The organism is Pseudomonas sp. PAGU 2196 (genome assembly GCF_022179005.1).
Taxonomy (GTDB): domain Bacteria; phylum Pseudomonadota; class Gammaproteobacteria; order Pseudomonadales; family Pseudomonadaceae; genus Aquipseudomonas; species Aquipseudomonas kermanshahensis.
On sequence record NZ_BNTL01000011.1, the window covers coordinates 467,904 to 524,086 of the forward strand.

Here is a 56,183-nt window from a genome sequence, read left to right on the forward strand (position 1 = left end):
AGCAGTACATCCAGCGCCACCAGGAGGTTCAAATCCAGGTGTTTAAAGCGCATCACGGGCATCTCTTGTTGTATTTATTTTCGCGATACCCTGCATCCCGACTAACGATTAGTCAAATTGTTCCTGCGTTCCTAGCCTGTGCTCCTAAGGGCCTCTCTGTTGTTGTGCTATCCAGCCGCGCTGGCGTGGTCCCGGTCAAAACACTGTTAATGCTCGGGTTGTCACGCTCGCGATCGACCCTGCGCTCCCACAACAAGAACAAGGATTCATCCATGAGCAGCGATATCAGCAAGGTACTCGTAGTCGGCGGCGGGATTGGTGGCCTCTGCGCGGCCATCGCATTGCGCCGCCAGGGCATCGCGGTGGACCTGGTGGAAATCAAGTCCGAGTGGACCGTCTATGGTGTCGGCATCATTCAGCAGAGCAACGTGGTGCGAGAGATGGCCCGCCTCGGCGTGCTCGAAGGCTACCTCGAAGCGGCCTATGCCTTCGAGGATGTTGGCATCTACGATCTGCAGGGCAATGCCCTGGTACGCATCCCAGGCCAGCGCCTGGCCGGCCCGGAGTATCCCGCCAACGTCGGTATCTCGCGCCTGTCTCTGCACCAGGTGCTGAGCACCACTGCGATCGATCTTGGCACCCAGGTACGCCTTGGCTTGTCGGTAGATTCCTTCCAACAAGACGCGGCCGGCGTGGATGTGAGCTTCACCGATGGCAGCGCTGCTCGCTACGACTTGGTTGTGGGGGCAGATGGCGTTTACTCGAAGATTCGCGGCATGCTCTTTGGCGACACCTACAAGCCGCGTTTCACCGGGCAGGCCGTGTGGCGCTACAACTTTCCTCGACATCCTTCCATTGATCATCTGGCGAGCTATGTCGGTGCTGAGGGCAACGCCGGCCTGGTACCGCTGTCCGACGAGCTGATGTACATGTTCTCCACCTCTCACGAGCCGGGTAACCCCCGCTATGAGCCGGCACAGTTGGCCGAACTGATGCGTGACCGCATCAGTAAGATCGCAGGCCTAGTGGGCGAGCTGCGCGAGCAGATTACCGACAGCAGCCAGGTGGTCTACAAACCCATGGAAGTGGTGTTCGTCAACGAACCTTGGTTCAAAGGCCGTGTGCTGCTGATTGGCGACGCGGCTCATGCAACCACGCCGCATCTGGGGCAGGGCGCCGGGATGGCAATCGAGGACGCACTGGTTCTGAGCCTGGAGCTGTGCGGCAGCGGTTCGGTGGAGGAGCGGCTTGAGCGTTTCATGACGCGCCGCTTTGAGCGCTGCAAGTACATCAGCGAGAACTCGATCATGGCCGGGGAGAGGGAAATGGCCCGTGACGCGACGTTCGATCGCATCGGACTGACCAAGGCGATGCTCAAGCTGACCGCCGAACCGATCTGAAACTGCTAGCCGTGGCGGCTATTCCGGTGCTTACGCGTTCACCCCCTGAGTTATCGAGGTCTCTGTGTCCCAGGATTTGACATTGCTCTGCCGCGACGACCAGTTGCAGGAAGGCCTTGCACGTGGGTTCGACCCTTGGGCCCAGGGGCGTGACACTGTGCTTGCGTTGCGCTGGCGTGGCCAGGTGCGTGTCTATCGAAACCTGTGCCCACACCTGGACGTGGCCATGCAGTACCGCAAGGACCGCTTCATGTCTGGCGATGGCCGGCACATCGTCTGCTTTGCGCATGGTGCGCTGTTTCAGCCCGACAACGGCTTCTGCGTGCTCGGCCCCTGTCAGGGCCAGTCGCTGCAAGCACTGATGGTAAAGGTCGACGTTTCGGGAAACGTATGGCTGGAGGAGGGTGGCCCTCGGGCAAACGATGAGGCTATTGCGTGCGCTTCCATGGACTAGACCTGAACCTTCTGGTGGTGCTGGACGCTTTGTTTGTGGAGCAGCACGTCACGCGCGCCGCGGTGCGCCTGCACCTGACCCAGTCAGCGGTCAGCGCGGCCCTGGGTCGCCTGCGGGAGCATTTTAACGATCCGCTGTTTGTCCTCGTGGGCGGCGCCATGCTGCCCACGGCGCTGATGCAATCACTGCACCCACGTATCGACCAGGTACTGGAAAACGCGCGGGGCATTGCCTTCGCCAATGCAAGCTTCGACCCGGGAGCGGCGCGCCGCAAGTTCCGCATCATTGCGTCGGATTATGTGATCGCGGTGCTCATGCCGGCGCTGATGCGACGGTTGGCCAGCCTTGCGCCCCAGGTCGGCTTGCAACTTCTCACGCTGGTGCCGCTGCGCGGTGCCGAGCCGGGCAGCCTGGTGGATGAGGCCCTGGAGCACCGGCACTGCGACCTGGTGATCCTGCCGCTTGCCCATAGCTCGGCGCGTCATCCGCAACAACCGTTGTTCGAAGACAGCTTCAGCGTCATTGCCTGCAGGGATAACTGCGCCCTGATGGACGGCCTCACGCTGGAGCATTACTTGGCAGCGCCACATGTGGTCCGCGAGACCGGCGCAGGCGCCCAGGGCAGCATGGAAGCGGAATTTATCGCAAGCCAAGGGCTGGCGCGGCGGGTGGCTGTGGCGGTGGACCAGTTCGCGTTGATACCGGAATTCATCGTTGGCGGCCCCTGCCTATCGACCCTGCACAGTCGCCTGGCGCACCTCTACGCGCAGCGCTTTCCTCTGCGCCTGCTGCCACCACCACTCGCCATTCCCGCCACTCTGCAGGTGATGCAATGGCACGCCTACCAGGACAGTGACCCGGCGCTGATCTGGCTGCGCCAGTTGTTGGCGGAGGTGGCGGGCTGACCACGCCGGCTATCAATTTCTGTCATGGCCGGCTAGCAGGAAACTTCACTTCCTCAGGCATTGGCTGCCCAATACCGTGTCGGTACGACAACAACAGGACAGACCGCCATGCCCAGACGCCACGTTCACTGCCAAACACTCTTTACTGGCCTTGAGGACCAGGCTCGCCACGACCAGGTGCTGATCATCGAAAAGGGTGTGTTCACCCATGTCGGCCCTCGCCAGACCGCTCCGCAGCCATTGCCTGGCGAACGCGTGATTGACACTGGCGGACACTTCGTCATGCCCGGCCTGGTGGATGTCCACACCCATCTGGTGTTCGGCAACGCCAAGAGCGAGGAAGACATCGACCTGCACGTCTCGCCGGAATTTCGCGCCCTGCGCGGTCTGTTTTTTACCCAGCATGTATTGGCCGCCGGCTACACCTCGGTGGTGGTGCCGGGTGACGCCGGGCATTGCAGCATTGCCGTACGCAACGCTATCAATGCCGGTATGTTCACTGGCCCACGCATTGCCGCCAGCAGCAATGTAATCGCCAACCGGCAGAGCCTGAACGATTGGTTCCCCAGTTGGGTCGGTACGCCTGAGTATTTCTCTGGCCGCCTGTGCGCTACCCGCGACGAGCAGATTGCGGAAATCCGTCGCCAGGCCAAGGACGGCGTCGACCTGATCAAGATCGCTATGGACGGCCCGCACATGCGTCCCAACGGTGAACATATCGCTGCGTTCACTGAGGACGAGACCCGCGCCATGGTCGAGGAGATCCACCGCCTTGGAAAAAAGGTCGCCGTGCATGCCTATGGCCGCGAAGCGGTGCTGTATGCGGCGAAGGCGGGGGTGGACGTAATCTTCCACGGTTTTTTCCTGGACGATGCCTGCATCGAGGCAATACTCGAATCGGGTAGTCACCTCGCTCCGACCTTCACCATGCTCGCCAACAACGTCGAATTTGCCGAGGATTACGAGCCTTCGACCCGCTGTGGTTACGCTGCGATGCAGCGCCGTGTGATCGAGGTGGGTTGTCGCAACTTGCGCCGCGCTCGGGAAGCCGGTGTGCCGTTCATGACCGGCAGTGACAGCGGTTTCGCCATCACTCCCTACGGTGAATGGCACGCCCGTGAAATCGAGATTTTTGTCGACTGGTTGGGTTTCAGCCCTGCCCAGGCATTGCGCGCGGCAACCTCGGTTGCCGCGCGGATGATGCCCGTGTCGCAGCAGGTGGGCGCCATCGAGGTGGGCCGTCGCGCCGACTTCATCTGTGTTGATGGCTCCCCCCTGCAGAACGTCTCGATTCTTCAGGAGCGCGAGCGCATACGTGACGTGTACCTAGGCGGTCATCGCGTGGAGGCCCAGGTACCGGGCTACGATCCCTACAAGGTCAGTGACTTCAACACGGTGAAATGGGCCGAACTTCACACCCGGCAACGGGCCGTGGAAATGGGCAAGCGCAGCGCACCTGAATCTGAGCAAGAGGTAGGCCGGCATGAATAAGCTCACCCTGGAACTGGCGTCGCAGATGGTCGACACTGCGCTGGCAGAGGGCCGGCGGTTAGCCTTGCAGCCACTTTGTGCTGCGGTACTGGATGCCGGCGGTCACCTGCTGGCGCTCAAACGCGACGAGCGCGCCAGCCTGCTGCGACCGCAAATCGCGTCGGGCAAGGCCGCCTCAGTGCTCGGCATGGGCTTTGGCGGCCGCGAACTTGCCCGTCGTGCTGCCGCGCTTCCTGCATTCTTCAATGCATTGAGTGCCCTGGCCGGCGGCAATATGGTTCCGGTGCCCGGCGGAGTGCTGGTGCGTAACGGGGCAGGGGAAGTGATCGGCGCTATCGGTATCAGCGGTGACAGCTCCGACAACGATGAACGCTGTGCGATTGCCGGCGTGCTGGGGGCAAACTTGATGCCCGACAGTGGGGCATGTTGATAGGAAAAAGGCCACTTTTGCCACTGCGGCTTGGGTGGCTTTTCTCGTTTCATGCGCTTATTTGGTGCGCTCAGCCTCGGATATTTGAAAAAGTTTCAGTCTCAAATCTGCCCGCGCCAATCCAAGCCCTAGATGCATGTGTTGTATTGCCGTTGGGAATTCAACGGATGCAGTTGTGGGCGATCCAGTTGATGAACCGGTCGACGTACAAGAGGGAGGAAAGATCGGGAATGGGATGAACGCCCGCGTCACACAGGAAGCCCTAGCGACCAAAGTCAAGATCTCTGATAGCGGGCCGCAAGGTGCGGCTCGTCAGCTCACATTCGGAAAGAACAAAGTCTGTTTTTATGAAGCTGCTCGGCTCTCGCTGAGGATTGACAGGCGGCAGAAAGGTAACCAACCTGCGCGTGCTAATAAGAAGTAAATAATTCTCCGAGCCTCCTGCATAGCTGCCAATTCTCGGGTTGATTAGTTACGCGTCAGGCCGCAGCTTTTACGCACAATCAGCTTCGGTTTGAGTAAGAACTTCATGGCAGGGGCGTCTGGGTTCTTCAGGCGCTTCATGAGCATTTCGCTAGCAACCTCTCCAATACGCTCAGGCTCCAGGGCCACGGTGGTGAGGGGAGGGTTGCAGTATGCGGAGCTCGCGACCCCGTCACTCCCGATCAAAGCAATGTCCTCACCCGCCTTAAGTCCTCGGTTGCCCAGCTCGCTGAGCGCGCCAGTGGCAATCAGGTCGTTGTAGCAAACCACTCCTGTCGGCCGACGATCCATGTCGAGCAGGCGACTCATGCCGTCTTTGCCGCCAGCCAGGCTGATGGCAGTTTCGATCATCCAGTCCGGATTTGGGGTAATCCCGTTTTTCTCCAAGCACTCCATGTAGCTGTGCAAACGCTCCATGCTTACCGAATAGGTGCTGTTGCGCCCGACGAAGGCAATGTCCCGATGGCCGAGGTCAATCAAGTGCTGGGTGGCGAGTTGTATGCCGACGTAGTTGTCTGCCCCGACGAAGTCGGTCTCAGGTTGTCGGTCGCAGCAGCGATGAATACCAGACCGCCTGGGGTAGTGATCGGGCCGCCGTTGCTTGGTACGCCGAAACGAACTGGCAGGCCGGTTGGCAAGCCGAACGGGCCGTTCGCACGAGCAGTACCCAGCGGGTTCTGCCACAGCACTTTACGGGTGTGCATATCGATGGCATTGATCATGCCGAATGGTGGTTCGTTGCGAACCGCCCCTGTTGGCGGTTTTTTCGCCTGGAATTCAAGTAAGTCGCATTCGGATCGAACGGTCTGGCCATGCCAGCCACCTCATCAGGAACGGCAGCTATCGCATTCAATGATTATGGTTGACATCAAAGGTTTGACTTTAATGATGATGATCATAATCATTGGGCTTATGGTTTCTGACTCTAAGGACGCTCGATGCAAAAGCCTGTACCTGGAACTACCGAATGTGTAGGTGCTCTCGATTCGACTGATCTGCCTGCTGATCAGTCATCTGTTGAGGGCGGGGAAAAGGTTGCGCCTAGGGAAGTGGCCGAAGACGCCGCAGATGCGGGCGGCCTGATCTCCATACCAGGGCATCCACCTTTCAAGTGGAAACGACTCATGCTCGAGCAGTGACGCTCATGGGGAATGGATGGGCCTGCCTCAGGGCGTCAATTTGTCCATGATCTGCTCACGGCACACGCTGAGCACTTCATCAGCAAGTGGTGAGTCGTCCGGACAAGCGCGAGACAGAATCAAGGCGCCGAGGGCGTGTGCGAAGGTGTCGATGATTTTCGCACGACTTGCTTTCGGTTCGTCATCCTTGCCCTGTAAAACCTCCAGCAACTTTTCAATCCCAGCCTCGTAAGCTGCTTTGATGTCATTGGACTGTCGAGCGGCGTCTCCGCCCAGTGCCGCTAGGGTGCAACCTTTCCCTTTCTCATCGCGGTGCTTGCGGGACAGGTAGAAATTGACGAAGTCGGCGAGTTCGATGCCCTGCATCTGCTCGACCGTCTTGTTGATTCCGCACGTCGCGGATTCACCTATCAAATCCGCCTTGGATTTGAAGTGTTTGTAAAAACCGCCGTGGGTGAAGCCGGCAGCTCCCATGAGGTCTGCAACACCCACGCCGTCGTAGCCGCGCTCACGGAATAGCGTGGAAGACGTTTCCACGATATGAGCCCGGTTAGCTTGTGCTTGGGCCTTGGTGACCTTCATTTCTCAGCTCTCTTCGCTATCAAGCCAGCCAATATCATACATTGATGACGTTCATAATCAAAGTTGTTGACTGGATTGATGACGATCATCATCATTAGGCTATGTCTTCCACTGAGAGAGCAAAACGTCATGAGCTATACCCATCTCACCGTTCCGACCCGCACAGTAGAAGTAGGCGGCGACACCTTCACCTACCGTCGCTGGGGTAATCCTTCTGGTGTTCCCCTGGTCTTCATTGCCCACTTCCGTGGCGGGCTCGATCACTGGGATCCGATCATCACTGATGGTCTGGCTGCGGATCGTGAAGTGATCCTGCTGAACGGTAGGGGTGTAGCGTCGTCGTCGGGAACACCGGCCACGACCATTGAGCAAATGGCGGATGACATTGCAGCGGCCATCAAGGCACTGGGGCTGACCCAAGTCGACCTGCTTGGCTTCTCCATCGGTGGTCTGCAAGTTCAGGAGGTGGCGCTTCGTCACCCCGAGTTGGTACGCAAGCTTTTGCTGCTCGGCACCGGACTGCGCGGTGGTGATCCAACCATGGCGGAGGGGGTGAGAGAGGCCGCTTCGAACCCCGTTCCGACCATCGAAAACTTCCTGTTCCTCTTCTTCGGTCGTTCGGAAGCAGCCAAGAAAGCGGGCCTGGCGTTCTGGGAGCGCCGCAACCAGCGCGCCGATCAGGACACCCCTAGCTCGATTGATGTCGCAATGGCTCAGGGCGCTGCTTTTGCAGCCTATGTCCAATCCGCACAGGGAGAGAACCGCTTCTCCTACCTTAACGAGCTCAAGCAGCCCACCCTGGTAGTTAATGGCGTAGACGACGTCATGATTCCTTCGATCAATTCGTGGAGCTTGGTGCAGAACATCCCGAATGCCCAGCTGCTGATCTACCCCGACTCCGGTCACGCCGCTCACTTCCAGTACCCCGAGCGCTTCCTGAAACACGCTCTCCAATTCTTGCAAGAGTAAGGCCACTCCCACCTGAGCTGCCGGGGGCGCGTAAGCGTCTTCAACAGCCGAGAGTTTGAAACCTGATTCGTAGTATTGGAATGTTGAGAATGACTGAGAAATCCGTATTTGAGCCCTACACCCTTGGGGCAATCACCCTTTCAAACCGTATCGTGATGGCGCCGCTGACGCGCAACCGAGCGGAGGAGGGCCTGCTGCCGAGCCAGTTCGCCGCTACCTACTATAGCCAGCGCGCTTCTGCAGGGTTGTTGATCACTGAAGCTACCCAGGTTTCAAAGCAAGCTCAGGGCTACCAGAACACGCCTGGTATCTTCACCCAAGAACAGGTGAACGCTTGGCGCGAAGTGACCGAGGCCGTCCATGCTGAGGGAGGTCGTATCTTCCTTCAGATCTGGCACGTTGGCCGGGTATCGCACGTCGTTTACCAAGACGGTCAACCGCCTGTAGCACCTTCTGCAATTCGAGCTGCTACCAAGGTCTCCGTGAATAACGAACTCGTGGATGTCTCCGAGCCTCGTGCGCTTCGTATCGAAGAACTCCCAGGCATTGTCGAAGACTTCCGACAGTCTGCAGCTAACGCCATCAAGGCCGGCTTCGATGGGGTCGAGATCCATGCAGCCAACGGCTACCTGCTAGATCAGTTCCTGAAGGACAGCGCGAACAAACGAACCGACGCTTATGGTGGTTCGGTAGCCAACCGGGCACGGCTCGTTCTGGAAATTGCCCAGGCGGTGGCATCAGAAATTGGCGCCGAACGCACGGGTATCCGCATTTCGCCTGTCTCCCCGTTCAATGATGTTTCCAGCACCAATGCTCAAGAGCAGTACGACTACTTGATCGACAAGCTCAATGAGCTTGGCCTGGTGTACCTCCACGTTATTGAAGGTGTGCCGGGTGGCCCACGCGATATTTCTCCGTTCGATTACGCCAGGCTGCGCAAGCGCTTCGCCAACACCGTGATCGTCAACAACGGCTACGACGTGGAGCTCGCTTCCTCTCAATTGGCGGCAGGTCAAGCGGATCTGTTTGCGATTGGCCGGCCCTTCATCGCAAACCCTGACTTGGTCGAGCGTCTGAACTCCGGTGCTGCGTTGGCCAGCTTCGACCCCACGACCCTCTACGGCGGCGGTGCAGCGGGTTACATCGATTATCCCGCACTGGAAAATGCTTAAGCCCAGCGCGTCCATCTTCAATTAGAGATCATTGATATGACCCAGTACATCGCCGCACCCAACCAGACCCTCGAGATCGATGGTGTTGCCTTCGCTTACCGTGAGCTCGGGCGCCAAGGTAGCGTTCCCCTCATCCTCCTGAATCATTGGGGAGCCGTTCTCGACAACTTCGATCCACGCATCGTCGACGAGCTGGCTAAGCATCACCATGTGATCGCCACGGACTATCGCGGCATTGGTTTGTCTGGTGGTGTCGCGCCGCTTACCGTCGCAGAAATGGCCCGCGATTCCGTGGCGCTGATCAAGGCACTGGGCTTCGACAAGGTCGACCTCTTTGGCTTCTCGTTGGGTGGCTTCGTTGCTCAGGAGATCGCGATCACCCAGCCTGGCCTGGTGCGTAAACTGATCCTGACCGGCACCGGCCCTGCCGGGGGCAAGGACATTGACCAAGTCGCCGTGGTTTCCATGCCGCTGATCCAGAAGGCGATGTCCGAAGGAATTGATCCGAAGACCTATCTCTTCTTCACGTCGAGCGAGGCGAGCCAGCAGGCTGCTAATGCTTTTCTGAATGCCATGCTTGAACGCCAGAGCGACCGCGATCTTCCTGTCACTCAGGAAGTCTTCGGTCGCCAGCTTCAAGCCATTCAGGCCTGGGGGCAGCAAGCTCCACAGGACTTGTCTAGCCTGGATATTCCGGTGCTTATCGCCAACGGTGACCAAGACATCATGGTTCCGTCCGCACTTAGCAGCGATATGGCAGAGCGCATTTCTGGCTCTACGCTGGTTATCTACGAGGATGCTGGTCACGGAGGAATTTTCCAGAACCATGCTGACTTCTCTTCGAAAGCTCTCGCATTTCTTCGTGACTAAGACAACCGCAGCCAGGAGTCGGACAAATGAGTCAGCCTACTGCAATCGTGTTCGGTGTTGGCACTACCCGAGGTGTCGGTGGAGCGGTCTGTAAGCGTTTTGCCCAAGAGGGGTATCACGTCATTGTCACAGGCCGAACTTTGGAAAAGATCGAGGAAGTCGTTGCAGACATTCGGAGTTCCGGCATAGGGAGCGCCGAAGCGTTGCAGACTGATGTCACCGTCGAAGAACAAGTCATCGCAGCGTTTGATCTTGCGATGTATCCAGGCGCGGGCCGAGCCCCTGCCGACGTCGTGGTGTTCAACGCGGGCAATAACGCCCTGATCGATTTCACTCAGCTCACGGCCAGCCAGTTCGAGGACTTTTGGCGAGTAGGCTGCTACTCGGGCTTCCTCGTTGGCAGAGAAGCAGCCAGGCGGCTGGTTCCTTTGGGTCGTGGCACCGTGATTTTTACCGGTGCTTCAGGAAGCTTGAGGGGCAAGCCTGGCTTTGCCCACTTTGCCGCCGCCAAGGCGGGATTGCGAATGATCTCCCAGAGCATGGCACGCGAGTATGGGCCTAAGGGCATTCATGTTGCTCACGTCGTGATCGATGGCGGGATCCTGGGTGACCGACTGCGAAATGCCGCCCCGGCCAGGGTGGAGAGCATCGGGGCAGAAGGGCTGTTGGGATACGAGGCGATTGCTGAGAACTACTGGACGTTGCATCGCCAGCCACGATCCGCCTGGACTCAAGAACTCGACCTTAGGCCGTTCAAAGAAAGTTGGTGATCGCCTGATCACCTGCACTTCCGGCACATCTACGTTTTGGAATTTTGAAGATATGAAAGCGTTTCTGATTGATCGCTACGGCAAAGACGTCGTTGGTGATATCACTGAAGTGCCAGAGCCAAAGGTGGGTGATTTCGATGTTCTGGTTGAGACTCACGCTGCAAGCGTGAACGTTCTTGATATCAAAATCCGCAAGGGCGAGTTCAAGTTGATGCTGCCTTTCCAGATGCCCCTGATCTTGGGTAACGATGTCGCTGGCATCGTGAAACGGATCGGTGGGAAAGTCAGCCGCTTCCAGGTGGGCGACGAGGTGTACGCACGTGTCGGCCAGGCGCGTATGGGCGGCTTTGCGGAATTCGTGGCCGTCAACGAAGCGGCAGTCTCGCCCAAGCCTACCAATCTGACCATGGAGGAGGCGGCTTCGCTGCCATTGGTGGGCCTCACAGCCTGGCAGGCTTTGGCGGAAATGGCCAAGGTTCAACCAGGGCAAAGGGTTCTGATTCATGCCGGTTCCGGTGGCGTCGGTAGCATCGCCATCCAAGTCGCCAAGCACCTGGGTGCATTCGTCGCAACAACCACGAGTACCGTCAATGTGCCGTGGGTTAAGGCGCTGGGTGCCGATGTGGTGATCGATTACAAGACCCAGCATTTCGAATCGCAGTTGAGTGATTACGATGTCGTGCTCAGTGGGCTGGGCGGTGATGTTCTCGAAAAATCCCTCCAGGTACTGAAGCCAGGTGGTCAGTTGATTTCCATCTCTGGCCCACCTACCCCTGAGTTTGCTGAGCAGCTTCGCCTTTCCTGGTTGTTCAAGCAGGTCGTGCGTTTGATCAGCCGTGGGATCAGGAAAAAATCTGAGCAGAAGGGCGTCAGCTACAAGTTTCTGTTCATGAGGGAGAGTGGTGCGCAACTGGCTGATCTGGCCAAGCTGGTTGAGGCTGGGGTTATCAAGCCTGTAGTGGATCGCACCTTCCCATTGGATTCGACGCGTGATGCTCTGGCATACGTCGCGGAAGGCAGAGCCAAAGGTAAGGTAGTGGTGAAGGTGAGGTGATCACCTGGGCGCAAAGGGGAGCGAAAGCTCCCCTTTGTCGGCTAGTCGCTAGTCTCGTCATCCGAGGCTCGGCATCTCATTCTTCAGAGATTCACGTACCCAGTAGATTGGCTCAGAAGCCCCTCTCAGTCCGTAGTGACGAAGATGACTCAACCCCCCGAATGGTTAACCCTCTACCGCGTAGTGTCCTGATTTCGAACGGCGCTTGTAGGGCCTTAAGCACTTTTCTCAGATAACAAATTTGTACTTCTATGATCTTGGTACCGGGATTGAACTGGTATCCCCAAATTTCCTCATAGATCGTCGTTCGGCTCACGACGTTTCCTTGATGGCGAAGAAGCAATGTCAAAAGGCGGCAAGACGTGGCCTTGAGCGGAAAGTGAAGATCTTCGAATCTGACAGTCCGCGTGCTTGCATCCACGATGAGCTCACGTACGGGCGTCGTGAAAGCTTGCTGATCTTCAAGATGTCCTAGGTAAGAATTGCCTCCCACGCCTTTCTGGGAGCTTACGCTGGGTTCTAAAATAGCCATCTATCTGTTGGTCAAGCAGCTTGGTTGAAGAGCAGGGGAACGCCACATGCCTCACTCAATCGATGCATGTAATCGCGCACTTGATCTGGGAATTCAACGGTTCGAACGATGGAGAGCGATCGCAATACGGGCCAAAGCGTCACATCGTTGATGCCGATTGTTGTTCTGTCCTTTACCAGCGGAACAAGGTCGTTGATCAGAGGTTGCAGTTCCGCCACCAGCTTGGATGTGGCTCCACGCAAAGCCTCCAGATCCCCGAAGGCTTGTTCCTCCCGCAGCCGGTACGCCTCTCTTGCCATTGGCGTGTTGATTTCTGCGAAGTCTGCCTGGACGAAGCGTGGTATGAATAGCTTGAGTGCCGTGGGCCAGGCTTCTTTGATCCAAGCGTCCAAGGTTGGGTCTTGCGGCGCCACCAGTACTGTCGGGCCGATGCCATCGAGATATCGCACGATATCTAGGCTTTCCCCAATATGGCTGCCGTCTTCCTTCTGCAGGATCGGCACAGCCTTTTTTCCAATCAGGCGCAGGGGCGTTTCGACATCGCTCTCCATGATGACCTGAAGCATCACCGGGAGACTCTTGAGTCCAACGATCATCCGAGCACGTGTGCAGAACGGGCAATGTTCGTAAAAATAGAGTTTCATCATTCAAATTTATCCGGATTACTACCGTTGGGCCTGGATGCTCAGAACTGTACTGAGCGTGTCAGTCCGCCATCCACGAGCAAGTTTGTGCCGGTGGTAAAGCTTGCAGCAGGGCTGGCCAGGAATACGACTGCTTTGGCTACTTCATCGGGTGTAGCCATGCGGCCCAACGGGTTTTCAGCTAGGCATTTCGCGAAGGTCTCGGGCTGGTCGCGCTCTATGTCACCCCATACTCCCTCAGGAAAATATACGTTTCCTGGGGAGACAGAGTTCACCCGAATACCTTCGCGCGCATGGCGTGCAGAAAGCGTTTTACCGTAGTGCAGCAAGGCTGCTTTCAATACGCCGTATGGCTCGGCGAACATATCGACTTCGCGGCCCGATACGCTGGAAATTAGGACAACCGATGCGGCTTGCGATTCACGCAGGGCGGGCAAGGCGGCTTTGACCATCGTCGCACTTCCCAGTAAATCGGTGTCGAAGGCTCGCCGCCATGTCTGCAAGTCATCTCCGCCAGCCAGAGCGCTCACGTTCGGCACGACGATATCGATTCCTCCAAGACGCTGCGCTGCATCCGTGACCCACGCCTGCACCTGGTCGGGCTGGGTGACATCAACGGCGGTACCGATGGCGTCATGACCGAGTGCTTGTTGCGTCGTTTGGACGCCTGCGGTACCCCGAGCACAGAATGCCACCTTGGCGCCCTCATCGAGAAACAACTTGGCAATTGCCCGCCCGATACCCCTGGAAGCTCCGCTAACCAGTACGCGTTTACCTTGCAAGCCCAAATCCATGATCAAACTCCTCTGTGAATCAGTGTCAAGACGGGGCCCAAGTGGGCCCCGTCAAGGCATTACTTACGCAGCTTGTATGCGATGATTTCGTCGCTGGTGCCGGTTTCCATGAAGGCGTGGCCAGACGCTGAGACGAGCACATACTGCTCGCCATCAACCTCGTACGAGATCGGGTTGGCTTGGGCGCCCGCCGTCAATGCGTCTTCCCACAGCACCTCACCGGTAGCCGTGTCGATGGCTCGGAACAAGTTGTCAGTCGCCGCGCCGACGAAGGTGAGTCCACCTGCGGTGACCACCGTTCCGCCATTGTTCGGCAAGCCGATATTCAGTGGCAGATGCGATGGGATGCCGAAAGGCCCGTTGCGACGCGCGGTACCCAGCGGCTCGTCCCACACGGTCTTGCCGGTATCCAGGCTGATTGCACGAATTCCGCCATACGGTGGTGCCGAGCACGGTACGCCGGTGCCCCAGTTACGCCATCCCGCATTCACACTGATCGCGTAAGGCGCGTTGACCTGCGGATAGGTCGATGCTCCACCTTCGCCCTTGCCCGATTTGCTGCCAGCCTTGTTCAGCGAGGTCTCATCAACCTTTGGCGCATAGATAGGTTTGAGCCCCATCTTGTCTGCCTGTTCACGCGGTATGAGCTGGTTGAGGTTAGGAATGTCGTTGTAATTGGCGATTAGCAGTCGTCGAACTGGGTCGATCGCGACCGAACCCCAATCGGAGCCACCGTTGTAGCCTGGGTATTGAATCCAGGGACGATCCACCGATGGCGGCGTCAGGTAGCCTTCGTAGTTGGCCTGGCGGAACTGGATGCGGCACATCAACTGATCGAGTGGTGAGAAGCCCCACATGTCCGCTTCGGTTTTCGGCGCCTTGCGTAGAGTGTGCCACTCGGAGGTAGGTTGAGTATTAGCCAGGAATTGGGGTTCAACGGAGCCGCCTTTTGGTGCCTTGACTTCACCAATCGGAACCAGAGGCTCGCCAGTTGCGCGATCCAGGATGTAGATGTCACCCTGCTTCGTCGGCAGCAGCACTGCAGCCACTGGTTTTCCGTCCTTATCAGGGAAATCAAGAAGGGTTGGCTGACTGCCCAGATCATAATCCCACACATCATGGCGGATGGTCTGGAAGTGCCATACGTCCTTGCCCGTCTTCACGTCGACGGCCACCAGTGAGGTCGAATACTTGTTTTCTTCCTCGCTACGGTTGGAGCCGAAGTAATCAATTGAAGAGTTGCTGATCGGCAGGTAGACGTAGCCAAGCTGCTCATCGCCCACTGCAGCCGTCCACATATTCGGGGTGCCACGGGTGTAGGTGCTGCCTTCGGCTGGGCCATGAACGTTTTCAGGGTTACCCAGATCCCAAGCCCAGGCCATTTTCCCGGTGATCGCGTCGTAGCCGCGAATCACCCCAGAAGGTGCATCCTCGTCCTGACCGTCGCGGATTTGTGCTCCCGTGACCACCACGCCATTGACGATGGTAGGTGGCGCTGTAACCGCATACCAGCCGGGGACTTTTTTGCCCAGACCTTCCCAAAGATCTACGGTGCCGTTTTGCCCGAAGTCCTTGCAAGGCTCGCCCGTGCGCAGATCTACAGCTACCAGCCTCGCATCCAGTGTCGCTTCTACCACACGGCTGCGGCATTGTGCGGACTCAGGGATCTCTGGCGCGGTATACACCGCTACGCCGCGGCATGCTGCTGCGTGAGGAATGGCCTGATCAGGAACTCCAGGGTCGTGACGCCAGTTTTCCTTGCCGGTTGCAGCATTGATCGAAATAAGGATGTTTTTAGCAGAGCACATCAGCAGGTCGTTGCCGACCTTGACCGGGGTTGTTTCAGGCGAGTACCGACTGCCAGGATTCGGCAAGTCCCGTGTGTGATACACAAATGCGCGCTCCAGGCGCCCGACGTTTTCCGGGGTAATCTGCTTGAGTGGGCTGAAGCGCTGAGCGTTGTGATCGCCGCCATAGAATGGCCAATCGCTGCCTACCTGAGGCATCTGCTGAGCTTGAGCGAACTGCATCTGAAGCACGCAAGAAATGGCGAGCGCCAGCGCGCTTCTGCATTTGACTGTTAGGAACATTACAAACCTCTTTACGCAGCAGAGCGGGGGGCGCGACGCAATGACGGCGACACGGTAAGGATCAACAACAGGATGACGGTGATTGCCACGAGACGTGGTACAAGCCCCCACCAGTTGAGTCCGACTTCCCATAAAGCCCAGACCAGTGTCAGGCCCCAGATCACGGCGAACAGGTACACAGCTGCTAATCGTTGCCTGCACAGCAGAACAGCGGTTACTACGCATCCCGCCCCGGTGAGGGCGTAATACCAGCTACCGCCCAAAGCCATCAGCCATACGCCTCCGCCAAAAAGGGCCATGCCAAATGCCCCCAGCGCCAGGGCTAACACGACGGTCGCCAGCCGCCATTTCCCGCTGTGACCAGCCGAGGCCCGGCCGTTGCTGCGGGATTCACTACTACGTTGATTCATGACGCCACTACTTCCTTCATTTGCTATTGATTCAGGCCACGGCCTGTTTGCCGGAGGCTGTAAAGCCGATGGGCCGACGTGTGCAGAACATCGAGAGGACTGAGCCGATCACAAGTAATGCGCCGACGACGACGAAGGCCAAGGCGAAGCTGCCAGAGCCGGCCACCACGTAGCCAGTCACGATCGGAGCGAGGAGACCGAACAGATTGCCGACTGCAGTGATAAAGCCAGCTGCAGTGCCGACATCGTCTTCCGAGCGCACCAGATCGTTGACCAGCGAGAGGTTCAGGGAAATCGCTGAGGCACAAGTGGCTAGCGAAAGCGTGATTACGAAAAGAATTGCCCAGGTATTGTCGATTGCAGGAACCAGGAAGATGACCGAAGACGCCAGCAAGACGCTGGCAACGACCATGCGCCTCTGTCCCGATTCTGCGGCCCCTGGGCGCATCACTTTGTCACTCCAGCGACCAATGACGATGGCAAGAATTGCAGCGCCCAGATACGGAATCGCGGTGTAGATACCGCTCGACATCACCGTCAGACCTTTCTCGGCTTGCAGATAGCTTGGCAACCAGGTCAGGAAGAAGTAGGTGGCATAGACCGCACATCCATGGGACAAGGCGATGGCCCACATGCTGCTAGAGCGAGCGAGGCCTTTCAGACCAAGGGAAACAGTCCGGGCAGGGTCTGCACTGGAAGAGACGCTGCCAGCGGCAATTTCTGCGCGTTCGGCATCCCCCAGCCACGGCGCTTTAGCGGGATGGCTGTACCACTTCAACCAGGCAGCCAGCCAGACGAAGCCCAATGCACCGGCCACGACAAATGCGATGCGCCAGCCGAATGTACTGATCAGCCAGCCGAAACCAATGGCACCAATGGCCGGCCCAACCAGGCTGCCGCTGTGGAAGACCGCAGTGGCCATACCGCGCTCTTTAAGCGGCATCCATTCGCGAATGACCCGGGCACCGGCGGGGTAGGTGGTAGCTTCTCCCATGCCCATGATCAGCCTGCAACTGAGCAAAGAGATGAAACCAGTCGACAATGCAGTGCAGGCCGTTGCAACCGACCAAACACCGATCCCATAACCATTAACCTTCTTGGGGCCGAAGCGGCCCACCAGATAGCCCATGGGGATGAGAGCGAGGAAATAGAGCCACACGAACGATGAGAAGAGGTATCCCATCGCAACTGGCGAGATATCGAATTCTTCCTTGAGGACTTTGGATGCGACTGAGAGCGAGACCCGGTCGACGTAGTTGATCAAGGTCAGGGTGAAGAGAAACGCATAGATCCATACACGTTTTTTCTTCAGGAGACTGGTGCCTTTTTGCATCGCCATCACCTTTGTACTTATTGGGACGATCCAGAGGAGTATCGGGCTGTACGGCACGAGCCCGCTCAACGAGCCCAGGCAGAAGGGCGTTCAACGTGAGCGGGTACCACCGTATGGTCAGAGAATGGTCAGCCTAGCCAGCGCTGAATGTTGGCGACCATGACGTCTTTGGAGATGCCGTAGCGGTCGTGCAATGTCGGCAGTGCGCCTGCATCCAGGAACTGATCGGGCAGCGCAACGTGACGTACTTCAGGCTGTACGCGGGCCTGCAACAACGCCATGGCGATGGCCTCACCCAGGCCGCCGATTTGAGTGTGGTTTTCCGCAATGACCACCAGACGGCCTTCGCGCCGGCATTGCTCCAGGATGGTCTGGACATCGAGCGGCTTAATTGTCGGAACGTGCAAAACGGCGGTGTCCACTTTGTGCTTGGCCAGTTCGTCTGCGACTTCCAGAGCACGCATCGTCATAAGGCCGGAGGAAATGACCAGCACATCGTTGCCATCTCGTAGGAGCTGGGCTTTACCGAGTTCGAATCGGTAATCGTACTCGTCGAGAATCAGCGGTACCCGCCCACGAGGCAGGCGCATATAGACAGGGCCGTCGTGCTCGGCGATCGCGGCCACGCACTGCTCGGTTTCCAATGCATCGCAAGGATCGATAACCATCATCTGCGGAATCGCGCGCATCATCGCCAGATCTTCTGTAGCCTGATGGCTCGGGCCGTACCCAGTCGTCAAGCCCGGCAGCGCTGCGCAGATTTTGACGTTCAGGTTTTCCTCAGCGATCACTTGATGAATGAAGTCATAAGCGCGTCGGGTGGCGAATACCGCGTAGGTGGTGGCGAAAGGCACGAAGCCTTCCTTGGCCATGCCGCCGGCAGCAGCCATGAGCAACTGCTCAGCCATGCCCATCTGCAGGAAACGCTCTGGATAGCGCTGGGCGAAAATGTGCAAGTCAGTGTACTTGGCCAAATCTGCAGTCATGCCGACAATGCGTGGGTTCTTTTGGCCTGCCTTTATCAAGGCGTGGCCGAACGGTGCTGACGTGGTGCGCTGACCCTCGCTTGCGATAGAGGCGATCATGGACGAAGTGGTGAGTTTCGGCTTTGTAGAGGAGGCGGCGTTCATTGTGGGCTCCGGGTCGCATAGATCTCGTCGAGGTCTGTAAGTGCTTGCTGCCACTCCTCGGGCTCGACCCTGATGAAGTGGTTCTTGTCCCGCTGCTCCAGGAAAGGCACACCCTTACCCATTAGCGTGTCGAACAGGATCACGCGAGGTTTGTCCCCCGTAAAACCGCGAGCAATGTCGAACGCCTCGATCACGGTTTGCAGGTCGTTGCCGTCTACACGCTGTACATGCCAGCCAAACGCTGCCCATTTATCGGCCAGGGGTTCGAACTGGAGGATGTCATGGGAGGGGCCATCAGCCTGCTGGCGGTTGATGTCTACCAAGTTGATCAGGTTGCCCAACTGATGATGCGATGCCGACATAGCTGCTTCCCACACCGCCCCCTCATCCAGTTCTCCGTCGGACATCGAGTTGTAGACGAAGGCATCGTTGCCCTTCATGCGCAGAGCAAGAGCTTGGCCTACCGCGATCGCCAAGCCTTGACCGAGTGAACCACCCGAGATCTCCATGCCGGGCGTATAGGTCGCCATCCCGGACATCGGCAGTCGGCTGTCGTCGGAGCCGTAGGTTTCTAGCTCTTCTTCTGGAAGAACCCCTGCTTCCAAGAGGGCGGCGTATAGAGCAATGGCGTAATGCCCGTGTGACAGTAGGAAGCGGTCACGACCTTCCCATTCCGGGTCATCAGCACGAATATTCATGGCGTGGCAGTAGGCGACAGCAAGCACGTCGGCCCAGCCCAGCGCCTGGCCCACATAGCCCTGGCCTTGAACCTCTCCCATGCGCAAGGCAAAACGCCGAATGCGCCACGCGTGTTCCGACATCCTGGCCAAAAGCGGGTGGTGAATCTCGGTCATATTGTTCTCCATTGGTGACCAGCGATCCGGGTTTACTGACGCAACCTATTCATCAGTCAGCAACCGTATTGGGTAATGCCCTGATATTCGTGTAAAAATAGTGGCTCGACAAAAGGTTTAAATTCGCCAACTAATGAACTGGATTCATCAATGAAGCTTTTGAAACGGGTGCCTCTCCCTGCCCTCAGAGTTTTTGAAGCAGCGGGTCGTACCTGCTCTTTTGTCGAGGCAGCAAAGGAGCTCGATCTTTCCCCGAGCGCGGTCAGCCATGCGATTCGCAAACTGGAAGCGGCCGCAGGACTTACCCTCTTCACGCGGAACACGCGCCACACATCCCTGACGCTAGAAGGCGCCATGCTGCTGGATCACGTTCAGCGCGGGTTTGAAGAAATGAGTCGAGGCCTTGCGATCGCGACCAACGAGCCTGCGGTACCTCTACGTCTGCACACGGCGCCCACCTTCGCCAGCCAGTGGTTGGTGCCGCGGTTAGCGAGTTTCCTAGAAGACCACCCAGGAATTGATCTGCGTATTTCAGCGAGCACAGACTATGCGCTGTTCGATAACGATGATTTCGACCTGGACATCGTCTACGGTGAGCCCAGACCGTCGCCTCATGAGAAGACGCCGCTGCGCATCGAGGAGTTAACACCGCTGTGCAGCCCGGAGGTAGCCAAGCATCTGCGCACCCCTCAGGATTTATATTCTCAGTTCCTAATCCAAAGCGACGGTCAGTCCGTCCAGTGGAGAGGCTGGTTTGCAGCGAATGGAATGCAGCCACCGAGTAACTACGGCTTGGCGTTTGACCGGAGCTCTATGGGCATAGCTGCTGCTGCAGGAGGTCTGGGCGTAGTACTTGAATCTGATTTGTTAGCCGAGCAGGAATTGGTGAGCGGTCGCTTGGTCAGTCCGCTTCGCCATGTCAGCAATAGCGTTCGGTACGTTGGTCACTACCTAGTGCATCCACGCCGACCTAGGCAGCCCCATGCAGTTTCTCAGTTTAAGCAGTGGATGTTCAAAGCACTATCGGCTCAAGCAATTTGAGCTGCCGAAGCCCAAGGCGTTGACGCTGGAGAATCAGACGGTGTGCACTGGCTTCTTGGAAATCCCCGCCGGCGGAGTCAAGCTAAGGCGATGAAGGAAATGCAAGCACCCTGGCTCAGCTGCTGCGGCAGCTATGCTCGTCGTCTCTAGTAGTGGGAAATGTGATGCAGCACCTCGATCACTTATCGTTGCACCTGTTCGTAATCATTTGCGAAGAAGGCACTATCGCCCGAGCCAGCGAGCGTGCATACATGGCGCCCTCCGCTGTCAGCAAGAGAATCTCGGACATTGAGGCGCGCTTTGGTATTACTTTGCTCAAACGCAGTAAGCGTGGCGTCGAACCTACCCCGGCGGGTGTCGCACTTTTGCGCCATGCACGAGGACTGACCCGCGCCATCGAATCTCTGCAAAGCGAACTGAGTGAATACGCGGACGGCGCACGCGGGCATGTGCGTGTGCTAGCCAATGTCTCGTCGATCATGGAGTTCCTTCCCGAGGAATTGTCGGACTTCATGCTCGACAATCCGTTGATTCAGGCGGATATCGAAGAACGCTTCAGTCCGGATGTGGTGCGCGGGGTAGCGGAGGGCAATGCAGACCTGGGCATCTGCCGCAAGTCGATGGCCGTTGGCGACCTGGAGTTCGTGCCGTACCGGCAGGATCATCTGGCCGTGGTAGTTGGCGCCGATCACCCGCTGGCCGGGCGGGGCAGTATCGCGTTCGAAGAGACGCTGGATTACGAGCATCTGGGTTTGTCTGCATTCGCCACGCTCAATACCTTCATGCGCAACAGCGCTGAGGCGGCGGGCAAGGAATTGCGTTTTCGCTCGTACGTGTCGTCCTTTGACGCGGCCTATCGTCTGGTGCAGTTCGGCCTGGGCCTCGCAGTGTTCCCGCAGGAGGCGGTGGCGCGCTATGCGCAGCTGTTCGACCTGAGAGTGATCCCGCTGACCGATGACTGGGCGCTTGGCGAGTTCGTCATTTGCATGCGCGACCGCCATGCCTTGAGCCTGTCTGCGCGTCGCTTGCTCGACCATTTGCTGCTGCGTGCGCCGGCTTGGCAAACACGGAGCTGATCCATCGCGGCTGACGATGGATCAACCCGTGAAACACGTCTTTTCTGCCTGTCGTCCTGCTCTTAGTCTGGCCCCACGCTTCAGACAGAGAGACCGCGATGACAACAATAACAATCAACGAAGTCGGCATGCGCGATGGCCTGCAAAGCCTGCACACGGTAATGCCGACTGCCGCCAAGCTGCGCTGGATCGATCGCGCCTATGCCGCTGGCGTGCGCCATATGGAAGTTGCCTCGTTCGTGCCGGCCCGGCTGCTGCCGCAGATGGCCGATGCCAGACAGGTGGTGGGCCATGCCCTGACGTACCCCGATCTGCTGGTAACGGTGCTAGCACCCAACCTGCGTGGTGCGCAGGATGCGCTGGAGTCAGGCGCCCAGCGTATCGTCGCGCCGGTATCCGTCAGCACCGCCCACAGCCTGGCCAACGTGCGCCGTACGCCGCAGGAAATGGTCGAGGAACTGGGGCGCATGTGCCAACTGCGCAACGAGCTGGGGCGTCACGATGTGCAGATGATCGCCGGCATGTCGGTGGCCTTTGGCTGCACCCGCCAGGGCGATGTGCCATTGGCCGACCTGTGCGAGCTGACCCGCCAGGTGATCGAGGCGGGCTGCGACCTGGTCTCGCTGGGCGACACCACCGGCTACGCCAACCCCGGCCAGGTGGCTACTGTGATCCAGGCCGTTCGCTCCATTGCCGGCGAGCGACTGCGTGCCGCGCACTTCCACGACACCCGTGGCCTGGCCCTGGCCAACAGCCTGGTGGCGGTGCAGCAGGGTATTCGCGAGCTGGATGCATCGCTTGCCGGCCTTGGCGGTTGCCCGTTCGCACCAGGTGCGTCGGGCAATACGGTGACCGAAGACCTTGTGTTCATGCTGCAGAGCATGGGTTTTGACACGGGTATCGACCTGCCAGCGCTGATCGCTTCCCGCCAGCTGCTGCGCGAGGTGCTGCCGGATGAACCGCTTTACGGCGCTATTGCCCGCGCCGGCCTGCCGCTCAACTACCGAAGGAACGCGTAATGTCCAGACTCCCCTTGGACGGCATTCGTGTCGTCGAGATTTCGCACATGGTCATGGGCCCCACCTGCGGCATGATCTTGGGTGACCTGGGTGCCGAAGTGATCAAGATCGAACCCACCCGCGGGGACGGCACTCGCCGCTTGCTCGGGGCGGGGGCGGGGTTCTTCCGCACCTTCAACCGCAACAAGCAGTGCATCGCCGTCGACCTCGACACCCTCCAGGGCCGTGAGGCGGTGCTGACGCTGATCGACAGCGCCGACGTATTCATCGAGAACTTCAAACCCGGGCGCATGCACACACTGGGCTTCGACTACGCCACGCTGCGCCAGCGTAATCCACGGTTGATCTATGCCTCGCACAAGGGCTTCCTCAGTGGCCCGTACGACAACCGCCTAGCCTTGGACGAAGTGGTGCAGATGATGGCCGGCCTGGCCTACATGACCGGGCCGGTGGGCCGCCCCTTGCGCGCCGGCAGTTCGGTAAACGACATCATGGGCGGCATGTTCGGCGCCATTGGTGTACTGGCCGCGCTCAACGAGCGCAACACCACGGGTGTCGGCCGCGAAGTGCAGAGTGCACTATACGAAAACTGCGTGTTGCTCGCGGCCCAGCACATGCAGCAGTACGTGGTGACCGGCCAGGCAGCGGCGCCGATGCCCAACCGCATCAGTGCCTGGGCGGTCTACGACGTGTTCACCTTCGCGGGCGGCGAGCAGATGTTCGTCGCTGCCACGGGTGAAGGCCAGTGGCAGGCCCTGTGCCAGTTGTTGGGCCAGACCGCCTTGCTCGACGACCCGACCTTGGCGACCAACAATGACCGGGTATTGCAGCGGCCGCGGCTGCTGGCGCATCTGGCCGAGGTGTTCGCCAATCTCGATGCCCAGCAATTGGCTACGGAACTGGAGGCGAACAGTATTCCGTTCGCGCCGATCCGCCGCCCAGAAGAACTGTTCGACGACCCGCACCTGATCCAGAGCGGTGGCATGGCGAACCTGCTGCTGGAAGATGGCAGCAGCACGCCGATGCCCTTGCTGCCGCTGTCGCTGGATGGCCAGCGCCTGCAGCCGCGCCGGCCGATCCCGCGGATTGGCGAACACACGCACAAGGTCATGCGCGAGCTGGGCTATAGCGATGAACGCATCGCCGAGCTGTGTGCGGCGGGGGTGCTGAAAACCGACGACCCGGCCCAGGGAGTGCACTGAATGGCCATCTATCGATACGACAAACTGACCCCGACCCTTCACCCGGAAACCTTCATCGCCGAGGACGCCACGGTAATCGGCGATGTCACCCTGGAGCAGGGCGTGAGCGTGTGGCCGCAGGCAGTGTTGCGCGGTGACAACGAGCCGATCCGCATCGGCCAGCACAGCAATGTTCAGGAAGGGGCGGTGCTGCATGCCGACCCAGGGTTTGCCCTGACCGTGGGTCGCAACGTCACCATCGGCCATCAGGCCATGCTGCACGGCTGCAGCATCGGCGATGGCGCGCTGGTCGGGATCCAGGCGGTGGTGCTCAATGGCGCGGTGATCGGCCGCAACTGCCTGGTCGGAGCCGGCGCCATCGTCACCGAAGGCAAGGTGTTCCCCGACAACTCCCTGATTCTCGGCGCGCCGGCCAAGGTGGTGCGTGAGCTGAGCCCCGAAGCCGTCGCCGGCATGCACGCCAATGCCGCCGAGTACGTGCGCAAGGGCCAGGCCTTCAAGGAAAAGCTCGTGCGCATTGGCTGACACGTTGTACGCGGCGCCCTCAACGGGCGCCGTCGCTCTCCAATAATTACAAAAATGGAGATTCACCATGGTTGCCTTGACTGGCGAAGTGGCGCGCGAGCGCGCCGACAGCCACATCGACGAACTGCTGCTTTACCGCCGCGTGGCTTGGCGCATCATGCCGCTGGCCATCATCTGTTTCCTTTTTTCCTACTTCGACCGCATCAACATCAGTTTCGCCAAGACTCAGATGCAGGCTGAGCTGGGCCTGAGCGACGCCGCCTACGGACTGGCCGCGAGCATGTTTTTCATCGGCTACGTGCTGTTCGAAGTGCCGAGCAGTTTGGGCCTCAAGCGCTACGGGGCGCCGGCCTGGATCTGCCGGATCATGGTGTCGTGGGGCCTGGCCACGGCGGCCCTGGTATTCGCCTACACCCATTACACGCTGTATTTCCTGCGCTTTCTGATCGGGGTAATGGAAGCGGGTTTCGGTCCGGCGATCCTGTTCTACTTGGCCTGCTGGTTCCCTAAGAAACACTTGGCAAAAATGAACGGCCTGTGGTTCCTTGCCGTGCCCTTGGCCGGAGCGGTGGGCGGGCCGGCTGCGGGCTTCCTGCTGGGAACCATGGATGGCGTATTGGGCCTGGCGGGCTGGCACTGGCTGTTTCTGATGTCGGGTTTGCCATGCGTGTTTCTGGGGCTGCTGGTGCTAAGGAAGCTTGACCGCGACATCGAGTCGGCCAGATGGCTTAGCCGCCAGGAGAAGGACCTGCTGACGGAGAACTTGGCTCAGGACAGGCGCGTGCAGAAACCAATGCTGGGGTCGATCTGGCAGGTGCTGCTGACCCGTGAAGTGGCGATCATGGCGTTCATTTACTACGTGGTGAAAACTGCTTCCTACGGCCTGAACTTCTGGATGCCACACCTGATCAAGTCTTCCGGCGTGCAGGACATGCTGTGGGTCGGCGTGCTGTCGGCATTGCCGTATGCAGTGGCCTGCATTGGCATGGTGTGGCTGACCCGCCGATCCGACCGCACGGGTGAGCGCAAGCGCTACTTGGTGTACTGCCTTCTGGCGGCCGCTTGCGGTTATCTGTTGGCTTGCCTGTACTCCGACTCGTCGGTGGCCATGATGGCTGCGCTGGTGCTGGCCACCGCAGGCACATTCATCGCCATCCCGATCTTCTGGACAATTCCCCAATCGACTTTCTCAGGGCTGGCCATCGCCACGGGCACTGCGGCGATCAACTCGGTCGGCCAACTGAGCGGCATCGTCGCGCCGGTGATGGTTGGTAAAATCAATGACCTTACCGGCAGTAACTACATGGGCATGCTGTCGATTGCACCGCTGATCCTGATCGCTTGCCTGGTGGTGATGCGCTGCGTCAGAAATCCCAAGGCTTGAACAACAGCGCTTTCCAACAAGAACAACAAGGCGTAACCATGAATGTATCCTCCTCCCGGCGGGCATCGCTGATGCTCGCGGCGCTTGGCTGCGCGTGCCAGGCGGCCCAGGCAGGCTTTGCCGACGACGGCAAGGGCAGCCTGGAGCTGCGCAACCTCTACTTCGACCGCGATTTCCATGGTGATACCGCCAGCCAGTCGCGACGCGCCGAGTGGGCCCAGGGCTTCATGCTCAAGTGGCAGTCCGGTTATTCCGATGGCGTTGTCGGCTTTGGCCTGGATGCAGCCGGTATGTTGGGCATCAAGCTAGACTCTTCGCCCGACCGCAGCGGCACCGGCCTCTTGCCGCGTGGCAGCGACAAGCGTGCAGCGGACGACTACGGGAAGGCAATTGCCACGTTCAAGGCGAAGCTGTCGCAAACTGAACTGCTGGTCGGTGGGCTAAGCCCGCAACTGCCGCTGCTAGCAGCGAACTACAGTCGCCTATTCCCGCAGTGGTTTAACGGGGTGCAATTGGTCAGCAAGGATCTGGACGATTTCACCTTCACCGTGCTGCAGGTGAATGCGACCAAGCTGCGCGACTCCACCGATTTCGAAGACCTGACGGCAATGGCGCAACAGGGCGCCTACCCAGCGACGGTGAGCAGTGACCGTTTGTATTACGCCGGGGCGGATTACCAGCCGCTGAAGAACCTCACTGTGAGCCTGCACACCAGCGACCTCGAAGACCTGTTCCGCCGTGATTTTGCTAGTTTCAAGTATCGCGTCGCTGCGGGGCCAGGTGAGGTATTCACTGAGTGGCGCTGGTTCAACGCCCAGGATCAGGGTAGGGCGTTGCTAGGGGAGGTGGACAGCCGCACCCTGAGCACCAACTTCGGCTACAACCTGTTCGGCCATACCTTCAGCGGCGGCTATCAGAAAGTCAGCGGCGATACCGCTTACGCCTATGTGGGCGGCACCGATACCTACCTGTTCAGCGAACAACAGGTCAGCACCTTCGCCCTGGCCAAAGAGCGCGCCTGGATGTTGCGCTATGACTACAACTTTGCTGCCTTGGGCATTCCGGGCCTTACCTTTAACGTGCGATACGTAAAGGGTGACCAGGTTGATCCGCAGCGCATTGCCACGGCAAAGGGCAGGGCGCTCAAGGCGCGCGGGGGGGAGGGCGAGGAATGGGAGCGCACCACAGACATCACTTACGTGGTGCAGTCAGGATTCTTGAAAAACTTATCTCTACGTTGGCGCAATGCAAGCATGCGCTCTAATTTTGCCGATGCAGCAGACGAGAATCGGTTGATCCTTGGCTATGTGATCGAGTTCTGATGACATTGCCGTATCCCTCGGACGACACACGTTTGCTGACAAAGGCAGCGCAGGAGGGCGTGGAGAAAGGGCTTTCGCTACAGTAAGGCGGAAGTTCTGATACTTGAATTCGACCCGCCGACGATCACAGGAGACCTATCTGTCGCTACTCAGACCGTGGCGAGCGAGAAGTTGATGGGTGTGCTCGACGCGGTGAACAGTAGGTAGGGCAGGCGTGCTCATTGATGAACACCTGGAGAGGTGCTGTGAACGGTGTGGCCTTGGCCATGGCCCTCTCGACGAATGGCTCGCCCATGACTGCCGTTCTGCTCTCAATTCCTTTCTTGTTTTCGGTATTCCTCGCGACATCAACGCCTTTGTTGAGTAGCTTGCAGCTGTTCTGGTATTCCTACTCGGATAAGCCTTGTCATCCCGTCTCAGTCTGATCTGGTGCGAAATTTGGATTTAGTCATGCCTTGTTTGGGGCGCATAGTTTTTGACAAATTGGCGGCTTTTTTGCGGCGAAATGACGGAGGGAATGGCCCCATCGATTCGCTACCTCGAGCAACTGTGATTTTTGAGCTGCGCAAAATTCAATCCGTAGGAAGGCTATGGCCAAGCGCAATAGCCGCTAAAGGAGCCGGCACTATCCATCTCGGTTTATTACTTTTTCTTCTTAAAAGTCCTTAGCGTGAGCTCTCATGGGGCTTACTTTTGCTCATATGAGTCATGCTCATTGGAAAGATAAAATTTCCTATAGCGTCAAAATATACAACTTTTATTTTCCTTTCAGCCCTTCCTATATTAGGCCCACTCCTAGGCGCCGCTTGAGCGAATCAAGCGATGACCAGCCGAAAAGCCGAGCGGCGCTTGGTAGAACAATTAACGGTAAGGTAGAGGTCTGAAATGAAAATTGGATTTATTGGTGTTGGCCGCATGGGTTCTCGCATGGCTGCCAGACTGATCGAAGCTGGCCATCAGGTGTCTGTCTTTGACCCCAACAATACCGCTGTCAACGAGCTGGTTGCGAAAGGTGCAATTGCAGCTTCGAGCCCACAAGCCGCAGCCGAGTCCGCAGAGCGCATCCTGCTCAGCCTCCCGAGCCCGAAAACTCTTGTGGATGCAGTAAGTGGTGAAAGCGGTGTTCTGAAGTCCGCTAGGCCTGGCGCAATCATCGTCGATTTCAGCACTGTCGACCCAGCTACTACCAAAGCCATCGCAGCTAAGTGCTCCTCTAAAGACGTCAAGTTCATAGACTCCCCAGTCAGCGGCGGTGTAGCAGGCGCGGCTTCGGGCAACCTCGTTCTGATGATCGGTGGTGATGAAAGTGTTATCGCTGACGCCCGTCCGGAACTCGAAATCCTCGCTTCGCGCATCGTTCATTGCGGCCCTGTCGGTGCAGGTCAGCTAACCAAACTGAGCCACAACCTGCTGACCGCGATCAACACCGTTGCTCTGGGTGAAGTCCTGTCTGTCAGCGTCAAGGCCGGTGCAAATCTCCAGGTTCTCTGTGATGTGTTTGCTGCTGGTCTGGCCGGCAGCAAGATGCTGGATTACCTGCCAAAGACCCTGTTCACCGAAGAGCGTCCAGCCAACTTCGCGATCGATCTGATGCACAAGGACATCTCCCTGTGCTTGCAGGAGTTCAGCAACTACTCCATGCCTCTGGGTCAACTGGTTCTGCAGACCTACAACGCCGCACGGTTGAATGGCTTAGGCGGCAAGGATTCAACGAGCGTAAACGAGCTGTACGAAAAACTGCTCGGTGTGCGCTTGAGCCTGTCGGGCAACTGATCCTTCGCCATTTAAGGAACCATGACCATGTCTACAAATAGCTCTGTTGTACTTCCAGACGCCGGCATCACAGGCCTGTTCGTAAACGGCGAATGGCGCACGCCTGCCAACGGCAAAACGATGGTGGTAGAAAACCCTTGTTTCCGCTCGCCGCTGGCCACCATCGGTGCAAGCGACAAAAATGACGTCGACAGCGCAGTCGCCGCTGCCAAAGCCGCTTTCCCATCCTGGCGCCGTCTTGCGGCCCGTTCTCGTGGTGCGATGCTGATCGAGCTGGGCAACCGTATCACTGCTCACCAGGAAGAGATTGCACGCGTACTGGCTGCAGAGACTGGTAACGCTCTGCGTACTCAAAGCCGTCCTGAAACCCAGAGCGCTGCCGAAGTCCTGCGTTACTACGGCGGTACCATTGCCGAGCAGAAAGGTGAAACCCTGCCGCTGGGCCCAGGTCTGTTCAGCTACACCACACGCGAACCTCTGGGGGTTGTGGGCGCAATCATTCCATGGAACTCCCCGCTGGTTCTAGCTGCTGTAAAGATTGGCATGGCCCTGGGTACCGGTAACACCCTGATTCTAAAGCCTGCTGAAGATGCCCCGCTGGCCGTGCTGAAGATCGCTGAACTGGCCGCTGATATCTTCCCGGCTGGTGTTTTCAACATCGTGACCGGTTCGGGTATCGAGGCGGGCGCCCCGCTTTCGACCAACGAAGACGTCGCGAAGGTGTCGTTCACTGGCTCGCTTGAAGTCGGCAAGCTGATCGCTCACGCAGTAGCGGATCGCATCGGTCGCGCCACTCTGGAGCTGGGCGGTAAGAGCCCATGCATCGTCTTCCCAGATGCTGCTACCCCTGAACACATTGATGCCACCGTCAACGGCATCATTGCCGCCATGCGTTTCGCACGTCAGGGCCAGTCTTGCACCGCTGGTTCCCGTTTGTACGTTCACAAGAGCGTATGGGATGAGGTAATGACGCGTGTAGTCGGCAAGGTGCGCGAGTTGCGTATCGGCGACGCTTTGGATGAGAACACCGACATCGGCGCAATCATCAACATTGAGCGCTACACCGAAGTCCGAAACTTCATCAAGGAAGCGATCGAGTCGGGCGCCGAGATTCTGACCGGCTCGGTTCCAGCTTCGCCGGAAACCGCCAAAGGTTTCTATCCAGAGCCGGTAATTGTGACCGGCGTGGATAATTCTTGGCGCGTTTGCAAAGAAGAGGTCTTCGGGCCAGTCCTGGTGGCTCTGCCTTGGGAAAAGGAAGAAGAGGTTATCCAGTGGGCAAACGATACCGTTTACGGTCTTGCTGCCTACGTGTTCACCAATGACCTGACTACGGCACTGCGTGTGACCGAGCAAATCGACGCCGGCTGGTTGCAGGTTAACCGTGCAGGCGGCCAGATCCCAGGTATGTCTTACGGTGGAGCCAAGCGCAGCGGCATCGGTGCCGAATACTCCATCGAAAGCGCGCTCGAAAGCTACACGTCGCGTAAAAGCGTAACGATCAACGTCTAACCCATACTTATAAATATAAGCCGGTGGCTAACCACCGGCGACTGGTGACATCGAGAGGGCATATGAACGTGCAAACAGCAGGTGCTATCAAGCATCAAGAAGAAAGTAAGGGTGCAGATAAGACTTCCGTCAAAGCTGCATTAGGCTCCTTCATCGGAACCACCGTAGAGTGGTACGACTACTTCATTTATGGTACTGCCGCTGCTCTCGTGTTTCCTAAGGTGTTCTTCAGCAATATGTCGCCAGAAATGGCTACGCTGATGTCGATGATCTCGTTCTCGGTCGCTTTTGTAGTTCGACCCATTGGAGGGATCGTGATTGGTCACTTCGGTGACCGTATGGGCCGGAAGAAGTTATTGGTCTTTACGTTGATGCTGATGGGTCTTTGCACAGCAGCTATCGGCTTTCTCCCTTCATATGCACAAGCCGGTATATGGGGGCCTGCTTTATTGATTGTGCTTCGAATTATCCAGGGTTTTGCTCTTGGCGGTGAGTGGGGCGGTGCAGCGCTCATGTCTGTAGAGCACGCGCCGGAAGGGCGGCGAGGATTGTGGGGTGCCACCATGCAAATGGGAGTTCCTGCGGGCCTTTTAGTATCGGCGGGTGCGTTTGCCTTGGTTTCCATGCTTCCAGATGAGCAATTCTTCTCGTGGGGCTGGCGCCTCCCTTTCATCTTCAGCCTGGTACTGCTGGTAGTCGGCATGTATATCCGCCTGCAGGTGTCTGAGCCTCCGGCCTTTGAAAAAGTTGCGGAAAAAGGTGAAATCGAGAAAGCTCCGCTGCTCAGCGTCTGGAAGTACGAGAAGAAGAAAACCATTGTTATGGCCTTCTTTCAAACGGCTGCTAACGTTGGCTACTTCCTCATTACCGTTTACGCCTTGAGTTACATTACACAAACCCTGGGGCTGCCACGCAGTGTCGCTTCTAACGCCTTGATGGTAGGCGCTGCAGTAGATTTGTTTATGCAGCCTGTGTTTGGGTGGCTGTCTGACAAGTACGGTCGTAAGAAAGTTTATGGCTTTGGTGCAATCTTCTTTGCTTTTTACGCCTTCCCGTTCTTCGCCCTGCTGAATACTGCTGATCCGTACTATATCACCTTGGCGTTGGCTTTGGGCCTGGGTATCGGTCACGCATCTACCGGTTCTCTGCATGGCGTGATTTACGCTGAGCAGTACAAAACCAAATACCGTTTCAGTGGTTCGTCTGTCGCGTATCAACTTTCCGGTATTGTTTCTAGCGCCCCGACTCCGATCATTGCAGCTTGGCTTGTAGCCACCACTGGTAATTCTATGGCGGTGTCGTGGTTCGTAGTGGTAGCGGCAGTTATTACTCTGATCTGTATTTCGATGACCAAAGAAACTTATCGGATTGATATTAATGAGTGATGACATGAATAACGCTTACAATGCCTTGATCGGCGAAAGAATTGATAGGTTGATGACTGTGGAAATACGCCCCCTTACCGGGGGGCTTCCATCGGGATATGTCCAACCGCTGTATGACATCTGCAGAAAACATCATGGCGCGCCATTGAGCATGTTGGCCGCAGAGTCTCTGCATAATCGAATTCAGCCTGGTGACACTGTGTTTATAGCCACCGGCGCCGGAGTTGCACCAGCTCTTCCGCTGGGCGAAACGGATGGCCCGCCTGGCGCTGCTGTATTGGCAAGGGCACTGGCGCGGGGACTTGAGTGCCGAGTGGTGCTAGTGACGGAAGACATCCATTTAGCACCGGTCGAGGCTTGTGCTGCGGTGGCCAGTGAGGCACTTGATGGGCAAGGCTCGATCACCGTTGCCAGCTTCCCAAAAGGCCTGAGCGCAGGTCACCAAACTGCCACAAGCTTATTCCAAGAGTACAACCCCACCGCTGTGATCTTCGTGGAGCGCGATGGCCCTAACGCGGAGGGTTATTTTCACGGCGTTCGTGGTGACTTTCGCGAGCCAGATGCTGTGGGTCACGTGTACCTGCTGGCCGACCTGGCCAAGGTACACAACGTACTTACCGTTGGTGTAGGTGACGGTGGCAATGAGGTGGGGTTCGGCGATGTCCGCGCTGCAGTAACAGCGGTTCATCCGCTGGGCGCCATCTCCAAGGGAGGCTTCCCCTCGGGAGTGATCACCGTCACTGCAACCGATGTGGTTGTGGCAGCCTCCGTATCAAATTGGGGCGCCTACGCCATCTGTGCTGCGCTGGCTTATTTGACCGGCAAACCCGATCTGATCCATTCGCCTGAACTTGAGCGTGACATGGTTGAGGCGTGTGTGAGGGGCGGCGGGCGAGATGGTGCAAATGGACTGCACCAGCCGTCTGTAGATGGCATTGATCTCGACGGGCATGCCGCGTTTGTCCAGTTGTTGAATTCGATCGTGAATGTCTCTCGGTAGGCGTTACACGCCACCAGGAACGGTAATTATGAACATCAAAAGCAATTTCGAAGGTGCACAGGTGTCGGTTAAGACTGATTCATTTGGCAATGAAATTGATCCGGTAGTGGGTTTCGCTCGCGGCAACATCATTCGCTCCAGCACCGATGAGGGCGCCCGCCTTCGCCACGGTCAAGCGGTCGCAGCCAGTCGCGTTATTGAGTATGGCTCCGAATCGATCGGCATTTTCACCGGCAATCAGCGGGACTACCTGGTCAAGGCAACTGACCTGGACACCTACTGTGAAGAGTGGGTTGGCCCCGGTCTGAGTTCCACTCGCCTGAACAAACTGGCAATTGAGCACCTGGGGGGCGACGAAGAAACCGATAGCGTTGCCATTTTCAACCGTACCAGTGCTGCAATCGTGTCTGTCATTGCATCGTGCTCGGGTGGTCTAACTGTTGTATCGATCGTTCCTCCAGGTGGCCGTTCGCATGCTTCTGTAGTTCGAGGTGCGAAGCTTGCGGGTGTTCCACTGATTGAGGTGCAGGGTTCCGGTGATTGGCGAAGTGTCCTGCAGGCCAATGAGCCTCGCTTGGTTGTCGTTACCACCGTCACCAGCAGCCTGGAGCTGCTTAGCGATAACATCACCTTGAGCGTGGTGGACTATGTTAAGCAGTTTGGCTCTCGCGTGTTCCTGGACGAGGCTTACGGTGCAAGGCTGCGTCCGGTGCTGCATAGCGGCATCAAGAGCCTCAAGACGGGTGCAGACTTGGCGGTGACTAACTGTGACAAGGCCGGTCTTCCTGGCCCACGTGCCGGCATTTTGGTTGGTGCGAAGGACATGATCGGGGCGGCCGCAGCGAAGGGGGCTGAGTACGGGATGGAAGCTCGTGCGCCGATCTCCGCGGGCGTAATGCGTGCGCTTCAGAGCTACGACCCTCAGCATTTGATTGATGAAGCCAAAGCCGGTAAGGCGCTGGCAGCGGATCTTATAAAGCTACTGGGTGACTGCGTTCAAGTGAGCGACCTGGGCCCAATGGTTCATGAGGACGATATCCTCCGAATCATTCTGAAGCGTGCTGGCTTCAAGTCAGAGAAAGTGCCTGTGGTGCCATGTGAGGCGACCTCTGCGTTGGGCATGATTCTGCTGCGCGATTACGGCATTCTCACTGTCAACACTCATGGTCAGCCAGGGGCACGTGTATCTGTGCGCTTGAAGCCGTCCGGTGATGCAATTCAGCGTGTCGGTGGTCAGGAAGCAATCATTAAAGCGTTTGACGAGTCGCTGACGAAAGTCGCAGCCATCATTCACGATTTGAAAGCGATGACCGATCTGATCCTGGGAGGCAAATGATGTCTGACTCCAAATACACTTCCTACGATCAACGTCTCGATCAGCTGATCTCTTTGGACATTGGTGGCCGTGGTGTAGAGCACCTTTACCAGCAGGCGCGCGCTAGCATTGGCCGGCCGCTGGTGGGCGCTGCTGCAACGGCACTGTTGGCTGCGCCTGAGGGTTCTACTGTCATCGTTACAACCGGCTCGGTATCCCGTGCCTGGCTGTCTCCGGAAATCGGTGAGAACGATGGCCCTGCGGGTCTGGCAGCGGTAGTGCGTGCATTGGTACTGGCGCGTAACGTCACGCCCGTGGTGCTGATCGAAGAAACCCTGCGTCGCCCAATGGAAGCCATTCTGACCACTGCAGGTTTGACGGTTCTTCCCTATGAGCAAGCTCGTAAAGCGACCAAGGATAAAAGCCTGGCGACGGTGTGCGTTCAAGGCTTCGCGGTTACAGATGAAGAAGCTGCTATCGCGGCGCCTAAGCTGCTGGACGAGCTTCAACCTTCCATATTGTTCTCCACGGAACGGGTAGGCCGAAATCGCAACGGCATTTACTACAGCATGCGCGGCATTGATTACGGGATGGAGCGTGCGCGCATCGATTTCGTATTCGACGAAGCGATCCGCCGTGAAATCCCGACCGTTGCTGTGGGGGACGGTGGGAATGAAATTGGCATGGGCCTGGTCAGTGAAGCTGTCCAGGGTCACGTTAAGTTCGGTGCTGAGGGTTCGTGTGGGTGCGGCGGCGGTATCGGAGCTGTCACCTCCGCAGATGTCCTGGTCACTGCGGCATGTTCGAACTGGGGCTGCTACGCCATCGCCGCCGCCATGGCAATCCGCACCGGTGATGTGCGGCTGATCCACACCCCAGAGATGGAAGGCAACTTGCTTCGTCGGGGAGTTGATGTGGGACTGATCAACTCTGTCGTGGGGATTACGGATGCAAACGTGGATGGAATCCCATTGAGCAGTCACTTGGCGTTGGCCGAAATGGTCACCGCTATCATAAGGCCAGCCCTGAAGGTCTAATATGCACAACACTAATTCCTCGAAACTTTCTAAACGGCTGCCTGAGCAGAACCATACAGTTGGCTTGCCGGGCAAAACTGAGCCTGTCTCTACAGTTGTAGCTAAGCCTCGGCTTGCGCAAGGTAAGGTTGAGGGGGTTATTGATGCTGTTGCAGTGCTAGGGTACAACTGAGTTGACCTCGCCCGGTGTTTAGGTGGTGTCTCGCACCGACTACCATCGGGTTTTTAAATAAAGCTAAGTTTTATTATGGTGTAGCTAGGCTGCCAGAAAGCTAGCGTGTTTATTTTTGTTCTCAAATGTCGCTGCTTGGTTATCACCAAAGTGCGTGCATTGGGGGAATCGTGCTCCTTCCATCAGGGTTTGATAATGAAACACAGGATTGTAATTGTGGGTGGCGGCGCCGGTGGCATCGAACTCGCTACTCGATTAGGGAAAACTCTCGGTCGGCGAAATCACGCCATGATTACGTTGGTTGATGCTAATTTGACCCATATTTGGAAGCCGCTTTTTCATGAAGTTGCTGCTGGTTCCCTGAACCCTGGCGTCGACGAGCTTAACTATATTGCTCAGGCCAAATGGAACCACTTCCACTTTCAGCATGGCCGTATGGCGGGACTCGATCGCGCCCGCAAGGTCATCCGCCTGACTGAATCCAGTCGATCTTCTTCGAAGGAACGCGAAATCGAGTATGACACTCTGGTAATGGCGGTCGGCAGCCATTGCAATGATTTTGGAACACCAGGAGTTCAGCAGTATTGCCAATTTCTGGATAGCCGAGTGCAGGCTGAGCGGCTCCATGGAATGCTGCTTAACCGTTACATGCGCTCACATGCCTCTGATACGGCTCATCCACTCGAGATAGCCATCGTGGGGGCAGGGGCTACAGGTGTAGAGTTGTGTGCCGAACTCCAGCATGCTGTGCGTGTAATCAAAGGATACGGTGTCAAGCACGCGTGCCCATCCACTCTGAAGATTACGCTGCTTGAAGCGGGCCCGCGCATCCTACCCGTGCTTAACGAACAAGCCAGTCAGGCAGTGCACAGTGGGCTGAAGGATTTGGGAGTGAACGTGCGAGTCGGCACTGCGGTGAAAGAAGTCACGGAGAGCGGAGTCATTCTTGCTGAGGGCGAAACGTTAAACGCCGATCTGAAAATTTGGGCTGCAGGCATCAAGGCACCTGAGTTCCTAAAAACGCTGGATGGTCTTGAAACCAATCGGATCAATCAGCTAAACGTAAAGCGGACGCTCCAGACGACCCTCGATGATTCGATCTTCGCATTGGGTGATTGTTCTTCTTGCCCGTTAGATGCTACCAGTGGACGTTTCGTACCCCCGCGTGCGCAAGCTGCCAACCAGCAGGCTGCTTTGCTGTGCAAGAACCTAGAGCGACACTTAGACGGTGAGCAGCTTCTTAATTTCAAATATGAAGACAAGGGAACTTTGATCTCGTTGGCTTCCTTCGACGCAGTAGGCAGCCTGAACGGAATTTTCAGCGGTAAAGGAATTACGCGAGGGCTTATTGCCAGGACGCTTTACACTTCCCTCTACAGATTGCACCAAGCTGCGCTCTATGGAACGCCGCGAATGCTGTTAAAAACGCTCGCAGAGTATCTGCAGCGTAAAACTCGCCCGAAACTAAGGCTGCACTGATTAATTTCGATTCGGCGCATTGAAAACTTGGTTATATTTGCATTGATGGCAGTCCCTTGGTGCGCCTTTAATATTCTATAAGTGGTATTTTTCTTCAAGCGTTGTCCTTAGCTCGCAATCTGCCAAAGCAGCGGTTTACCGCCAATAATAATAGTGCAATGGGAGTTGTGTTTCATGGTTGAGCGTGATTTCGTGAAGTCCTTTTTCATTTCGGACTCGAAAGCTACGTTGCCGATGCGAAATCTCTATTTCAATAACGACAATCGACAGACCAAGCAGGTGAAGCAGGAGGAATGGGGGCAGGGGTTTCTGCTCAAGTACCAGTCTGGCTTAACGGACGGCACAGTTGGGTTCGGCGCTGATGCAATTGGTGCACTGGGCATCAAGCTCGACTCTGGACAGGGTCGGCACAACGGCAGCTCATTTTTCCCTAGCGATGGTGATAAGGCGGTTGATGAGTTCAGTGCGCTAGGCCTCGAAGTAGAACTGGATCAAGCCTCACTCGGTGCAATTTCTGCGGCCTGCTCAATCAGACCCTGCTAGTGCTTAAGCTGGATTGCCGGCTAGGAAATAGGTGAATGATATCGTGCTAAATCTAGGAAGGTTGAAGCTGCTCTCGGAATTGTCGGTGCTAGGAACAGTATCCGCCGTGGCAGAGGCGGTGCACCTCACCCGGCCGGCAGTGTCGCAGCAACTGGGATTACTGGAGCGCGAGCTGGACGTGGCTTTGGTGGAGCGGTCAGGCCGCAATGTGGAACTGACGCCCGCAGGGCGGCTATTGGTGGCGCGATCGTCTGAGCTTTTTCGTCTCGTGAACGATATCGAGGCCGAAATCGCTCAAGGTCGCCAAGAGATCTCAGGTGTCATCCGACTCGCTTCCTTTGGTTCTGCCGGGGTTGGTTTGGTGCCTAAATGCGTCCAGTTGATCGAGCAAAGCCACCCGCAACTCGCCGTCTCGTTGATCGAACTTGAGCCGGCTGAAGGCTTGAAGGCCGCCGCTGCCAACCAGGTCGATGTAGCGATCGTTGATGATATGGTCGATACCGAGCCCTTCACAGCAAAGCTGGATTTTCTGCCGCTGTGTCCGGATTACTTCACGGTAGTGATGTCCTCCCGGCATCGCCTGGCTGATCGTAAGAACCTCCAACTGAGTGATTTATCCGATGAGCGTTCCAACAAGTCGTGCCTGAGGATGTGAGTTCCATGCTTTTGAGTTAAACGAATCTGTAGTGCTCTACGATATGATTCTGGATCAATGAGTAGAGGAGTAAGGGATGATGCTCAATCTGAGTCGGCTGCGTTTGCTGTCTGAGCTCTCAGTGCTCGGTACGATTTCTGCTGTCGCTGAGGCGGTGCATTTGACTCGTCCCGCTATCTCCCAGCAGTTGGCTTTGCTAGAGCAGGAGCTTGATGTCGTACTTTTCGAGCGTTCTGGGCGGAGCGTCGAACTCACGCCTGTCGGGAAACGGTTGGCGACCCGGTCTGTGGAGCTTTTCAAGCTGGTCAATGACATCGAAGCTGAGGTCGCTCAAAGCAAGCATGAGGTGACGGGAGAGGTTCGAGTCGCCGCCTTTGGTTCTGTGGCCGTTGGGATTCTGCCATTCGCAATCCGGGCCCTAGAGCAATCACATCCCAAATTAACGGTCTCTTTCACTGAGATGGAGCCGACAGAAGGGCTAAAGGCGGCGGCAGCAAATCAGGTCGATTTGGCGGTTGTAGACGACATGACAAGCATTGAGGCTCATGCCTCCAAGCTTGAATTCGAGCCGCTATGCACTGACCATTTTATGTTGGTCATGTCCTCAACCAACCGCCTGGCTGAGCTTAAGTCCATCCATCTAGACGACCTGGCCAATGAACGCTGGGCTCTGAATCTCTCCGCTGTGACCTATGTGTCATTCCTACTGCGTGCTTTTCGGGCTGCGGGGTTCGAGCCGCGTGTTTCTAGTAATTGCCGCAATACTGCCGCAACGATAGAAATCGTGAGGTCGAGCTCGCTCATCACGGTACTGCCAAATCTGATTTTGGGGCCTGTCCGGAGGGATTCCGATTTCGTGTGTGTACCGGTTAAGCCCATTCTGCTTCGAAGAATCTCCGTAGCGGTTCCGAAAGGCGCCTCAAAACTGCCGGCAGTAAAGGCCGTAATTGACGCCCTCAAAGCTGTGAAATCAGAGGATGCCCATAGTTAGAAGATCGACCAGAACTAGATTGTCCTATCTGCGTTGACTCGGGTATCGGTCGCCGCCTCACTGCTCATCTTACAGTCATAGGGGGACGATGCGGCTGGCGAGCGTACCAGTTGTAGTGGTCAAGTTTTTCCGGACACCGATTACGGGTGACCTCTTCGCAGATGCTTAGCCTGTGGCGATTGAGAAGGTGATGGTGTGCTCGATGCGGTAAATGGTAAGTGGGGTAGGGCAACTATGCGGCTGGCTACCGTGCCGGTTGATCCAAGAGGGGTATGCGCCGCGAAATGATGAGCCAGAGATTCAGTACGCGAGTGGATGAGCTCTCGACTGTTTACTGTAAATAGGGCGGTAGCACCTGAGGAAGGCCAGGGATTCCATTTTCCCTAGCCTAACCAACCTTAGCGATTGTCTTCAATATCGGGCGATTCAATATTTTTGGCACCACAGCCGGCTGGCTCGGCGGGCACCTGTCCAAACCCAAGCTGCTCACGGCTCTCTACTTGCTTCGAGCGGCGGTCATTGTCGCCTTTGTTTCTGTCCCAGTGATTAATGTCGCGGCTTACCTGTTTGGGATGGCAATGGGCTTCCTCTGGCTTTCAACCGTCCCACTGACAAACGGAGTCGTCGCCTCGGTAATCGGTATTCGCAACGGGAACAATGTCATCGGCTTGGGCAGGCGCATCCAGCTTTCCGACTGTGCTGTACTTGAGGCCAGATGGGTTCGTAATTGCGCAGTGCTTTAGGACTCCATGCAGTACCAAGTGCTTATGAATGGCTGAGCTTTGGGAGATACCTTTTCCATTTGTTCGCAAACTGCAGTGCATTCGGGAACGTTGGTTCCGCGATCTGGGTGCTATTGGCTGTACGGAGGAACACGATGCCGGTGATTGCTGAAAAGGTCTCACATGAACACCTCTCCATAATACTTAATTTAACATAATATGCATTATGCGCATCCTTGGATTTTTCCCACGGGGCGGTGTACCCTACAATTCAGCACTAAATCGTCTAACTACGCTAAAGAGATATTTAGTTTAGTTATATAGGCGCCTCTACCAAGCGCGGCGTCAGGAACAAAACCAGCTCCGTTTCCGTCTTCACCGTCGACGTGCTGTTGAACAACCATTTCAAGCCCGGGATCTGCCCGAAGAACGGCACGCTGCGCACAACCGTGCTGTCCGTGTCCGAGTACACGCCTCCCAACGCTACCGTCTTGCCAAAGCCCGAGAACACACGCGACGTCAGCGACGTTGTGTTGATCGGCGGTACGCCGTTCATTGCCTTCGAATAATCCGGCTCATCCTTCGACAAGATCACGTCCAGCAGCACGCCTTTATCGTTCACCAGCGGCATTACATCGAGCGACAAAGCGGCTTCTTTGAACGATACCGACGTGGCCCCGTCACCGGCAGATTGCTGATACGGAACCTGCGAGCCTTTGATGATCTTGGCCTGATGCCGATCTGTCGTGTAAACACGCGGACTTGAGATAACGCGACCTTTACCGGCTTGCTCCATTGCATCCAGTTCGGCGTCTAGATTGAACGACCTGGACGTGATGCCAAAGCCAGCAATTGCGGCTGGAGTTAAGCCCAGCGGTACGCTGCCAATTAGAGCGCCTGCGCCGCTGCCAACCGATCCTTTCCATTGAACCCCGAGGTTCTTGGTGTACGAACGATCAACTTCAACAATGCGGGCCTCAATCATCACTTGTTGACGCGAGTAATCGACCGCATCCAGATAAGTGCGCAGATCGGCCAGTCGTTCTTTGCTCATACGAGCAACGATCACAGATGAACCTTCCTCAGCGTTCAAGCTTTCGCCCTGGTCGAGCGGAAATGCCTTAATTGCATCAGCGGACGGAATGTTGCGAACCTTGAGAATCGACACCTTATATGCCGGAGTTTCAGCGGTCCCAGGTGAACCCGCTAGCCCGTAGAATCCAGCAGACTCAGAGTCGTTATCAGGGTGCGGATAAGCGCTTACACGCAAATACTTACCATCGACGCTGTAAAGCAATCCGCGTGGACCCGTAACGAACTCGATAGCCTCATCCCAACTAACATCCTTCATCCGCATCGACAGCGAACCCGAAATGCCTTCGCCCTGGACGAGATTCAGCCCGCGATAGTCGGCCAGCAGTTGCAAGGCCGCTGAAACTTGGATGCTCTGGAAATCGAAGGTCAGCGACTGGGGAGTATCATCTGCATTGGCGCTGCACAGAACAGCCGACAGCAAAACAGTCACACATAACCGGCGCAAAACTTTCATATCAGCCCCCTACCCCAATCAATCCATTGACAACCGGATTCGGCTTCCGCATTGCCCAGTTCGTAATCTTGACGCCATCCACGACGCAATAAGCTTCGGTGAAGTCTTCGAAATACCGACAGTGATTGAAGGAAACGTAACGCGTATTTCCGTTCACGTCGGAAATCAAAGCCAATGCCTCTGACATGCCTCTATAGTTCGGGTCGGGCCGAGACGGATGCACAAACCCTACGAGCCGCCAACTAGTCGAGATCGACGGCTCAATCTTGCGCGGCGCGGAAGTCTCAGCGGCTTGAGGAACGTTCTTCTTGCCTTTATCACCTGGAGAAAGGTAATTCGACACAAAATAAATGCCGAGGATGAGACAGACAATACCGCCGCCCAGGTACGCCCAAAGTCCGAAAGAACGCAAATAACTTGCCCGACCATCAGCAGCAGACTCGTCACCAACCTCCCCTGTACTGGATTGGGTCGCGGACTTGTAATAGCCGTAAACGGATTTCTTGAAGCTCCCGCCTGTAGTTCGAATTAGTTTCGACTTGGGAGGTGAGTCGCCAGTTACGTAGCCGTTGTACACCTCAAGCTTAAAGGCTCGTTTACTCATCTTGCGAATGCGATATGTGTTCTCAATCAGCAATCGAACCCAGCTCGAAATCTGCGCTAGATCTTGAGTGATTAGAACAACACGCATCGAGTTGTTTTTGCCGTCTACGCGGTGGCGGTGCTCGGCAAGCAAGACTTTATCGGTCTTATTGGCGTGATTGGCATTAACTCCTGCCGGCCAGCGTCTCCAGCATTCATCTATTACAGCTACGCAGCCAGGAGGGAGGATATCGGCTAAATCATCTTGCTCGAACCAGTCTTCTGGAAGCTGAGATATCTTGCCGCCGAAATCAGCAAGAAGATCGTCAGCAACAAGCGGGATATTAGTAACTACGTGGCGCCCTTGCTTGAGAGACGGAATCACAACATGCTCAACTACACCGTAACTCTTCCCGTGGCCCGGCTTGCCAACGTATGCGTGGATAGCCATATATCACCCAATGATCGGAAGGCGTCGAATCATAAAGCGCAGCACATACGCCGACATGATTGCACTTATGCCGTAAGGCACCTGAAAGATCTGCATGAAATACCATACCGAGGGATCAATTTGCGAAAAAAGCTCACCAGCGCCCTGAATCATCCCAAGAACAACGCTTGTGCTCAGAAGAGACAGAAGAGCATCCCAAAGCCACTCAGAGATTTTTAATGGTATATCGACAAAAAACTGCAACGTATCTCGAATTATAGATAGCAGCCACTCGGCAAAATCAGTCATATATTCACCATGCACTCACGCAGACAAGACAATTCGGACAGCGAGCAAAGACCATCCGGCCAAGAAAACGATAGAAAGAATCCCGACCACGTTGGAGGAGTTTAAGAGTTCGCAATGCGACTCAAACCGAACAATGGCAAAACCAACATCGACAACAGGCTGAGGGCATGTGCCGTTACCAATGTTGGAAATGATATTCATGTTGAAATCTGCTACAGCCTGCCCGAACTGAGAGTCGGCAAAGCTTGTTTGCATGTGGTTTACAAATGTCTCAGCCGCTAAAGGGTTTTGCTCATCCTCTAAAATCGAATCGGCGTCGAGTTCTCCAGGTGATTCAAAAGAAAGCTCACCGTCAAAATCAGAGCCGCTATCGTCATCACCTCCCGTGTTGCCGCCGCCCGTGTTGCTGCCGTCATCACCGTCATCACCGCCATCAGAGCCACCGTCACCACCGGTGCCGGGCTTACCGTTCAAGGGGTCGCCTGTGCGAGGGGCACTGTAACCAGAGTCTGAAGTACAAGTTGGATTCGCAGTATTAAGACCTACAAAGTAATTGCAAAACCCGGTATCGGTGGAGCCTTTTACAAACGCGCAGTCGCTTTTAGCTGCGGACTCACCCAAATAAGAACAGGAGTCATGGCAGATTTCGGTTGGAACCTCGCGAACTGTCCATTGAACAAAGTTACCACTCGACGATTTAGTTACCGCCTTATCCGCACTGCTAAGCTCAATGGTTTCTGCGCAGCTTGATTGCGTCTGCTCCTTAATCAAACTGACAGTGTTGGTCTGCGTCGCCGTATTAAAGATTATCCAAGTGTAAGAGCAGTTGGCTGTATCAGCATAAACAGTGCACGCTCCAGGCTTCCAGTCCGTTCGGTTTGCATTGGTGTTATGGGCTTCCAGCGACTCTGCAAACGCAGCAATGAACGCCTCAGGCGTTTCTCTCGTACCAACATCCGAGCATTCGTCAGGGTTAAAAGTTTCTGAATACATATCGTCGCACTTCCAACCAGCGTAGGCGCTAGGCGAGAGATAAAGTGCAAGCAAGGCGATAGCCATAATTCGCATGAGTTTCATATCACCACCCCGCTAGCGCGGCGAAAGCGCAGCCGCTACCAATGCAAAACATTGCGAAATAATAAAGGTCTGCCATATGCATCCCTGCAAATTTGAGATAAAAAAAGGGCGTCCGAAGACGCCCCGGCAAAACGAAGTTGCGACGTTATGCGCCTTTGACCATGCCGATAACGATCTTAACGCCCTTGATCGCAGCGTACATACCGATAACGGCCGCACCAATGGCCATTGCGCCGTTAGCAACAGTGCTGAAATCCAGCGAGCTGGTCAGCGTGGAATAGTCCGGTGCTTCACCAGCAGCGAAGACAGCAGGAGCGGTAACAGCAACAGCAGCAGCGGCGAACAGTTTTTTCAACATGGGTATTTCCCTATATGGTTTTGACAAAGTTTACTAACGCCCGAATTCCAATAGTCACCACCAAGACGGAAGCAACTACTGTAAATCCGGCTCCAAACGCTTGGCCCAAAGTCGTCGGGTCAAGCTGAGAGACGTCGAAGGGAGGCGTATACGGCGCTACCTCCCATTGAGAAGAACAAACCGGGATACCACCCTCGGTTGATATGTCGCCTGGACAATAGAGGGTGGCGGCCATTAGGCAGTCTTAGCCTGTGGCTGTTGAGTGTTAACGCGGCGACCTTGACGCGGGTCAACTTCGAAGCTCAAGCGGCCATCACGTACAGTGGCAATAATGTCGCACTCATAAGTTCCCGGCTGCGGAACCTCGTTGGAAGCCTGTGCGTAAAAATCGCACATCTGCGGGTACGGAATGTTTGGCAGGTGAACGAAGCAGGTGAACATGCAGTAAGGTTTCTGGCTCTTAGCAGCAATGCCAGAGCGTTGTTGACCGGTAACTTCTACGATAATGGTATTCGACATTGTGTTGCCCTCTTCTACTATTGGCAGTCGGAGACTTAGCCCGACCAATGTGCCCAACTGGGCGGAAGTTTTAGTTTCGAGTCGACCAGATGTGTAGCGTGACAATCACGACAAACACCAGCACCCCGAGCATGGAGAGACCAAAAAGGAGATCATCCAGTTTTTCAAACATTCAATAGCCCATCCACTCTGCAATCGAAGGAGTTCCGCGAGTTTCGCTTGCAAGGGTCCAAACTTTCTCAGCCTTGGCGCCCTGCTCTTTCCTGATATCGAGCACTGCAAGAGTTTGGGAAACTTGTTCAGCCAATACAGGACTCAGGAACGCCTGAACTTGGCGTTGCTGTTCCAGTCGGCGCCGTTGCCCAGGTGAAAGCTGCGCACCCTGAAAGCTGACGGTCTTCATGCGGCCACCAATTGAAGATGGCTCGGGCGACGATACCATGCAGGCATGGCAAGCTCGGACTTGGTGACTTCGCGGCACTGGCGGACGAAGACAGGCGCGAAGCGGGAAGTATCGCAAGCGTTGCGGATATTGATCCCGATACGATTAAGCCTTGCCGCATTTGTCTTGACCTGCGATTTTGTAAAATCAAACTTCTGCCCGTGCATCCAAAGGATTGCAGCGGAAGCGGTCGAGTTTGCAGCCTGACGACTGTTCACAATCCCGAGTTCAAGAAGTTTATCTGCGATAGTCATCATATCCATGGCCGTAACCTGCAATCGCTCGTCAATGGCAAGAAATTCGTTGTGTATCTCAATAAAGCGGGCTTCGTTAAATAGGCCCCAAAAGGCCAGCCCTTCGCGCTTCAAATACTCTGCTTTCAACTCTTGTTCCATACGAACCACGCCATTTGCGACGCAGTAATCGCGAACTTGGACTACATATTTGTACTCTGATGAGTCTTCACCAAATTCGCGCTTGATCTTTGGCAGCAAGTTAAGATCTAGCTCGAAAGACTTTTCGTAAGCCTTCCTGTACTGGAGTCGTCCGCCTTTACCGTTGCCCTTGGGGGTCCAAGCAACAGTGCGACCATTTGGGTACAAGTACCCAATGCTATGGCCAATTCGTTGTGACGAAACGCCTCGCAAGTATGCAAGCGGATTCCCTTCACCAACGGCAACGTTAGTCGTCAAGTCAATGCGATGTATAACCGCGCCGTCTGCTACAAGATCACCAGCTTTACCGCCCGAGGTGCCATCGCGAACCATTACGCGAGTGCATCGGCTGAATGGCGGCAATCCGTACTGCGCGAGCAGTGCGTTATAGACCGCAATGCACTGGTCAATTGTTGTGAAGCCGAACAGGTTGTCCAAGCGCCCTACCCGGCTCGGGTTGCCGTCCACACGGACGTTGCGGCCTGAGACATGAATCGTGACTGAGGTCGAATAGCTTTCCCGATGCACGAAGCGCGGCTGCTTTGTGCTCAGCACCTCATTCGTATTGGCATCGATGGTCAGGGTAAACACGTCGCAGACAACCGGCAGGTCGTGCGGGTGCTCCTGAGAAACGGTAAGCCAATCGATGAACATGCGACAATCCTGTCAAGCCACTAAATTCCGTGGGCAAGACTACAAGATATCGCGATGATGGCGCAACCTTAATATCGTGGGTTGTCCCACCATTTTTCGGTGGTGTATGGGCATACAGGAGTTAATTTTATGGATCCGAACCCGGCTACAGAGATCATCATGAGCATTGGCGAGAACATACGGCGGAAGCGCGAGATGCTGGAAATGTCGCAAAAAGCGCTTGCGGAGGCCATTGACAGCGGAGAGAACACCGTTTCGGGATGGGAGAAAGGTAAGAACCCTCCACCGGGCGACAAGGTCGCAGCCATGGCGCGCTTATTTGGTTGTTCAACTGACGAAATCTTGCTGGATGACCACGAGCGGAACATGGCACCAGAAATGACAGCTTTGTTCAGGAGATTCAGTGACTTACCAGCTCCGCTTAAACCGCTCGCACGTGGCGTGATCGGCGCTGCGCTTGGGGCCTTGGAAGAAGAAGCCATTCGGTCGCGCTCGGCCTGAAAGTATGGAAGTCCATACCAAAGTGGGGGTGTAACAGCACCCCCACCCCCTTTCCATCGGCGGCGATCGCCAAAGCCGAACAGCAACAGCAGATCAAAAGCCCCTCCGGGGGCCCTCCGGGAGCTCTCGGCGAGGCCAGGGGTGCGGGGAGAAAAGCACTCCCCACACCCCAGGCGGAGAGTAATTTGACGGGGTGTGTTCAAGGGTTCGCTTCGCCCGGGACTCCGTTTATCGAGACGATGAAGCGCTGTCACGATAAGCCGGGGTCGCGGCCCTTGACCATTCAAGATCGGCGCTGGGGGGCTTTGGCGAAGAGCGGAAGCGGGCTGTTGGAGTCTTTGCCGTCGGGGTCCGCGCTACGCTAAACCCCGCCGCCAATGACTCCCCCGACCGGTACCAGAATGTCGCCCAGGACCGCGGCGCCGGCGGAGGAATTGGTACCAATTCAGATCAATTGACCGGTGCGTTCGAGTAGTTCAGATGCTGCGGCGCGTGCACGCTGAATGGTTCTTTCGGCAGCCTCAAGCCTAGCTGTTAGCTTGGCTTCCTGTTCGCGCAGGTGCCTAATCGTTTCGCGCTGAGCGATGTAGGCAATTGCGGCGGTCTCCACAGCCCCGGAGCCGGTCTTTTTGCCGGTAATGCCCTTGAGCATTTCAACGGTGCTTTCGTCCATGTCCTGAATTTTGACTAGCATTTTAGTACCATTCCTTTTGCTGCAGGTGGCAACCTGGTTGAGATAATGGTACCAAATTGAGGCGGCCAAGTCGATGTTTTGGTACCAGAAGTTCGCGCTCGAGGACAACCAGGTTGAGCATAATGGTACCTAAAGCTCTTCGATCAGCTTGGCTATCTCTCGCAGCCGGCCTACGACAGCATCAACCTCAGCGGACTCATCGTCCAGCTGGCCAACCCTGCCCCGCAGCTTGCGGATATCTGCGACAAGGTTGCCGTAGGACTCAATCAACGATTCGACCGCGTGCTCAGCATCGTTGTTGGCCATGTAGGCCTTGGCATCGCGCACAGCGCGTTCTGAGAGCGTGATGGGGATTCGCATAATCGACCCTATGTTACGCGACGCCTGGAGCCGTTGGCAGTGTCCAGACGCCGCTCAACATAAGGTCTTGCATTATGCGCAGTCGAGTATAAACCCAAGCGCCCGTGGATACCCAGATTCGAAAGCAGCCTAACGCCAGCAACCCACCCAACCATCCCATCCTTTGACCCTGGTTAACATCCCTGTAGATTCCCTCCACTAAAATCCGATCTCCGCACCCTTATGGGGATCTGGCATGACCATCATCGTAACCGGCGCCGCGGGATTCATCGGTAGCAACCTCGTACAGGCGCTCAACCAACGCAACCAAACCGAGATCATCGCCGTCGATGAACTTACCGCAGGCGACAAATTCCTCAACCTGGCTGACTGTGACATCGCTGATTACCTAGACAAGGATGACTTCCTGGACCGGTTTCGGCGCGGACAATTTGGCAACGTACGCGCGGTGCTGCACCAAGGCGCATGTTCCAGTACCGTCGAAGCCGACGGCCGTTTCATGATGGACAACAATTATCGCTACAGCCGGGACTTGCTGGAGATTGCCCAGGCGCAACAGGTTCCGTTCCTGTACGCCTCATCGGCAGCAGTCTACGGTGCTGGCCAGGACTTCCGTGAACAGCGCGATTGTGAGCGCCCATTGAACGTCTACGGCTATTCCAAATTCCTGTTCGATCAGCATGTGCGCCGGCAGTTGTCAGCTACGCGCAGTCAGGTCGTTGGATTGCGCTATTTCAACGTTTACGGGCCCCATGAGCAGCATAAAGGCGCGATGGCATCGGTGGCCCTGCACTGTTTCAACCAGTACCAGGCCCGCGGCAAAGTCAGCCTGTTCGGCAGCTACGGCGGCTACCCCAGCGGTAGCCATTTGCGTGATTTCGTCTCGGTGGATGATGTGGTCAGGGTCAATTTATTCTTCCTTGATCACCCGCAACTGAGCGGCATTTTCAATGTGGGTAGCGGACGCGCCCAGTCGTTCAATGATGTTGCGCTGGCAGTGATCAACCGATTACGCAAATACCAAGGCCAACCCCCATTGTCCCTGGAGATAGCCTTGCTGGAAGGCATACTGGAATACAGTGAATTTCCTGAACATTTGCGCGGCAAATACCAGTGTTACACCTGTGCAGACCTGGAACGCTTACGCGATGCAGGTTACAAGACGGCAACATTGACGGTCGAACAAGGGGTAAGTCTGTATTGTGATTGGTTGCAAGGCCTGCAAAGCCCGCCGCCTGCTCCTTTCAGGCAAGCGACGGCAGCTTGATATTCTCAACGCCGTAACATAACTACGCTAAATATTCATTTAGTGTAGTTATGTTTAAACCCGCCTAATGAGGCCCTGCCGATCACCACTGGTGGGTATAACTTGCCGTCAAAACGGTGCCTGGCGCAGGCAAATGGCTGGTGTTGTTACTGTTGCGCATCAGTTGACTGTACAGCGGATAGTAATAACGATTGAACAAGTTCTGGACGCCCACGCTGATCTGATCATGCTCACTCAGCTGGTATTGGCTGATGATATCCACCGTGGTGTAGCCATCTACCCTGCGTCTGCCAAAGCTTTCGACACCTTTGAGGCGGTAATCCTCTGCACCGAAGTAAGTCGCCTGCACGCGATGGCTCCAATCCTCGTCTGGCTTGTATTGAAGATACGCTGTCAGTTTCACAGGTGGAATGCGATAGCCTGTCATGTCCTGCCAATCGCCACCGTCTGGTTGCTCGCGCCCTTTCATCCAAGTGAAGCTCCCCCCTGCCCCCCAATGCTCATCGCTGGTCAACCAGTCAGCGCTGCCTTCAACGCCATAGATGCGCTCCTGAGTGCGGGTCAGGATCAGGCCATTGTTGAAGCTCTGAACATCACCCAGTTTTGATGTGGTGTAGAAAACAGCCAGCGACGCCAGGGTCTCCTCGCCCAGCTCGCCGCGCCACCCGAGTTCGTAGTTATTGGTCTTGACCGGCTCCAGGTTGGACGAGCCAATATCGAAACCACGGCGTGCGTTACGCAATTGCACGCCAATATCAGGTAACTGGAAGCCTTGGCTGAAGGCGGCATAAACCGCCTGGCCGCTGACGGGCGAGTAAGTCAGGCTGATATTGGACAGCAATGCATCGTAATGGACTTTGCCGCCTTCCACCGTGGCGGGGTTGGCGGTGCTTGATTCAGACAGCGGAATGAAGTCCCCGTATTCGGCGGTGGCATATTCATAACGGATGCCGCCTTCCATGGACCACTGCTCGTTGAAACGGTGCTGCAACTGTGCAAACGCACCTACGCTGCGCGACGTCAGGTCAGGCATGTAGCTCAACTTGCCGATTTTATTGAATACCGTTCCGCCGCTCGCATCAAATGCCTGCGGGTCGAAGACATCGATCGGCATGTCGCTGCGCTCCTGGTTGAAGTCGCCGCCCCACAACAGTTCGGTATCTGACCCGCCGATGGGGGTTCGCAAGGTAATGCGACTACCAACGACTTCGCTGTTCTGCATAACTTGATCGACATTGCGCCCACGTGTGGCAACGCCACGGGCATCGAAGGGCGTGAAGCGGGTGAAATAGTCGCGGTAGTAAAGCTGGGCATTGAAGGTTCCGCCGAGCACTTCCGAGTGACCGTATTCAAGGTTCACCAAGGTGTTCTTGATCTGGTTCTGTTCGTCGAGGGACAACCCGGACAACGGTTGTGCGGGTACGGAACCAGGCGGCAATCGGCTGACCGCTGGGTCGGCGGTATAGTCACTGTTTTGCTCGGCGTTGTAATGGCTGAGGGACAACTGAATACGTTGCAGCTCGTCGATGCGCCAACCAAACTTTCCGCCAATGTTGTAGGTGTTGGAATCGAACAGGTCACCTTGGCTAGGCTCGGGCGCAATGCGGTGCCCTTTGGCATCGTAAGAGGCGCCGATATGGCGTACACCGAAATCGAATGCGTAATCCAGGGCACCCTGGGCGCCGGCAACATGATGCTGCAACTGCCCTCCCAGGCCATCGCTGTCCACTTGGCTCAAGGGCGAAACGCCCGTTAGCGTGGTCTCGGCCATTTGCTCGCCGCCAGCGGGCCGCGTGGTGATGGAGATGATCCCTCCCGTCGCACCGGCACCGTAGATAGCGCTACTGCCGCGAATCACCTCGATGCGCTCGATCAATGCAGGGTCGATATTGGCCAAGTTTCGCGAAGAGTCGCGGTTAGTGTTCAGCGGCACGCCGTCGACCAGGACCAGCATCGTACGGCCGCGCAGCGTTTGCCCGTAATCGGTGATGGTACGGCTGGAGTCGGCCATCCCAGGGATGCTTTTGGCCAGCAGCGTCGCCAGCCCATCAGAGCCCTGGCGCAATTGCTTCAGTTGCTCGCGTTCGATCACATTGACCTGGCGTGCCTGCGGTACTACACCGCTGGAAAGCCGAGAGGACGTGATCTCCGTGCCTGCCAGTTCAATGGTGCTGGCGGTCGTAGACGGCGCATTACCTGACGCTGCTTCGTTTGACTGTAAAACGATGAATGTCCGCTCATCACGCGCCTGGGCGACCAGCCCACCCTGCTCGAGCAGCTGGCGCAGCGCCTGCTCCACTGTGTAACGTCCGTGCAGCGCCGGCGCCTGCTTGCCCGCAGTCAGCTCGCTGGAAAACAGCACTTGAGCACCTGTTTGGCGAGCCACTGCATTCAGCGAGCTTTCCAGCGTTGACGCAGGAATATTGAAATCGACAACCACCATGGTTTGCGCGAACGACCACTGGCTGGCCATCAAGGTGCTGGTCAAAATCGAGACGTGCCAAGGTGTACGCAGGAAGAGCTGACTCACTTGTTATTCTCCAGGAGATGAGGTGCAGAGAGTTAGCCGCTTCGCGACGGCCCCAACCCTACCTCGTTGGAGAATTATTTTTTCCCGCTTGGGGCTGAATGCGTACGGCCCCGCCTTCCCTGCTCAGTCTCACCGGGAGAATTTCAGGCAGTAACGCCAACAGCGTTTCGACGCTATCGCTGCTAAAAACACCTGAAAGCGGCAATTTGCCGACATCAGGGTCCGTCAGTTCGATCGGCTGGGCGTAATACCGTTGCAGTGCAGCAACCACCTCAGCCAGTGGCGTACCGGCGAAAACCCAGCGGCTTTCTTGCCAGGCGCTAGCGTCTTCGGCATTGCCTTTGACCACCTCACCGGGGATGCCCTGTTGCACGAGCACCTGCTGCCCAGGCATGAGCAGCGAGGTACGGTCCACCGCGCGCCCTGTGACTGCCACTTTGCCTTGCGCAACGGTAACCCGCACGTCACCCGCGTACGTGTTGACGTTGAATCGGGTACCGACCACGCGTATGTCGGCGTTGCCTGCATCGACCAAGAACGGCCGATATTGCATGGGCGAAATGTCGAATAAGGCCTGGCCACGCACCAGTGCAACTTGCCGGGTGCGCAAATGCCAGCTGACGTGTACCTCAGTGCCCCCATCCAGTTTGATCTGGCTGCCATCAGCCAGCTGTACGGCCTGGCGTTGCCCCACCTGCGTGACAAAGTGTTCATTGCGGTACGCAGGATCCTTCCAGGCCACACCTGCGGCCAGGGCAAGCAATACAAGCGGGAGTACCTTGCTGCCTTTGCGGGGCTTGCGGGCAGGTGGCGAGCTGGGTAAAGGGAAGCGCTGCTTCAAGGTCTCACGACACGCGGCCAGCGCGTCATCGACTGCAGCATCGTCTTTGTTTCGTGGACGGCTCACTGCGCCACCTCGGATTGCAGATGTTCACGGCAAGCGATCATACCGACGCGCAAATGCTTTTCTACGGTTTTCAGCGAGATCCCCAGGCGCTGCGCGACTTCAGCCTGGGGGATCTCATGCAGCTTGTGCATGATGAACACGGCCTGGCAACGCGGCGGCAATCGGGAAATAGCCGCAATCAGCCTGTCCAGTGTCTTCGCCGCGTCGACATGGCGCTCCTGTGGCGCTGCGTTGCAGGCGACGTCGGGCAGTTCTGCCACGGCGACGATCAAGCTGCTGCGCCGACGCTCGCGGCGGCAATGCGAGATGGCGTTGTCGTGGGCGATCTTGCGTAACAGCGCCAGGGGCTTGCGCACCCCTTCTTTCTCGTCATCCTCCAGCAACTGAACACACAGGTCGTGAACGACTTCACGCGCGAACACCCGCTCGCCGAAGCGTCGGCGCACATGATCGACCAGGTCGTCGTAGTGACGGACCAAGGTGGCGAGCAAGGATGGCTTTGGAGGATCTGCCTGCACGGTAGCGATAACAGAGAGGAAATGAGATGCAAGTATAAATGGGAATACATGTCATTTGAAAGCAGTGTCACCCGCCTCCGCCTACTTCTTAACTGAGCATGCGAACCGAGCTCACCGCATCAACCGCCATGTCCAGGTCGCTGCCGGCAAGCACCTGCGCGTAATACGCCTTCAGTTCGTCCTCCCACCCCGCCACCTCCACCAGCAGATGCTCTGCATGCTCCCGCGTCAGGGCAAAGTGCGCGTGATGGCTGAGCATATTCGCGCGGCTAATCTGGCTGCCTTCCCGGCCAACTGCCATGGCCAAGGTCTGTGCGGGGCCTTCTTCAAGCATGGGCAGCACGTCGTACATGGGCGACAGGCGCCATCCGCCGTCAACCCAGATCACCGCATGGTTGCGTGGATGGTCGTCGGAGTTGCCCACCAGGGCGTTGTAGCACATGCGCTTGAACAGCGCCTGCAGGTCGGTATCGGGCACACCCCGGCGGCGCATTTCATCGGCCACAGCGGCATAGCGCCAATCCCGATGGTGCGCGCCGTTCCACTCCGAATCCAGCAAGGTCAGCGCGCTGAGCATCGGGATACGTCGGGCACCTTGTGCTATGGGCGTGCGGTCGAAGCGTTCGATCAACAACGTCGAAGGGTTTTCAGCATGCAGCGCGGTCTTGGCCACGTTCAAGCCCTTCCCTGCGGCGAATGTCATGCAGGCGTATTCGATCGAGGGCAGGTCGTAATGGTCGAAGCGATCCCGCGGCTTGGCCAGAATCAGCATACCGTTATCCTGCAGCGTACGTTTTGGCCGTGCACCACCCAGAGCCGAACGCTGTTGGCGCACGTTGAGTGTGGCCACCGACTCGGCGTCGAGTTGGCCGTCGTACACCGCTTCACACGCAGCGACGAACTTGGCCAGGCCTTTCAAGGTCGGTACTGCGCCATCGCCTAAGCCGGGTGCGGGGGTTGTTGCGCCGCCTGCCATCAGGTTGCCAACGCGGTCGTTGTTGGGTGACTTGAGCAGGAAGTCGAGGGGGCCGAGTTCTTGGCCGTACGCCCGATGCAGCAGCCGCTCGCCCCAGCCATCGGGCATGGCGTCATTGATGAAGCCGGGTATGCCGCGGTTCTTGGCGATGCCGGTGTAGGCCTCGGCGCGTAACGGGTAATTGATCGGGTCGGGGACCCAGCCGCCGCGCGCGACGTGGTCAGGTGCATAAAGAAATTCACCAAGCTTGCCTTTGAGCGTCAGCCGGCCAAGGGTCATGACTTCACCTGTCTCGGGGTGCTCCATATAGATGTAGGCACGGGACATCAGAATTCCTCAGGCTTGGGTTTGGCCAGCCGCACGCGGCGGGATGCCAGGCTCTGGTGGGCATCATCGTCATCACTGAACCGGGTGATCTGGGAGGTTTGCTCTATGCCTTCCAGCGAGGCGAAAACGGTTTCGCTGATACCCAGGCGCCACAACACCAGCATGAATGAACGCAGGTCGACGAGCTCCGAGCCGCCTTCGATCTTGCGAAGGGTATGCGCGGAGACGCCGACAGTAGCTGTAAGGTCGGCTTGGCGCAGGCCGAGTGCCAGGCGCCGTGCTTTGACCAAAAGGCCGATTTTACTGAGGGTATCGGCGCAAGCGACTGGAAAATAGGTCGTCATAAGGCTCGCCATGGTTAACATTAACTGAGTTAAGGTTAACCATAGCACACTTAAAGATTTGATAATTCATGCATAATACTCACCGTGGTTAGTATTATCTAGGATAAGGTTAACCAAGGTTAACCTTAAAAATCCCTATGCAAGGCCACCAAAGCGCTTGTAGAAGCTTTCATTCACGTCAGGCAATGGGCCGTCAGCCGTTTCAAGCGCACTGTTCAACCACTCTTCAGCCTTGGCAAACACCAGCCGATACAGGTTGCGACACAGCTGCCGTGCTGCCCTGCCCTCCCAATCACCTGGCAGCAACTCATCAGGCAGTTGCGGGTCGCGCAGCAGCAGCCGACGGTACTCGTGAATCAGTAGCGTGCGTGCCAGGAAGCAATCCTGCGCATCGAGCTGCGGCTGCTCTTTAAGGCCCTGCCACAGCGGCCTGAATAACTGGATGAATTCACTGTACTGCTGCCCCAGCTCGTCGATACGCCAACTCTCGCGCACTTGCGCGCGCATGGCCTTGGAAGCAAGCACTTCCTGGGTGTGCGTTTCAAACACGATGCTGTCATCACTGGCCTCCAGCTCGCGCAGGGTCGCGGCCAAGTCCGCGCGGTCAGCACGGGGGCAGCCCATCACGTTGGGCGCCATCACCCCGAAGCCCTGCCATTCCAGCTCCTCACGCAGGGTTTTGCGCTTGCCGGCTTCCAGTTGTGACAGCAGCACCAGGGTCCAGGCGCCATCCCATGCGGGTTGGCTAGGGCTGTAGACGCGCTTGAACGCTTTTTCGAAGCGTCGACGGCCAGTGCCCGTCAGGCTGTAATAGCTGCGTCGGCCGACTTTTTCGGCGGTCAGCCAACCTTCCTTGGTCAAGCGGAAGATCGAAGTGCGGATCAGCCGTTCGTTGATGCCGATCGGCTCCAGCAGGTTGATCAGGCTGCCCAGCCACACCGTGCCACCATGCGGTTCGATAGCGTCGCCGTACAGGGTGATGATCAGCGAGCTGGCGCGGATCGGCGTCTGTTCCTGAAAACGAGTGATCAGGTTGTTCAGTGGGGCAAGTGTGCTCATGGAGGAACTGTGCGCGGGGAAAGCACCGACTATACCTGCGCGGCGGGTTGCCTGGCCATTGCGTGACACGGACAGGCTCATGCCGGCGCCTTGCCTTTGGGCCGGATGCCGGAGTCACCCATGCGCGGCCGACCCTGCTCGGCTTCGGTCAGCGGTGGGCATTCGACCAGCGCGGTCATGCAGCGCTGCGTCAGGTGCTGATACTCCGCCGTGCCGCGCTGCTTCCAGGCCAGCTCCTGGTCGGTCAGCGGGCGTTTGACCTGTGCCGGGCTACCCACCACCAGGCTTTGTTCGGCGCATTCGAACCCGGCCTTGACGAAGGCCGTGGCAGCAACGATGCAGCGCGGGGCTACATGGGCACCATCCATTACCACGGCATTCATGCCTACCAGGGCATCTTCGCCCACGCGGCACCCGTGCAGCACCGCGCCATGGCCGACATGCCCATTGCGTTCTATGACCGTGTCGCCCCCCGGAAAGCCATGCATCACGCAGGTGTCCTGCAGGTTGGCGCCCTCCTCCAGCACGATGCGGCCGAAGTCGCCCCTGAGTGAGGCCAGCGGGCCGACGTAGCAACGCGGGCCAACGATGACATCGCCAATCAGCACTGCGCTCGGGTGCACATAGGCAGTTGGATGAACCACGGGGGTCAGGCCGTCTAGCCGGTAGCAAGGCATGGCAAAGCTC

The 56,183-nt window shown here is 56.9% G+C and carries 58 protein-coding genes and 2 pseudogenes (1 of these 60 only partly in view); 31 read left to right on the top strand and 29 right to left on the bottom strand.

Annotation, left to right across the window (positions count from 1 at the left end; genetic code table 11):
* Positions 1–53: the 5' end (the start) of a LysR family transcriptional regulator gene (locus tag MFF34_RS12350; RefSeq protein WP_238214175.1), read on the bottom strand. It extends 871 nt beyond the left edge of the window; 53 of the gene's 924 nt are visible here — the first part of the coding sequence; it begins with the start codon at positions 51–53; its stop codon lies off the left edge, out of view.
* A gap of 219 nt (positions 54–272) precedes the next feature.
* On the opposite strand from MFF34_RS12350, the gene MFF34_RS12355 reads away from it, so the two are divergent.
* The 5 genes from MFF34_RS12355 to MFF34_RS12375 all read left to right on the top strand — a co-directional run bounded on the left by MFF34_RS12355 (position 273) and on the right by MFF34_RS12375 (position 4,680).
* Positions 273–1,400, top strand: a complete 1,128-nt coding sequence (locus tag MFF34_RS12355; RefSeq protein ID WP_238214177.1) for an FAD-dependent oxidoreductase — start codon at positions 273–275, stop codon at positions 1,398–1,400.
* A gap of 64 nt (positions 1,401–1,464) precedes the next feature.
* The gene (locus tag MFF34_RS12360) at positions 1,465–1,854 is read left to right on the top strand and encodes a Rieske 2Fe-2S domain-containing protein (protein WP_027593283.1); all 390 of its coding nucleotides are present in this window, start codon (positions 1,465–1,467) and stop codon (positions 1,852–1,854) included.
* A complete protein-coding gene (locus MFF34_RS12365) occupies positions 1,836–2,759 on the top strand; it encodes a LysR family transcriptional regulator (RefSeq protein ID WP_238214179.1) in 924 nt (307 codons plus the stop codon). Before MFF34_RS12360 ends, MFF34_RS12365 begins: the two co-directional genes overlap by 19 nt.
* Positions 2,760–2,867: 108 nt before the next feature.
* Positions 2,868–4,250 carry an amidohydrolase family protein gene (locus MFF34_RS12370; RefSeq protein WP_238214181.1) on the top strand — a complete coding sequence of 461 codons (1,383 nt, stop codon included), beginning with the start codon at positions 2,868–2,870 and terminating at the stop codon, positions 4,248–4,250.
* Positions 4,243–4,680 (top strand): heme-binding protein, encoded by a 438-nt coding sequence (locus MFF34_RS12375; RefSeq protein ID WP_238214183.1) that lies wholly within the window; start codon positions 4,243–4,245, stop codon positions 4,678–4,680. The genes MFF34_RS12370 and MFF34_RS12375 overlap by 8 nt, the downstream gene beginning before the upstream one ends.
* A 468-nt stretch (positions 4,681–5,148) precedes the next feature.
* Here MFF34_RS12375 and MFF34_RS12380 read toward each other — a convergent pair whose 3' ends face one another.
* From MFF34_RS12380 to MFF34_RS12390, 3 genes are all read right to left on the bottom strand, one after another.
* Positions 5,149–5,643, bottom strand: coding sequence for a substrate-binding domain-containing protein (locus MFF34_RS12380; protein ID WP_238214185.1), 495 nt, complete (start codon positions 5,641–5,643; stop codon positions 5,149–5,151).
* Positions 5,640–5,885 carry a hypothetical protein gene (locus MFF34_RS12385; protein WP_238214195.1) on the bottom strand — a complete coding sequence of 82 codons (246 nt, stop codon included), beginning with the start codon at positions 5,883–5,885 and terminating at the stop codon, positions 5,640–5,642. The genes MFF34_RS12380 and MFF34_RS12385 overlap by 4 nt, the downstream gene beginning before the upstream one ends.
* Before the next feature lie 444 nt (positions 5,886–6,329).
* Positions 6,330–6,884 carry a TetR/AcrR family transcriptional regulator gene (locus MFF34_RS12390; RefSeq protein WP_238214197.1) on the bottom strand — a complete coding sequence of 185 codons (555 nt, stop codon included), beginning with the start codon at positions 6,882–6,884 and terminating at the stop codon, positions 6,330–6,332.
* A 129-nt stretch (positions 6,885–7,013) separates the two neighbouring features.
* Here MFF34_RS12390 and MFF34_RS12395 point away from each other — a divergent pair, with 129 nt between their 5' ends.
* From MFF34_RS12395 to MFF34_RS12415, 5 genes are all read left to right on the top strand, one after another.
* Positions 7,014–7,853 (top strand): alpha/beta fold hydrolase, encoded by an 840-nt coding sequence (locus MFF34_RS12395; RefSeq protein ID WP_238214199.1) that lies wholly within the window; start codon positions 7,014–7,016, stop codon positions 7,851–7,853.
* A gap of 89 nt (positions 7,854–7,942) precedes the next feature.
* Complete coding sequence (locus MFF34_RS12400; protein WP_238214201.1) at positions 7,943–9,025, top strand: alkene reductase; 1,083 nt, start codon at positions 7,943–7,945, stop codon at positions 9,023–9,025.
* Positions 9,026–9,061: 36 nt separating this feature from the next.
* The gene (locus MFF34_RS12405; protein ID WP_238214203.1) at positions 9,062–9,895 is read left to right on the top strand and encodes an alpha/beta fold hydrolase; all 834 of its coding nucleotides are present in this window, start codon (positions 9,062–9,064) and stop codon (positions 9,893–9,895) included.
* A 26-nt stretch (positions 9,896–9,921) separates the two neighbouring features.
* Positions 9,922–10,665, top strand: a complete 744-nt coding sequence (locus MFF34_RS12410) for an SDR family NAD(P)-dependent oxidoreductase (RefSeq protein WP_238214211.1) — start codon at positions 9,922–9,924, stop codon at positions 10,663–10,665.
* A gap of 52 nt (positions 10,666–10,717) precedes the next feature.
* Entirely contained in the window at positions 10,718–11,719 is a 1,002-nt protein-coding gene (locus MFF34_RS12415; protein WP_238214219.1) for an NADP-dependent oxidoreductase, read from the top strand.
* 112 nt (positions 11,720–11,831) lie between these two features.
* On the opposite strand, the gene MFF34_RS28280 is transcribed toward MFF34_RS12415, so the two are convergent.
* From MFF34_RS28280 to MFF34_RS12450, 8 genes are all read right to left on the bottom strand, one after another.
* Positions 11,832–12,251 (bottom strand): winged helix-turn-helix domain-containing protein, encoded by a 420-nt coding sequence (locus MFF34_RS28280; protein ID WP_374707392.1) that lies wholly within the window; start codon positions 12,249–12,251, stop codon positions 11,832–11,834.
* An 11-nt stretch (positions 12,252–12,262) separates the two neighbouring features.
* Positions 12,263–12,898: a glutaredoxin 2 gene (gene grxB / locus MFF34_RS12420; RefSeq protein ID WP_238214221.1), complete on the bottom strand. Its 636-nt coding sequence runs from the start codon at positions 12,896–12,898 to the stop codon at positions 12,263–12,265.
* A gap of 38 nt (positions 12,899–12,936) precedes the next feature.
* Positions 12,937–13,689, bottom strand: a complete 753-nt coding sequence (locus tag MFF34_RS12425) for an SDR family NAD(P)-dependent oxidoreductase (RefSeq protein WP_099454167.1) — start codon at positions 13,687–13,689, stop codon at positions 12,937–12,939.
* A gap of 59 nt (positions 13,690–13,748) precedes the next feature.
* Positions 13,749–15,779, bottom strand: coding sequence for a pyrroloquinoline quinone-dependent dehydrogenase (locus MFF34_RS12430; protein WP_238214223.1), 2,031 nt, complete (start codon positions 15,777–15,779; stop codon positions 13,749–13,751).
* 11 nt (positions 15,780–15,790) lie between these two features.
* Positions 15,791–16,189 (bottom strand): glucose dehydrogenase, encoded by a 399-nt coding sequence (locus MFF34_RS12435; protein ID WP_238214225.1) that lies wholly within the window; start codon positions 16,187–16,189, stop codon positions 15,791–15,793.
* Between the two features lie 31 nt (positions 16,190–16,220).
* Positions 16,221–17,522 carry an MFS transporter gene (locus tag MFF34_RS12440; protein WP_027593270.1) on the bottom strand — a complete coding sequence of 434 codons (1,302 nt, stop codon included), beginning with the start codon at positions 17,520–17,522 and terminating at the stop codon, positions 16,221–16,223.
* A gap of 128 nt (positions 17,523–17,650) precedes the next feature.
* Positions 17,651–18,652 carry a transketolase family protein gene (locus MFF34_RS12445; RefSeq protein WP_027593269.1) on the bottom strand — a complete coding sequence of 334 codons (1,002 nt, stop codon included), beginning with the start codon at positions 18,650–18,652 and terminating at the stop codon, positions 17,651–17,653.
* Complete coding sequence (locus tag MFF34_RS12450) at positions 18,649–19,506, bottom strand: transketolase (RefSeq protein WP_374707393.1); 858 nt, start codon at positions 19,504–19,506, stop codon at positions 18,649–18,651. Before MFF34_RS12450 ends, MFF34_RS12445 begins: the two co-directional genes overlap by 4 nt.
* Before the next feature lie 150 nt (positions 19,507–19,656).
* On the opposite strand from MFF34_RS12450, the gene MFF34_RS12455 reads away from it, so the two are divergent.
* The 19 genes and pseudogenes from MFF34_RS12455 to MFF34_RS12540 form a co-directional block, all read left to right on the top strand.
* Entirely contained in the window at positions 19,657–20,547 is an 891-nt protein-coding gene (locus tag MFF34_RS12455) for a LysR substrate-binding domain-containing protein (protein WP_238214227.1), read from the top strand.
* A 164-nt stretch (positions 20,548–20,711) separates the two neighbouring features.
* The gene (locus MFF34_RS12460; RefSeq protein WP_085272853.1) at positions 20,712–21,623 is read left to right on the top strand and encodes a LysR family transcriptional regulator; all 912 of its coding nucleotides are present in this window, start codon (positions 20,712–20,714) and stop codon (positions 21,621–21,623) included.
* Between the two features lie 98 nt (positions 21,624–21,721).
* Positions 21,722–22,642 carry a hydroxymethylglutaryl-CoA lyase gene (locus MFF34_RS12465; RefSeq protein WP_027593265.1) on the top strand — a complete coding sequence of 307 codons (921 nt, stop codon included), beginning with the start codon at positions 21,722–21,724 and terminating at the stop codon, positions 22,640–22,642.
* Positions 22,642–23,844: a CaiB/BaiF CoA-transferase family protein gene (locus tag MFF34_RS12470; protein ID WP_033694013.1), complete on the top strand. Its 1,203-nt coding sequence runs from the start codon at positions 22,642–22,644 to the stop codon at positions 23,842–23,844. Before MFF34_RS12465 ends, MFF34_RS12470 begins: the two co-directional genes overlap by 1 nt.
* Complete coding sequence (locus tag MFF34_RS12475; protein ID WP_238214229.1) at positions 23,845–24,369, top strand: gamma carbonic anhydrase family protein; 525 nt, start codon at positions 23,845–23,847, stop codon at positions 24,367–24,369.
* A gap of 67 nt (positions 24,370–24,436) precedes the next feature.
* On the top strand, positions 24,437–25,753 hold the full coding sequence (locus MFF34_RS12480) for an MFS transporter (protein ID WP_238214231.1): 1,317 nt from the start codon (positions 24,437–24,439) through the stop codon (positions 25,751–25,753).
* A 38-nt stretch (positions 25,754–25,791) separates the two neighbouring features.
* Entirely contained in the window at positions 25,792–27,075 is a 1,284-nt protein-coding gene (locus MFF34_RS12485; protein WP_238214234.1) for an OprD family porin, read from the top strand.
* Positions 27,076–27,960: 885 nt separating this feature from the next.
* Positions 27,961–28,848, top strand: coding sequence for an NAD(P)-dependent oxidoreductase (locus tag MFF34_RS12490; RefSeq protein WP_238214236.1), 888 nt, complete (start codon positions 27,961–27,963; stop codon positions 28,846–28,848).
* A gap of 27 nt (positions 28,849–28,875) precedes the next feature.
* Entirely contained in the window at positions 28,876–30,360 is a 1,485-nt protein-coding gene (locus MFF34_RS12495) for an aldehyde dehydrogenase family protein (protein WP_238214238.1), read from the top strand.
* A 62-nt stretch (positions 30,361–30,422) separates the two neighbouring features.
* Complete coding sequence (locus MFF34_RS12500) at positions 30,423–31,745, top strand: MFS transporter (RefSeq protein WP_238214241.1); 1,323 nt, start codon at positions 30,423–30,425, stop codon at positions 31,743–31,745.
* A 4-nt stretch (positions 31,746–31,749) separates the two neighbouring features.
* Positions 31,750–32,745, top strand: coding sequence for a glutamate cyclase domain-containing protein (locus MFF34_RS12505; protein WP_238214243.1), 996 nt, complete (start codon positions 31,750–31,752; stop codon positions 32,743–32,745).
* 28 nt (positions 32,746–32,773) lie between these two features.
* Positions 32,774–34,081, top strand: a complete 1,308-nt coding sequence (locus tag MFF34_RS12510) for a hypothetical protein (RefSeq protein ID WP_238214245.1) — start codon at positions 32,774–32,776, stop codon at positions 34,079–34,081.
* Positions 34,081–35,097, top strand: coding sequence for a glutamate cyclase domain-containing protein (locus tag MFF34_RS12515; protein ID WP_099455846.1), 1,017 nt, complete (start codon positions 34,081–34,083; stop codon positions 35,095–35,097). Before MFF34_RS12510 ends, MFF34_RS12515 begins: the two co-directional genes overlap by 1 nt.
* 367 nt (positions 35,098–35,464) lie before the next feature.
* The gene (locus MFF34_RS12520; RefSeq protein ID WP_238214247.1) at positions 35,465–36,748 is read left to right on the top strand and encodes an NAD(P)/FAD-dependent oxidoreductase; all 1,284 of its coding nucleotides are present in this window, start codon (positions 35,465–35,467) and stop codon (positions 36,746–36,748) included.
* A 174-nt stretch (positions 36,749–36,922) separates the two neighbouring features.
* Positions 36,923–37,291 carry an OprD family outer membrane porin gene (locus MFF34_RS12525; protein WP_374707394.1) on the top strand — a complete coding sequence of 123 codons (369 nt, stop codon included), beginning with the start codon at positions 36,923–36,925 and terminating at the stop codon, positions 37,289–37,291.
* Positions 37,292–37,322: 31 nt separating this feature from the next.
* Entirely contained in the window at positions 37,323–37,946 is a 624-nt protein-coding gene (locus MFF34_RS12530; RefSeq protein WP_238214249.1) for a LysR family transcriptional regulator, read from the top strand.
* 76 nt (positions 37,947–38,022) lie between these two features.
* Complete coding sequence (locus MFF34_RS12535) at positions 38,023–38,937, top strand: LysR family transcriptional regulator (RefSeq protein ID WP_216642495.1); 915 nt, start codon at positions 38,023–38,025, stop codon at positions 38,935–38,937.
* Positions 38,938–39,132: 195 nt separating this feature from the next.
* Positions 39,133–39,281, top strand: a pseudogene (locus tag MFF34_RS28285) (DUF4113 domain-containing protein); the annotation flags it as partial.
* A gap of 72 nt (positions 39,282–39,353) precedes the next feature.
* A pseudogene (locus MFF34_RS12540) lies at positions 39,354–39,587 on the top strand (MFS transporter); the annotation flags it as partial.
* Positions 39,588–39,975: 388 nt separating this feature from the next.
* Here the strand turns inward: MFF34_RS12540 and MFF34_RS12545 are convergent.
* The 8 genes from MFF34_RS12545 to MFF34_RS12580 form a co-directional block, all read right to left on the bottom strand.
* Positions 39,976–41,208, bottom strand: a complete 1,233-nt coding sequence (locus MFF34_RS12545) for a hypothetical protein (protein WP_238214251.1) — start codon at positions 41,206–41,208, stop codon at positions 39,976–39,978.
* Position 41,209: 1 nt separating this feature from the next.
* Positions 41,210–42,241 (bottom strand): zonular occludens toxin domain-containing protein, encoded by a 1,032-nt coding sequence (locus MFF34_RS12550; protein WP_238214253.1) that lies wholly within the window; start codon positions 42,239–42,241, stop codon positions 41,210–41,212.
* Between the two features lie 3 nt (positions 42,242–42,244).
* Positions 42,245–42,529 (bottom strand): DUF2523 family protein, encoded by a 285-nt coding sequence (locus MFF34_RS12555; protein ID WP_238214255.1) that lies wholly within the window; start codon positions 42,527–42,529, stop codon positions 42,245–42,247.
* Between the two features lie 15 nt (positions 42,530–42,544).
* Positions 42,545–43,606, bottom strand: a complete 1,062-nt coding sequence (locus MFF34_RS12560; RefSeq protein ID WP_238214257.1) for a hypothetical protein — start codon at positions 43,604–43,606, stop codon at positions 42,545–42,547.
* Positions 43,607–43,751: 145 nt separating this feature from the next.
* The gene (locus MFF34_RS12565; protein WP_238214259.1) at positions 43,752–43,964 is read right to left on the bottom strand and encodes a major capsid protein; all 213 of its coding nucleotides are present in this window, start codon (positions 43,962–43,964) and stop codon (positions 43,752–43,754) included.
* Between the two features lie 234 nt (positions 43,965–44,198).
* Entirely contained in the window at positions 44,199–44,483 is a 285-nt protein-coding gene (locus MFF34_RS12570; protein ID WP_238214273.1) for a propanediol utilization protein, read from the bottom strand.
* 172 nt (positions 44,484–44,655) lie between these two features.
* Positions 44,656–44,886, bottom strand: a complete 231-nt coding sequence (locus tag MFF34_RS12575) for a hypothetical protein (protein WP_238214275.1) — start codon at positions 44,884–44,886, stop codon at positions 44,656–44,658.
* Complete coding sequence (locus MFF34_RS12580; protein WP_238214277.1) at positions 44,883–46,013, bottom strand: phage/plasmid replication protein; 1,131 nt, start codon at positions 46,011–46,013, stop codon at positions 44,883–44,885. Before MFF34_RS12580 ends, MFF34_RS12575 begins: the two co-directional genes overlap by 4 nt.
* 129 nt (positions 46,014–46,142) lie before the next feature.
* Between MFF34_RS12580 and MFF34_RS12585 the strand changes: the two genes are divergently transcribed.
* On the top strand, positions 46,143–46,514 hold the full coding sequence (locus tag MFF34_RS12585; protein WP_238214279.1) for a helix-turn-helix domain-containing protein: 372 nt from the start codon (positions 46,143–46,145) through the stop codon (positions 46,512–46,514).
* A gap of 445 nt (positions 46,515–46,959) precedes the next feature.
* Here MFF34_RS12585 and MFF34_RS12590 read toward each other — a convergent pair whose 3' ends face one another.
* Together MFF34_RS12590 and MFF34_RS12595 are read right to left on the bottom strand one after the other, a co-directional pair.
* Positions 46,960–47,208, bottom strand: a complete 249-nt coding sequence (locus tag MFF34_RS12590) for a hypothetical protein (protein ID WP_238214280.1) — start codon at positions 47,206–47,208, stop codon at positions 46,960–46,962.
* A gap of 129 nt (positions 47,209–47,337) precedes the next feature.
* Entirely contained in the window at positions 47,338–47,568 is a 231-nt protein-coding gene (locus MFF34_RS12595; RefSeq protein WP_238214282.1) for a DASH complex subunit Dad3, read from the bottom strand.
* Positions 47,569–47,803: 235 nt separating this feature from the next.
* Here MFF34_RS12595 and rfaD point away from each other — a divergent pair, with 235 nt between their 5' ends.
* Positions 47,804–48,835 carry an ADP-glyceromanno-heptose 6-epimerase gene (rfaD, locus tag MFF34_RS12600; protein ID WP_238214283.1) on the top strand — a complete coding sequence of 344 codons (1,032 nt, stop codon included), beginning with the start codon at positions 47,804–47,806 and terminating at the stop codon, positions 48,833–48,835.
* Positions 48,836–48,917: 82 nt separating this feature from the next.
* Here the strand turns inward: rfaD and MFF34_RS12605 are convergent, their stop codons facing one another.
* The 7 genes from MFF34_RS12605 to paaY form a co-directional block, all read right to left on the bottom strand.
* Positions 48,918–51,308 carry a TonB-dependent receptor gene (locus MFF34_RS12605; RefSeq protein ID WP_238214427.1) on the bottom strand — a complete coding sequence of 797 codons (2,391 nt, stop codon included), beginning with the start codon at positions 51,306–51,308 and terminating at the stop codon, positions 48,918–48,920.
* 115 nt (positions 51,309–51,423) lie between these two features.
* Positions 51,424–52,272 carry a FecR family protein gene (locus MFF34_RS12610; RefSeq protein ID WP_238214285.1) on the bottom strand — a complete coding sequence of 283 codons (849 nt, stop codon included), beginning with the start codon at positions 52,270–52,272 and terminating at the stop codon, positions 51,424–51,426.
* A complete protein-coding gene (locus MFF34_RS12615; RefSeq protein ID WP_238214287.1) occupies positions 52,269–52,790 on the bottom strand; it encodes an RNA polymerase sigma factor in 522 nt (173 codons plus the stop codon). The genes MFF34_RS12610 and MFF34_RS12615 overlap by 4 nt, the downstream gene beginning before the upstream one ends.
* Before the next feature lie 88 nt (positions 52,791–52,878).
* Positions 52,879–54,093, bottom strand: coding sequence for a type II toxin-antitoxin system HipA family toxin (locus MFF34_RS12620; RefSeq protein ID WP_238214290.1), 1,215 nt, complete (start codon positions 54,091–54,093; stop codon positions 52,879–52,881).
* Entirely contained in the window at positions 54,093–54,437 is a 345-nt protein-coding gene (locus MFF34_RS12625) for a transcriptional regulator (protein ID WP_238214292.1), read from the bottom strand. Before MFF34_RS12625 ends, MFF34_RS12620 begins: the two co-directional genes overlap by 1 nt.
* A gap of 135 nt (positions 54,438–54,572) precedes the next feature.
* Positions 54,573–55,496 carry a phenylacetic acid degradation operon negative regulatory protein PaaX gene (gene paaX / locus MFF34_RS12630; protein ID WP_186681513.1) on the bottom strand — a complete coding sequence of 308 codons (924 nt, stop codon included), beginning with the start codon at positions 55,494–55,496 and terminating at the stop codon, positions 54,573–54,575.
* A 77-nt stretch (positions 55,497–55,573) separates the two neighbouring features.
* Complete coding sequence (paaY, locus tag MFF34_RS12635; protein WP_099429337.1) at positions 55,574–56,173, bottom strand: phenylacetic acid degradation protein PaaY; 600 nt, start codon at positions 56,171–56,173, stop codon at positions 55,574–55,576.
* Between the last annotated feature and the right edge of the window lie 10 nt (positions 56,174–56,183).

Excerpts from the sequence above, each read along its gene's own strand:
- MFF34_RS12445 (WP_027593269.1), bottom strand. The coding sequence starts at position 18,652 with ATGAACGCCGCCTCCTCTACAAAGCCGAAACTCACCACTTCGTCCATG.
- MFF34_RS12465 (WP_027593265.1), top strand. The coding sequence starts at position 21,722 with ATGACAACAATAACAATCAACGAAGTCGGCATGCGCGATGGCCTGCAA.
- MFF34_RS12535 (WP_216642495.1), top strand. The coding sequence starts at position 38,023 with ATGATGCTCAATCTGAGTCGGCTGCGTTTGCTGTCTGAGCTCTCAGTG.
- MFF34_RS12565 (WP_238214259.1), bottom strand. The coding sequence starts at position 43,964 with ATGTTGAAAAAACTGTTCGCCGCTGCTGCTGTTGCTGTTACCGCTCCT.
- MFF34_RS12620 (WP_238214290.1), bottom strand. The coding sequence starts at position 54,093 with ATGTCCCGTGCCTACATCTATATGGAGCACCCCGAGACAGGTGAAGTC.
- MFF34_RS12405 (WP_238214203.1), top strand. The coding sequence starts at position 9,062 with ATGACCCAGTACATCGCCGCACCCAACCAGACCCTCGAGATCGATGGT.
- MFF34_RS12550 (WP_238214253.1), bottom strand. The coding sequence starts at position 42,241 with ATGGCTATCCACGCATACGTTGGCAAGCCGGGCCACGGGAAGAGTTAC.
- MFF34_RS12460 (WP_085272853.1), top strand. The coding sequence starts at position 20,712 with ATGCAGCACCTCGATCACTTATCGTTGCACCTGTTCGTAATCATTTGC.
- MFF34_RS12370 (WP_238214181.1), top strand. The coding sequence starts at position 2,868 with ATGCCCAGACGCCACGTTCACTGCCAAACACTCTTTACTGGCCTTGAG.
- MFF34_RS12430 (WP_238214223.1), bottom strand. The coding sequence starts at position 15,779 with ATGTTCCTAACAGTCAAATGCAGAAGCGCGCTGGCGCTCGCCATTTCT.
- paaY (WP_099429337.1), bottom strand. The coding sequence starts at position 56,173 with ATGCCTTGCTACCGGCTAGACGGCCTGACCCCCGTGGTTCATCCAACT.
- MFF34_RS12590 (WP_238214280.1), bottom strand. The coding sequence starts at position 47,208 with ATGCTAGTCAAAATTCAGGACATGGACGAAAGCACCGTTGAAATGCTC.
- MFF34_RS12595 (WP_238214282.1), bottom strand. The coding sequence starts at position 47,568 with ATGCGAATCCCCATCACGCTCTCAGAACGCGCTGTGCGCGATGCCAAG.
- MFF34_RS12580 (WP_238214277.1), bottom strand. The coding sequence starts at position 46,013 with ATGTTCATCGATTGGCTTACCGTTTCTCAGGAGCACCCGCACGACCTG.
- MFF34_RS12505 (WP_238214243.1), top strand. The coding sequence starts at position 31,750 with ATGAATAACGCTTACAATGCCTTGATCGGCGAAAGAATTGATAGGTTG.
- MFF34_RS12560 (WP_238214257.1), bottom strand. The coding sequence starts at position 43,606 with ATGAAACTCATGCGAATTATGGCTATCGCCTTGCTTGCACTTTATCTC.
- MFF34_RS12355 (WP_238214177.1), top strand. The coding sequence starts at position 273 with ATGAGCAGCGATATCAGCAAGGTACTCGTAGTCGGCGGCGGGATTGGT.
- MFF34_RS12395 (WP_238214199.1), top strand. The coding sequence starts at position 7,014 with ATGAGCTATACCCATCTCACCGTTCCGACCCGCACAGTAGAAGTAGGC.
- MFF34_RS12475 (WP_238214229.1), top strand. The coding sequence starts at position 23,845 with ATGGCCATCTATCGATACGACAAACTGACCCCGACCCTTCACCCGGAA.
- MFF34_RS12375 (WP_238214183.1), top strand. The coding sequence starts at position 4,243 with ATGAATAAGCTCACCCTGGAACTGGCGTCGCAGATGGTCGACACTGCG.
- grxB (WP_238214221.1), bottom strand. The coding sequence starts at position 12,898 with ATGATGAAACTCTATTTTTACGAACATTGCCCGTTCTGCACACGTGCT.
- MFF34_RS12605 (WP_238214427.1), bottom strand. The coding sequence starts at position 51,308 with ATGGCCAGCCAGTGGTCGTTCGCGCAAACCATGGTGGTTGTCGATTTC.
- MFF34_RS12570 (WP_238214273.1), bottom strand. The coding sequence starts at position 44,483 with ATGTCGAATACCATTATCGTAGAAGTTACCGGTCAACAACGCTCTGGC.
- MFF34_RS12440 (WP_027593270.1), bottom strand. The coding sequence starts at position 17,522 with ATGCAAAAAGGCACCAGTCTCCTGAAGAAAAAACGTGTATGGATCTAT.
- rfaD (WP_238214283.1), top strand. The coding sequence starts at position 47,804 with ATGACCATCATCGTAACCGGCGCCGCGGGATTCATCGGTAGCAACCTC.
- MFF34_RS12525 (WP_374707394.1), top strand. The coding sequence starts at position 36,923 with ATGGTTGAGCGTGATTTCGTGAAGTCCTTTTTCATTTCGGACTCGAAA.
- MFF34_RS12455 (WP_238214227.1), top strand. The coding sequence starts at position 19,657 with ATGAAGCTTTTGAAACGGGTGCCTCTCCCTGCCCTCAGAGTTTTTGAA.
- MFF34_RS12400 (WP_238214201.1), top strand. The coding sequence starts at position 7,943 with ATGACTGAGAAATCCGTATTTGAGCCCTACACCCTTGGGGCAATCACC.
- MFF34_RS12485 (WP_238214234.1), top strand. The coding sequence starts at position 25,792 with ATGAATGTATCCTCCTCCCGGCGGGCATCGCTGATGCTCGCGGCGCTT.
- MFF34_RS12495 (WP_238214238.1), top strand. The coding sequence starts at position 28,876 with ATGTCTACAAATAGCTCTGTTGTACTTCCAGACGCCGGCATCACAGGC.
- MFF34_RS12410 (WP_238214211.1), top strand. The coding sequence starts at position 9,922 with ATGAGTCAGCCTACTGCAATCGTGTTCGGTGTTGGCACTACCCGAGGT.
- MFF34_RS12415 (WP_238214219.1), top strand. The coding sequence starts at position 10,718 with ATGAAAGCGTTTCTGATTGATCGCTACGGCAAAGACGTCGTTGGTGAT.
- MFF34_RS12545 (WP_238214251.1), bottom strand. The coding sequence starts at position 41,208 with ATGAAAGTTTTGCGCCGGTTATGTGTGACTGTTTTGCTGTCGGCTGTT.
- MFF34_RS12425 (WP_099454167.1), bottom strand. The coding sequence starts at position 13,689 with ATGGATTTGGGCTTGCAAGGTAAACGCGTACTGGTTAGCGGAGCTTCC.
- MFF34_RS12500 (WP_238214241.1), top strand. The coding sequence starts at position 30,423 with ATGAACGTGCAAACAGCAGGTGCTATCAAGCATCAAGAAGAAAGTAAG.
- MFF34_RS12515 (WP_099455846.1), top strand. The coding sequence starts at position 34,081 with ATGTCTGACTCCAAATACACTTCCTACGATCAACGTCTCGATCAGCTG.
- MFF34_RS12585 (WP_238214279.1), top strand. The coding sequence starts at position 46,143 with ATGGATCCGAACCCGGCTACAGAGATCATCATGAGCATTGGCGAGAAC.
- MFF34_RS12490 (WP_238214236.1), top strand. The coding sequence starts at position 27,961 with ATGAAAATTGGATTTATTGGTGTTGGCCGCATGGGTTCTCGCATGGCT.
- MFF34_RS12390 (WP_238214197.1), bottom strand. The coding sequence starts at position 6,884 with ATGAAGGTCACCAAGGCCCAAGCACAAGCTAACCGGGCTCATATCGTG.
- MFF34_RS12555 (WP_238214255.1), bottom strand. The coding sequence starts at position 42,529 with ATGACTGATTTTGCCGAGTGGCTGCTATCTATAATTCGAGATACGTTG.
- MFF34_RS12470 (WP_033694013.1), top strand. The coding sequence starts at position 22,642 with ATGTCCAGACTCCCCTTGGACGGCATTCGTGTCGTCGAGATTTCGCAC.
- MFF34_RS12575 (WP_238214275.1), bottom strand. The coding sequence starts at position 44,886 with ATGAAGACCGTCAGCTTTCAGGGTGCGCAGCTTTCACCTGGGCAACGG.
- MFF34_RS28280 (WP_374707392.1), bottom strand. The coding sequence starts at position 12,251 with ATGGCTATTTTAGAACCCAGCGTAAGCTCCCAGAAAGGCGTGGGAGGC.
- MFF34_RS12520 (WP_238214247.1), top strand. The coding sequence starts at position 35,465 with ATGAAACACAGGATTGTAATTGTGGGTGGCGGCGCCGGTGGCATCGAA.
- MFF34_RS12450 (WP_374707393.1), bottom strand. The coding sequence starts at position 19,506 with ATGACCGAGATTCACCACCCGCTTTTGGCCAGGATGTCGGAACACGCG.
- paaX (WP_186681513.1), bottom strand. The coding sequence starts at position 55,496 with ATGAGCACACTTGCCCCACTGAACAACCTGATCACTCGTTTTCAGGAA.
- MFF34_RS12510 (WP_238214245.1), top strand. The coding sequence starts at position 32,774 with ATGAACATCAAAAGCAATTTCGAAGGTGCACAGGTGTCGGTTAAGACT.
- MFF34_RS12480 (WP_238214231.1), top strand. The coding sequence starts at position 24,437 with ATGGTTGCCTTGACTGGCGAAGTGGCGCGCGAGCGCGCCGACAGCCAC.
- MFF34_RS12435 (WP_238214225.1), bottom strand. The coding sequence starts at position 16,189 with ATGAATCAACGTAGTAGTGAATCCCGCAGCAACGGCCGGGCCTCGGCT.
- MFF34_RS12385 (WP_238214195.1), bottom strand. The coding sequence starts at position 5,885 with ATGATCAATGCCATCGATATGCACACCCGTAAAGTGCTGTGGCAGAAC.
- MFF34_RS12625 (WP_238214292.1), bottom strand. The coding sequence starts at position 54,437 with ATGACGACCTATTTTCCAGTCGCTTGCGCCGATACCCTCAGTAAAATC.